The sequence below is a fragment of the Pseudomonas sp. xss_2 genome, assembly GCF_043104195.1.
In the GTDB taxonomy this organism is placed as follows: domain Bacteria; phylum Pseudomonadota; class Gammaproteobacteria; order Pseudomonadales; family Pseudomonadaceae; genus Aquipseudomonas; species Aquipseudomonas urmiensis.
Window position 1 is genome coordinate 1 of sequence record NZ_JBICKL010000071.1, and the last position, 55,286, is coordinate 55,286.

The window sequence follows — 55,286 nt, forward strand, 5'->3', positions numbered from 1 at the left end:
GCCGCCTCAGCGCAACCGAAGCGACCCTTTCAAGAACTCATACAACCCCGCCGCACTCTTGCGATAACCCTCGCCAGTCAGGTGCACCAGATCCCCTCGCGCCAGCCCCCCGGCCTGCCACCGGGCAATCGAACATGGCCCGCCCATGTAGGCCTGCCAATCCCAGAACAACGCCTTGTGTTTCTGCGCCATCTGCCGCTGCACCCGCACCACCCCAGCCAACGGCTGTGGCTGCTTGGCTGCGCATGAACGCGCCTTGCGCTGCTTGATCGAGTCCGGTGGCCCGACCAACAAGATCGCCGCCCGCGGCAACTGCTTGCGCAAGCTGCTCAGGGTCGCATCGAGCTGAGACTGGTACAGCGCCAGGTCGAGCTTGTCATCGAACGCCTCGTTGGTGCCGTAGGCGAGGATCACCAGGTCCGGTCGCAACAGCTTGAGGCTGTCTTGCCAACCGGGCTGCCACTTATCCACAACCTCCAGACGCGCACCATTGATGCCCAGCGAGGAATAGGTCACCCCGGCATTCTTCTGCCCCTGGAGGTACCAGCCACCCAGCAGCACACCCTCGCCCCCCTCCAGGCCTAGCTGCATCGGTAGGCCAAGATTGTTAAACGCTGGGCTCAAGCGCCACTGACCGTTGGTGGCTGGCAGCATGCGCCGCTGATTGCCATTGGCGAGCAAGGTGCTGTTACGGCTGGCCTGGTACAAGGCAGACACCTTGTAACGCTGCGCATCGGCGTCGCGCGCTTGCAGGTTCACCTTAGGCCGGGCTGCGAGCGGCAACGACAGGTAGCCGCCCAGAGGAAACTGGCTGCTCTGCTGGTTACGCGCCGAGATCAACTCCCACTGGCGGCGCTCACTGTTGATGATCACCCGATCATTGCGGATACCCGGCACCGAGGTCGCCGGCACCAGGCCGATACCACCATCGCCATAGCGCGCTTGCAGCAGACGCCGTAGCTCGCCACTGAACAGGTCGGCGGCGGTATGTGAGTCACCCAGCTGGACAATAGAGACAGGCGCACGCCTGGCGTTGCGCAACTTGTCGGCGAACACGCCGAGGTTGCCGTCCTGGCGAGTGGCGGGCGCGGTGGCAACTTTGGCGGGCGCAGGCTGGGCCGGCACGCTCACACCGGCACTGCAGCCGGGCACGCTGCTGATCAGCAGGGCCAGGCCCAGCAGGTGATGCCATTGGCGCATGGTCAATGTCCTGTAACGGTGAGGGCCGGGAAGCTGATCAGCGACAGTACCTGCGCCGCAATCATCTTCTGCCCGGTGATGGTGAAATGCACGCCGTCGTCATAACGGACTTTGATTCGCTTGCCTTGCGGCGACTGCACGGTAAAGGAGAACTGCTCGTCCGGATAGCCGAGGAACGGGTTGGCCGAAACGAAGTGCTGGCCGAACAGCGTTGCCTGCTGCTGGTACAGACCACTGAGATAGGCCATGGCCGAAGACAGCCGCGGTTGATTCATATTCGGCGGCCCGACCCAGATCACCTGGACCTGATGCGCCCGTGCCTGCTCGAGAATCGCATCGATGCGGGCGCGATAGGCCACTTCCCACTCCGGCGACTTGAAGCGCAGGAACGGCTTGCCCTTGCCCTGGGGCATATCCCACGGATCGTTGGGGCCAAGGAACACCACCATCAGGCGAATGTTCGGCTCACGCTCAAGGGTCTGGGCGACGGTCTTGGGCCAGTTGAAGAAGCCCGGGTAGGCCAGGCCGGTACTCTGCCGACTGAGGTTGACGGTCTTGATTTGATAGCGCTTGCGCAGGCTGTTGGCCAGATGCGGCGCGACCCCCTGCATCAGTGAGTCGCCGACCAGGAATACCTCATCACCGGCCGCCAAGGCTGCCACGGTGCCCGGCTGTAATAGCGGTGGCGCAGTTGACGGACGTGTGGGCGCCGGCGCGGCGGCGACTGGCGGCGTCACAGCATCAGCTGCTACCGATGGCGCCGCCGCAGTGTGCACGGCCCTAGCTGGCGGCTTGCTCGGCAGCAGTGGTCGCTCCAGATCGACCGTCACCACCGGCATTGGTGGCGGTAGCACTTGCGGCTCTGGCGCCTTGGCGAGCTGGGTCTGGCGCTCGAGGCTGTCGAGGAAGCTGTCGCGCGCCTCGCCCAATGCCGTGGTCAAGCCCGCGCCCAGGCGCCAGGCCGGCAATTGGCCAATGACCGGCAGCTCACAGCTCTGGTGATACTTCTGCTGGCAATAGAGCTTGATCGAGTCCTGGTTCAGCCAGAACAACAACAGCGTGGTGACGACGATGGCGTACAGCGCCTTGGCCGCGCTCAGCTGCACCTGGGACAACGACGTGGCATTAGAAGCTGGCATAAATGAACCCCGGCACACCCGACTGCGAAGCGAAGATCACCAGCGACACGAACAACGCCAGCGGGATCGGATAGAGCTGCCAGGGCAACCGCTGGCTCGCGGCGAACCCCTGGCGTAGCAAGCTCAGCCACTGGGGATAACTGGCCACCAACAGCACGCTTGCCAGAATCAGCAGGCCGCTGGACGAATTCAGCCCCGCGACACTGACCTGGGCAATATCGCCGAGCATTTCCAGGGCGCTGTCCAGGGTTGGGCTGCGGAAGAAAATCCAGGCGAAGGCGACGTAATGGAAGGTCAATAGGCGAGCCAGCAGCCCTGCCCCAGGCAGTCGGGCAAAGCCAGGCAACAACGGGTCGAACAGCTTATAGATCGCCAGACCGACGCCATGCAGCGCGCCCCAGATAATGAAGTTCAGGCTCGCGCCGTGCCACAGGCCGGACACCAGCATGGCCAGCAGCATGTTCAGGTTGCCCCGCCACACCCCCTGACGGTTGCCGCCCAGCGGGATGTACACGTAATCGCGGATGAAGCGCGACAGGCTGATGTGCCAACGCGCCCAGAATTCCTTGAGGTTATGTGCCGCGTAGGGGGCGTTGAAGTTGTCCGGCAAGCGCACCCCCAATAGCAGGGCGATACCGGTGACCAGGTTGGTGTAGCCGCTGAAGTTGAAATAGATCAGGAAGCTGTAACCATACACGCTCAGCAGCACCTGCTCGGGGCTGGCGCTGCCGGGGGTGTCGAACACCGGATCGACCCACTCGCTGCCCAGCCAGGCGCTGAAGAAGAACAACTTCACCACCGCCAGGGCGATCAGCCCCAGCGCACGCTGCGGCTCGAGTACCTGGCGCATGGCCTGTGGGCGAATCTGCGGCAGCATGTGCGCTGCACGATTGACCGGCCCCGCCACCAGGCTGGGGAAGAACGCCAGGTACAGCGCCAGATCCAGCACGGGCACAGGCGCAAGCTCACGGCGATTGATCGACACCAGGTAGCTGACCGAGTGGAAGGCATAGAACGACAGCCCGATCGGCACCAGCAACTCCAGAATCGGCAGCGAAACCGTCAGCCCCAGCGCTGCCAGCGCGCTCTGCGCACCCGCGACGAAGAACTCCTGGTACTTGAATAGATAGAAGCAGCCCAGCACCAGGGCCAGTAACAAGACCGGGTTGAACCAGCGCCCGGGATAGCGCGCTGTCAATTGTCCGAGCAGGTACACCAGTGCGCTGTAGCCGAGCAGGATGTACAGCGATTGCAGGCTGAAACTGGCCACCAAGGCATAACTGGCGGTCAGCAGCAGCGCATTCTGCAAACGCACGCTCCAGCACAGGCTCCAATAGAGCAGGAAGAACAGCGTGAAGCACAAGCCGAATTCGATCGAGAGGAAGCTCACAACGTAGTCCGTTACGTGACGTGGAAGAAGGGGCGGCGGCTGCCATGCAAGCCCCGGCGCAGAGCGCGCGGGATTATGGCAGAGGGGTCAGAACGCCACAATCGGACAGACTCTGAAATTGCAATACGAATATTCGCAGGCAAATGAAACAAAATGCGACGAACGATAGGCCTCGGCAATTTGCTCCCCCTGCCCCGCTCTGCTAGTGTCGCGCCGTTCTGAATGCCACCGAGACAGTCGCCATGGCCCGCAAAAAAACCTCCATCGATTTCGAACAATCCCTCGCCGATCTGCAAGCGCTGGTCGAGCGCCTGGAGAACGGTGAATTGTCGCTGGAAGAGTCGCTGGCCGCCTTCGAGCAAGGCATCGCCCTGACCCGTGATTGCCAGGGCGCCCTGGCCCAGGCCGAGCAAAAAGTGCAAATCCTGCTCGAGCGCGACGGCGAGCTGGCCGCTCAGCCGTTCGACGCGGAGCCGCAAGAATGATCAATAGCTACCAGGCCACCTGCCAGGCACGCGTCGATGCCGCTCTCGAACAGCTGTTCCAGGCGCCGTCGGCAGAGCTGCAGCGGCTCTATGAAGCCATGCGCTACAGCGTGATGAATGGCGGCAAGCGCGTGCGCCCGCTGCTCGCCTATGCCGCCTGCGAAGCCTTTGGCGCGCCGGCCGAAGACGCCAATGGCGCGGCCTGTGCGGTCGAACTGATCCACGCTTACTCGCTGGTCCACGATGACCTGCCGGCGATGGACGATGACGACCTGCGCCGTGGCCAGCCGACCACCCATAAAAAATTCGACGAAGCCTGCGCGATCCTCGCTGGCGACGGCCTGCAGAGCCTGGCCTTCGACGCCCTGCTCGACCCGCGCCTGAGCAGCCAAACCGCTGCCACCCGCCTGGACATGGTGCAGACCCTGGCCAAGGCCGCCGGCCCTGCCGGGATGGTCGGCGGGCAGGCCATCGACCTCGGCTCGGTGGGTTTGAAGCTCGACCAGCAAGCCCTGGAGTACATGCACCGGCACAAGACCGGCGCCCTGATCGAAGCCAGCGTGCGCCTCGGCGCCTTGGCCAGCGCGCGCGCCGAACAGGCCCAACTGGATGCCTTGCAGGTGTATGCCCAGGCCATCGGCCTGGCCTTCCAGGTGCAGGACGATATCCTCGACGTCGAGAGTGACACCGCCACCTTGGGCAAACGCCAGGGCGCTGACATAGCCCGTGACAAACCGACCTATCCAGCCTTGCTTGGCCTGGATGCGGCCAAGGCCTACGCGATCGAGCTGCGCGACCAGGCGCTGGCTGCATTGCAGGGCTTTGGCGATAACGCCGAGCCGCTGCGCGCGCTGGCCCGCTATATCGTCGAGCGGCGCCACTAAACTAAGCAGATCTCGCCACGCCGCCGGTATTGCTTCAGCAAGCTTGGACCGCCCCCCTGTGAATGGGCAGCTTCCTACACAATGGGGTAAACTGCCGCGTCTTCAAACCTATAACGACTCGCCTGATGCCCACGACGTTTCAAGAGATCCCCCGCGAACGCCCGGTCACCCCGTTGCTGGACCGCGCCGATACGCCCGCCGGCCTGCGCCGGCTGGCTGAAGCCGACCTGGAGAACCTGGCCGACGAATTGCGCCAGGAGTTGCTCTATACCGTTGGTCAGACTGGCGGGCACTTCGGCGCCGGCCTCGGCGTGATCGAATTGACGGTTGCCCTGCACTACGTCTTCGACACCCCGGACGATCGTCTGGTGTGGGACGTCGGTCACCAGGCCTACCCGCACAAGATCCTCACCGGCCGCCGCCAGCGCATGCTCAGCCTGCGCCAGAAGGATGGCATCGCCGCCTTCCCGCGCCGCGTCGAAAGTGAGTACGACACCTTCGGCGTCGGCCACTCCAGCACCTCGATCAGTGCCGCGCTGGGCATGGCGATTGCCGCCCGCCTGCAAAACAGCCCGCGTAAATCGATCGCGGTGATCGGTGACGGCGCGCTGACTGCGGGCATGGCCTTCGAGGCGTTGAACCACGCCCAGGAAGTCAACGCCGACATGCTGGTGATCCTCAACGACAACGACATGTCGATCTCGCGCAACGTCGGCGGGTTGTCCAACTACCTGGCCAAGATCCTCTCCAGCCGCACCTACGCAAGCATGCGCGAGGGCAGCAAGAAGGTCCTCTCGCGCTTGCCTGGCGCCTGGGAAATCGCCCGGCGCACTGAAGAATATGCCAAGGGCATGCTGGTTCCCGGCACCCTGTTCGAAGAGCTGGGCTGGAACTACATCGGCCCGATCGACGGCCACGACCTGCCGACCCTGATCGCCACCCTGCGCAACATGCGTGACCTCAAGGGCCCGCAGTTCCTGCATGTGGTGACCAAAAAGGGCAAGGGCTTCGCCCCCGCCGAGGTCGACCCGATCGGCTACCACGCCATTACCAAGCTCGAACCTGCCGACAAACCGGTCGCGCCGAAACAAGCCAGCGGCCCTAAGTACTCCGCCGTGTTCGGTCAATGGCTGTGCGACATGGCCGCCGCCGACAATCGCCTGGTGGGCATTACCCCGGCGATGAAGGAAGGCTCGGACCTGGTGGCGTTCAGCGAGCGCTTCCCCGAACGCTACTTCGACGTGGCCATTGCCGAGCAGCACGCCGTGACCCTGGCTGCGGGCATGGCCTGCGAAGGCGCCAAGCCGGTGGTGGCGATCTACTCGACTTTCCTGCAGCGTGCCTACGACCAGCTGATCCACGATGTGGCGGTGCAGAACCTCGATGTGCTGTTTGCCATCGACCGCGCCGGCCTGGTCGGAGAAGACGGCCCGACCCATGCTGGCAGCTACGACTTGTCGTACCTGCGGTGCATCCCCGGCATGCTGGTGATGACCCCGAGCGATGAGAACGAGCTACGCAAGATGCTCAGCACCGGCCACCTGTACAACGGCCCGGCTGCCGTACGCTATCCACGTGGCACTGGCCCGAATGCGCCGATCAGTGGCGATCTTGAGCCGCTGGAAATTGGTAAAGGCGTGGTCCGTCGCCAGGGCGAGAAAGTCGCTCTGCTGGTGTTCGGCGTGCAATTGGCCGAGGCCCTGCACGTGGCTGAGCAGATCAACGCGACCGTGGTCGACATGCGCTTCGTCAAACCACTGGATGAGGCCTTGGTACGCGAGCTGGCGGCCAGCCACGAACTGCTGGTGACCATCGAAGAGAACGCCATCATGGGCGGCGCGGGCGCTGCGGTGGGCGAGTTCCTCGCTCGCGAGGCGCTGCTCAAGCCGCTGCTGAACCTGGGGCTGCCGGACATCTATGTCGAGCACGCCAAGCCTGCGCAGATGCTGGCCGAGTGCGGGCTGGATGCGGCGGGGATCGAAGCGTCGGTGCGCGCGCGGATGGCCAAGCTCGGCCTCTGATTTTTTGCGGCTCAATCGCGGGGCAAGCCCGCTCCCACGCAGGCGTGGCGCTATCTGCTCCCACGCAGACAGACGCTATCTGCTCGCTTGCGTGGGAGCGGGCTTGCCCCGCGATAGCGATGGAACTGCCAGTGAAAATCCCAACCCTCACCACCCTGCTCTGCTTGCCGACCACTCTGCTGGCCGCCGAACCAGCCCGCGACGATGCCCTGAAACTCCCCGACGTGCTGATCAGCGCCAGCCGCCAGGTTGAATCGCGCGCCACCACCAGCGCCGCCAACAGCGTATTCACCCGCAGCGACATCGACCGCCTGCAACCGAGCAGCGTCAGCGACCTGCTGACCCGCGTGCCCGGCGTCCAGGTCGCCCCCACCGGGGGGCGCGGCAGCCTACCGGGGATCTTCATCCGCGGCACCAAGGCCGCCCAGAGCCTGGTGCTGGTCGACGGCGTGCGTATCGCCAATGCCACCTCTGGCGACAGCGGCCTGCAGTTTCTCGACGTCGACCAGATCGAACGCATCGAAGTGCTGCGCGGTTCGCGCTCGGCGGTCTATGGCAGCGACGCCATCGGCGGGGTTATCCAGATCTTCACCCGCCGCAGCAGCGGCCCTGGCCTGCAACCGCGCCTGCGCCTGGCGGCCGGCAGCAACCAAACCTGGCAGCGCAGCCTGGGCCTGTCTGGCGGTGACGGCGCTACCCGTTTCAGTCTGGGCGCCAGCCTGGACGAAACCGCTGGCATCGACTCGACCGGCCCGTCCTTTGCCAGCGACGGTGACCATGACGCCTATCGCAACCAATCATTCACCCTAAGCCTGAGCCACACCTTCAACGAGCGCTTCGAAGCCGGCTTGAACCTGCTCGACAGCCGTGGTCGCAGTGAATACGACAACCCTTACGGGCGCTTCGACCCGGTCACCTTCGAGAGTTTCGGCCAGAAGCCTTACACTGACTTCAGTGTCAGCAGCGTAGGCAGCTACTTCGACGCGCAGGTGAACGACGTCTGGCACTCGCGCCTGGAACTGGGCCACAGCGAGAACCGCGACGACAAGCGCGACAAACTCAGCGCTGAGCGCTTCGTCTACAACACCTACCGTGACCAGGTCACCTGGCAGAACGACCTGAGCCTGGGTGAACGCCACAGCCTGTTGCTGGGTGGCGATTGGTATCAGGACCGCGCTCAGGGCACGACCGAGTTCATCGAGGGCAGTCGCTGGAACCGTGCGGTATTTGTGCAGCATCGTTATGCCGGCGAAGGGTTCTCTAGCGAACTTGGCCTGCGCCACGACCGCAACCAGCAGTTCGGCCGCGAAACCACATTGAGTGCCAGCCTGACCCTGCCGGTAACCGAGCGCAACGACCTGCTGCTGTCCTACAGCGAGGGCTTTCGCGCACCCACGCTGAATGATCTCTACGATCCTCAGTACGGCAATCCTGAGCTCAAGCCCGAGCATTCCAAGAGTTACGAGCTGCAATGGCGCAGCCAATTGACCAGCAGCAGCCGCCTGGAAGCCTCGCTGCACCGCACCGACCTGCGTGACGCGATCATCTTCCCCGACATGCAGACCAAGCCCTACAACGTGGCCAGCGCGCGCATCGACGGGGTGGAGCTGACCCTGCATCAGCAGTGGCAAGCCTGGCAGGCCCAATTGGGCCTGGCGGTGATCGATCCGCGTGATCGCGACAGCGGGCACACCCTGGCCCGCCGCGCCCGTCGCACCCTGAGCCTGGATGTCGATCGGCAGTTCGAACGGTTCAGTGTCGGTGGCAGTTGGCAGGCGGTCAGCAGCAGCTACAACGAGGAGAAGAACCTCAATCGGCTCGCAGGCTATGGCTTGCTTGGCCTGCGTGGCAGTTGGACGGCCAGCCAGCAGATCAGGGTCGACCTGAAGTTGGATAACCTGTTGGACAAAGGCTACAGCCGTGCGCTGTACAGCTATGACAACAGCAACTACGGCTATCGCGAAGAAGGCCGCACCTGGCTGCTGAGCCTTACCTGGACCCCGGCACTCTAGCGTCGAGCACTGCGCAGAGCTTGGCGGTCGCTTCGATCATCTGCCCGCTGGGCCGCTCCAGGCCCTTGTCTGGCACCACCAGCAGCTGCTGATTGGCCGTGGCCCGCAGTTGCGGCCATGCCTTCCACGGCGTCAGCTGCGCGTTGTCAGCGGCCAGGATCACTTCTGGATCACGCGCCAGCACCGACTCTACGCTGACCAGCGGCGCCGGCTGCGTCAGGTCGGCAAAGACATTGCGCGCGCCACAGACAGTCAGCGCATCGCTGACGATCTGCTGGCCACCCAAGGTATACAGCGGTTTGTCCCACACCTGATAGAACACCGCCAGCGGCCGATCACGTTGGTAGCGCTCGCGCAGTGCTTGCAGGCGGGCACGCAGTTGCGCGGTATAGTGCCGAGCCTGCTCAGCGCGACCCACCCGCACACCGATGGTCTCGATCTGCTCGATCAGTTGGTCGAGGTTTTTCGCTTCATCACTGAAGGTAGCGATGCCCAGGCGGCGCAGCTGATCGCGCTGGGCCGGGGCAACACTGCCAGGCCAGAGCAGCAGCAAGTCGGGCTTGAGGCTGAGCAGGCGCTCCATGTCCAGCTGGCCGTGACGCCCCACCGAAGGCAACGCAGCCAACCCTGCGGGCCGTTCGCCGCCGTCGAGCATCCCCACCAGCAGGTCATCGGCGTGCAGCTCGAGCATGATTTCCGTCATCGACGGCGCCAGGCTGATTACCCGTGGCCCAGCCGCTGCGTGAGCACCACCAACCAGTAGCAACAGCAGGCAAAGAAAGACGCGCATCAGCCCAGCTGACGCGGAATGCGATAGAGGTACAGCAACACCAAGGTGGACAGCGCCAGGAGGATTTGCGCTACCGCTTCTAGCCCGACCAAGACTGACAACGCGGCGACCCAGGCGGGGATGCAGGCGAACAACATGGCCATGCGCCGCACCCGCGCCAGCTCGATCCAGGCGGCCGGCTCTTCAGGCGTACCGAGCACCTTGGAGGTGGCAATCAACGCCCGCTTGTAGGCACCGAAGCGTGGCAGGCTGAGGAACATGGTCGCGGCTCCCGCGATGAACAGTGGCATGGCCAGCACCGGGATCAGTCCGTCGCCACCACCGAAGGCCCAGGCCATCACTGGCAGCGGCAACAGCCCGACTGCCAGGTATTGCCACCAGGCCAGCGCTAGACGCCGCTTCACCTCGCTGCGGGTCACGCCTGAGGCACCTCGCCTTGGTGCTCGGTGCCCATCATATGGCCAAGCTTGCCAGCCTTGGTCGCCAGGTACAGGCGGTTGTGCGGGTTGTGCCCGGTATGCAGCGGCACGCGCTCGGCGACGTTGATGCCCATGCTGGTCAGCGCCTTGACCTTGCGCGGGTTGTTGGTCATCAAGCGCAGCGCCTTGACGCCCAGGTGCTCGAGCATCGGCAGGCACATGGCATAGTCGCGCTGGTCAGCGGCGAAGCCCAAGCGCTCGTTGGCCTCGACGGTATCGGCGCCGCCATCCTGCAGCTCATAGGCGCGGATCTTATTCAACAGGCCAATGCCCCGGCCTTCCTGGCGCAGGTACAGCAGCACGCCACGGCCTTCGCGGGCGATGGCTTGCAGGGCGGCTTCGAGTTGCGAGCCGCAGTCGCAACGCTGGCTGAACAAGGCATCACCGGTCAGGCACTCGGAATGCAGGCGCCCGAGCACCGGCTCGCCGTCAGCGATATCACCCAGGCTGAGCACCACGTGCTCACGGCCGGTGGCTTCGTCGAGAAAGCCATGCATGGTGAAGGTCGCGAAGGGAGTCGGGAGTTTCGAGGCGGCAACAAAGACGACGGGCACGTTGTGCTCCTGATAAGTAACTTGGAATTTCACGTGAGCCGATTGTATCAGCAGGCTGGCGCATATGCGCAGGCTGAATACCGTGGCTTAAGATCGAAAAGTTCGATGCTTATTGAACATTGCAGGGTGCCAGGCCGGGGAATTTGCCAGGTAAACCCGCAAAGAGGACGGGGCTCAGCTCAATGTGGTTGACTGTTCGCAGTAAAGGGATACGGCTGCTTCCAGTGCTCGAAGATCGCCTTCAGCTCGCCACTGCGCACCAACTGCTCCATGCGCCGGTCGAACAAGGCACTCAGCGCCTTGCCGTGGTCATTCCTGGCGAACGCAAGATACAACGGCAACTCGGCGATATGGGTACGCCGGAAGCGCTCAGGCCGCGCCGCTTGGGACTGCACGTAGTCCACCTCAGTCAGCGCATCAATGTAGAAATCCACCCGGTCATGCTCGAGCATGGGAAGAATTCCTTCACGCCGCTGGATCTCGCGAAATTCATGAACGTTGGGCAGGTAGCTGCCGTAGTCGTAGCCGCGCACCCAAGCCAACCGGTACTGGCCAATGTTCTCAGGGGTAGGTTCCGGCTTGCTGGCAAGGCCCAAGGCATAGATATGGTCCATGTCGAAATGCCAACGCGGATAGAGGTTGTCGTCGCTCTCTTCCTTGTAGGAGCCGACCCAGGCATCCGCTTCGCCACGTTTGACCAAGCCCACTGCGCGGCTGTAAGGCGCACTCTGGATCAGCACTTTGACCCCGGCCGGCTCGAACACTTTGCGCAGTACGTCCCAGGCCACCCCGGTGCCGTCGGCATTGGTGTAGTCGAGCCATTCTTCACTGACCAGGTGGATCTGCGCAGGGTGCTGCCCCTGCACGTTAGCGGCACACACGCTGCCGCTGAGCAGCAGCAACATAGCCAGCAACGCCGTCCTTATGCCCATCCACCCGCTCCTAAGTATCAGGCCACCGCCCACACCAGAACTTGCATGCCCAGCCAGGCAAAGACCCCGGCGAGGACATCGTCGAGCATGATCCCGACTCCGCCATGCACATGCCGGTCGATCCAGCGAATCGGCCACGGCTTGAGGATGTCGAAGAAGCGGAACATCAGGAACCCTGCGAGCAGCCACTGCCAGCCTTCCGGCACCAGCCACAGGGTGATCCACATGCCGACCATTTCGTCCCAGACAATGCCTTCATGGTCATGCACGCGCAAGTCGTTTGCCACTTTGCCGCACAGCCAGAAGCCAAACAGCATGGTCACGCCCAGCAGCAGCCAGTAGCCCCAGTCTGGCAGCATCTGCCACAGCGGGATGAACGGCAGCGCCACCAGGGAGCCCCAGGTACCAGGAGCCTTGGGTAGAGTGCCAGAGCCGAAGCCGAAGGCGATGAAGTGCCACGGGTTGCGCCAGACCGAGGGCGGAACGAACTCCGCAGGCACCTGGTTGGGGTGGTCGGTCACGGTGTCTCCCTAAAATGTTGATAGCCCCGCTGCTGCGGGGTGATGTCCTGGCCCTGCTCGTCCAGCAGGCGCACGCCCTCGCCATCGAGCACGCGGCCGACGACATGGACCGGCACACCAGCGGCGCGCAGGGATGAAAGCTGTGCCGGCGGCAAGGTGAAGGCCAGCACGTAGTCGTCGCCACCGATCAGCGCGGCCTGGCGCGCAGCTTCAGAGCCGAGAAAGCCCTGCAGAGCAGGTGACACCGGCACCTGTGCCAGGTTCACCTCGAGCGCCCGCCGGGAGGCCTTGGCGATATGGCCGCAGTCGGCCAACAGACCATCGGAGATGTCCAGGGCCGCCGTGGCCTTGCCGAGCAGGGCCTGGCCCAGGGCGAACTGTGGCGAGGGCGACCAGTAATGGGCCAGCAAGGGCCCAGCCAAGTCGGCTTCGACCTGGCGCTCACCGAGCACCAACGGCAAGGCGCCAGCAGCATTGCCCAGTTCACCACCGACACACAGCAGATCCCCCACCTGGGCACCGCTGCGCAGCAACGCCTGCCCACGTGTAACGCGGCCAAACACCGTCATGGTGATGCTCAGGGGACCACGGGTGGTGTCGCCGCCGATCAGGCTCAGGCCGCACTGGCGGGCCATGCGATTGAGGCCTTCGGCGTAAGCCTGCAGCCACTGCGCGCTGACCTCGGGCAAGGTCAGCGCCAGGGTAAAACCAATGGGCGTGGCGCCCATCGCGGCCAGATCGCTGGCGGCCACGGCCAAGGACCGCTGGCCAAGCAGCGAAGGATCGCAGACGGCAGGAAAATGCACGCCGGCGACCAGGGTATCAGTGGACACCGCCAGCTGCTGCGCAGCAGGCAGGTCCAGCAGGGCGCAGTCGTCACCAATCCCCAACGCCACGCCTTCGCCGCCCTGCGCACAGGGCGCGGCAGCGAAGTAATGGCGGATCAGCTCAAACTCACCCATGGCTGGTCAGCGCCGCAATCAGCGCTTGTACGCCTTGACTTCCGCTTCACGCAGACGCGGAGCGAGCTTGTCCAGTACACCGTTGACGAACTTATGACCGTCGGTGGCGCCGAACACTTTGGCCAGCTCCACACCTTCGTTGATCACCACGCGATACGGCACATCGGCGCGCATGATGAACTCCCAGGTGGACAGGCGCAGAACGGCCAGTTCAACCGGGTCGAGCTCTTCCAGGGCAAGGTCCAGGCACGGCGCCAGAGCCTCGTCGATTTCCTTCACCTTGGCCGGAACCCCGTGCAGGATCTCGCGGAAGTAAGCGCCGTCTACATCGGAGAAATCGTTGTCGACCCGAAACTGCGCCTCGACCTCGTTCAGCGAGTGCCGGGCCATGTGCCACTGGTAGAGGGCCTGGGTCGCGAGCTTGCGGGCTTCGCGGCGCTTGGCGCTCTTCGAGGGCTTGCCGGCATCCGCAGGTTTTGGATCGCGCGGGTTGAAACGATCGCTTTCGTCGCTAATCACTTGGCCTCCAACTGCGCCAGCAGGCTGACCATTTCCAGGGCGGACAGGGCAGCTTCAGCACCTTTGTTGCCAGCCTTGGTGCCGGAACGCTCGATGGCTTGCTCGATGGAGTCGACAGTCAGCACGCCGAAGGCCACCGGAACACCGAACTCCATGGACACCTGGGCCAGGCCCTTGGTGCATTCGCCCGCCACGTATTCAAAGTGCGGGGTACCGCCGCGGATCACAGCGCCCAGGGCGATGATCGCGTCGTAAGCGCCTTGTTGGGCGACTTTCTGTGCAACCAGCGGGATTTCGAAGGCGCCAGGAGCACGGATGATGGTGATGTCGCTTTCGCTGACGCCATGGCGTACCAGGGCATCGACGGCACCGCTTACCAGGCTTTCGACGACGAAGCTGTTGAAGCGGCCAACCACCAAAGCATAGCGACCTTTGGGGGCGATGAAGGTACCTTCGATGGTCTTCAGGGTCATTCCGGTGTTCTCATTTTAAAGAGCGAGGCCGCCGTAGACGGCCTGCAGGAGGGTTTGGACACGAGCGCCAGGGCAACTAGCGCGCCTGTGTCACTCAGAGGGCACGTATTCTACAACTTCCAGATCAAATCCGGATATCGCGTTGAACTTCATCGGCGAGCTCATCAGGCGCATCTTGCGCACGCCCAGATCACGCAGGATCTGCGAACCGGCACCGACCGTGCTGTAGGTGCTCGGCGTCTTGACCTGGGTTTCGCCGGCGCTTTCGCGGATATGCGCCAGGAGCACGTCGCCATCGAGTGGGTGGCCCAGCAGCAGGACCACGCCGCTGCCGGCCTCGGCCACCGCGCTCATCGCCGCACGCAGGCTCCAGCGGCCTGGCTGCTTGACCATCAGCAGGTCGCGCAGCGGGTCCATGTTGTGCACCCGCACCAGGGTCGGCTCTTCGGCGCAGATCTTGCCCAGGGTCAGTGCCATGTGCACATCGCCTTCGACCGAATCGCGGTAGGTGACCAGGTTGAACTGGCCCAGTTCGCTGTCCAGCGGCTGCTCGGAAACCCGCTGAACGGTACGCTCGTGGATCATCCGATAGTGGATCAGGTCGGCAATGGTGCCGATCTTCAGGCCATGTTCGGCAGCGAACACTTCCAGCTCGGCGCGACGCGACATGGTGCCGTCGTCGTTCATCACCTCGCAGATCACCCCGCTCGGCTCGAAGCCAGCCATGCGCGCCAGGTCGCAAGCGGCCTCGGTGTGGCCTGCGCGGGCCAGGGTACCGCCAGGCTGGGCCATCAGCGGGAAGATGTGGCCGGGGCTGACGATGTCTTCGGCCTTGGCGTCCTTGGCTGCGGCCGCCTGCACGGTACGCGCACGGTCGGCAGCGGAGATGCCGGTGGTGACGCCTTCGGCGGCTTCGATCGACACGGTGAACTTGGTGCCAAAGCCCGAACCATTGCGCGGCGCCATCAGCGGCAGCTTGAGGGTTTCGCAGCGTTCGCGGCTCATCGGCATGCAGATCAGGCCACGGGCGTGCTTGGCCATGAAGTTGATGTGCTCAGGCTGGCAGCACTCGGCGGCCATGATGATGTCGCCTTCGTTCTCGCGGTCTTCGTCATCCATGAGGATGACCATCTTGCCTTGGCGGATGTCTTCCACCAGCTCTTCAATGCTGTTGAGCGCCACTCGGCACCCCCTTCTCAATCAGGATTTCAGGTAGCCGTTGGCGGCCAGGAAGCTTTCGGTGATGCTACTGCCCTTGCTCGGTTCGGCAGCCTTGTCGCCCAGCAGCAGACGCTCCAGGTAACGGGCCAGCAGGTCGACCTCAAGGTTCACCCGACGACCTGGGCGGTAGTCGGCCATGATGGTTTCGGACAGGGTGTGCGGGACGATGGTCAGCTCGAACTCGGCGCCATCGACCACGTTGACCGTCAGGCTGGTGCCGTCGACGGTGATCGAGCCCTTGTGGGCGATGTACTTGGCCAGCTCTTTGGGCGCACGCACGCGGAACTGGATGGCGCGGGCGTTATCGCTGCGCGAGATGATTTCGCCGACGCCGTCGACGTGGCCGCTGACCAAGTGACCGCCCAGGCGGGTGGTCGGGGTCAGGGCTTTTTCCAGGTTGACCGGGCTGCCGCTCTTCAAGTCGTCGAAGGCGGTGCACTCGAGGGTTTCGCGGCTGACGTCGGCCCAGAAACCGTCGCCCGGCAGGTCGACGGCCGTCAGGCAGACGCCGTTGACGGCAATGCTGTCGCCGAGTTTGACGTCGCCCAGGTCAAGCTTGCCGGTCTGGACGTAGACGCGCACGTCACCGCCCTTGGGGGTCAGGCTACGGATGGTGCCGATGGATTCGATGATGCCGGTGAACATGCGGTTGTCCTCGCAAATAGGGCTGCGCTGGGCTAGCCAGGCATTATACGCCGGTGGCCGGCAGGGGGATGGCCGTGACCCGCCAGTCATCGCCGACGGCGCGCATTTCAGTGATTTTCAGCCGCGGCGCCTGGCTCATCCGCGCCAGCGGCCAGTCCAGCAGCGGCCTGGCCTGGGAGCCGAGGAAGGTGCCGGCGACGAACAACTGGAACTCGTCGATCAGGCCTAGCTGGGCGAAGGCGCCCACCAAGCCGGCGCCAGCCTCCAGGAGAATTTCATTGACGCCGCGCGCTGCCAAGGCCCTGAGCAGCCCGGGCAGGTCGACCCGGCCTTCGGCGCCGGGTAGGCACAGCAGCTCGTGACCGGCTTGGGCGTAACGCGGATCAGCCGCCGCAGCAGTCACTACCAGCGCCGGGCCTGCCTGGAAAAACGGCGCCGTCAGCGGCAGACGCAGGCGGCCGTCGATCAACACGCGCAGCGGTGGGCGTGACAGGGCCAGGGCCGTGGTTTCTGCATCCAGGCCCAACTGTTCGCCACGCACGGTCATCCGCGCGTTGTCGGCCATCACACTTTCGGCGCTGGTCAGCACCACGCTGGAGCGGGCGCGCAGGCGTTGCACGGCGGCGCGCGCGGCAGGGCCGGTAATCCACTGGCTCTCGCCACTGGCCATCGCGGTGCGCCCGTCCAGGCTCATCGCCAGCTTGGCCCGGACGAACGGCAGACCGTGTTCCATACGTTTGAGGAAACCGGGGTTGAGCGCGCGCGCTTCGCTTTCCAGCACGCCACTGGCGACTTCGATACCGGCCTCGGCCAAGCGCCGCAGGCCTTGGCCGGCCACTTGCGGATTGGGGTCTTGCATGGCTGCGACTACCCGGGCAACGCCGGCCTTGACCAGTGCCTCGGCGCACGGCGGGGTACGCCCATGGTGACTGCACGGCTCCAGGGTCACGTAGGCGCAGGCGCCTTTTGCGCGTTCGCCAGCCTGGCGCAGTGCGTGCACCTCGGCGTGCGGCTCACCGGCGCGCACGTGCCAACCCTGGCCCACCACCTCGCCGTCGCGAACGATCACGCACCCCACGCGCGGGTTGGGATGGGTGCTGTACTGGCCCTTGCGGGCCAGTTGCAGGGCTTGGGCCATGTAGTGGGCGTCGAGAATGGCGGTCTGGCTGGGCATGCTTACTCTTTAGCCGGCTCGCGGGCCAGGCGGTCGATTTCTTCGCGGAATTCGTCGAGGTCCTGGAAGCGCCGGTAGACCGAGGCGAAGCGGATGTAGGCGACTTCGTCGAGCTCGCGCAGCGCGGCCATGACCAGTTCACCCACCACCAGCGACTTGACCTCACGCTCGCCAGTGGCGCGCAATTTGTGCTTGATGTGGGCCAGCGCCGCTTCCAGCCGCTCGACGCTGACCGGGCGCTTTTCCAGCGCGCGCTGCATGCCGGCACGCAGCTTGTCTTCATCGAACGGTTGGCGTGTGCCGTCTTGCTTGATCAGCCGCGGCAGTACCAGCTCGGCGGTTTCGAAGGTTGTGAAGCGTTCGCCGCAGGCGACGCACTCGCGCCGGCGACGCACCTGTTCGCCCTCGGCGACCAGGCGCGAGTCGATGACCTTGGTGTCGTTGGCACCGCAAAAGGGACAGTGCATGGTGGCAGGCAACAAAAAAAGGGAGGGCCATGGTAGCGCATCCGACTGGCAAGACAAGCCAAAGGGGTTACCATCCAATCAATTCTGCCCGTGAAGGACTTTACCATGCACTATCGAGCGCTCGTCGTGCTCTGTCTCGCTGGCCTGATGACGGCCTGCAGCAGCGATAAACCCAAAGGCGAGCAGCCCACTGCAGCGCCCGCTCCCAAGGTCGCGAAAAAGGCGCCGGCACTGGGGCCGCTACCGGCCTACCAGCGCGAAATCAGCGGCACCTTGCTGGAGGTGCCGGCAGGCGCCGACGTCGAACTGGCGCTGCTGGTGATCGATGAACGCGACCGGCCGCAGCGCCTGCTGGCCAGCAGCAACCTGATCGGTACCGGCCAGGCCCTGCCCTATCAGCTGCGCTTCAATCCCGAGGCCTTCCCAGCCGGGGCCAGGGTCGAGTTGCGTGGCCGCGCCAGCCGCTCCGGCCAACTGATCATGCACCTGCCACCGCAGCGCATTGTTCAAGCCGCGAGCCAAGCCACTGGCCCACTGCGCTTCGAGAAGGCGCCATAGATGGCGCCGTTGCACCTGCAACAGGCCCTGAGCGGCCTGATCGGTGAAGCGCGGCTGGTCGCCAGCGAGCTGCCGCAGTGCGCCTTGAAGCTGTGGCTGATCGATTCGCAGAACATGGACCGCGCCTTCAGCAGCGAAGAAACCCAACGCATCCTCGAAGAGCCGCCGTACTGGAGCTTCTGCTGGGCCAGCGGCCTGGCCATGGCGCGCTACCTGGCCGAGCGCCCGGAGTGGGTGCGTGGCAAGCGCGTGCTGGATTTCGGCGCCGGCTCCGGCATCGCCGGCATCGCTGCATCGCGAGCGGGGGCATTGGAAGTGGTGGCCTGCGACCTCGATCCGCTGGCGTTGCAAGCCTGCCAGGCGAACGCGGCGCTCAATGAGGTCGAACTGGGTTACAGCAGCGATTTTTTTGCCGAAGCCGATCGCTTCGACCTGATCCTGGTGGCAGACGTGCTCTACGACCGGGCCAACCTGCCACTGCTCGATGCGTTTCTTAGCCGAGGCCGCCAGGCGCTGGTCGCTGACTCGCGGGTACGCGACTTCAGCCACCCGTTGTACCAGCCATTGGGGGTGCTTGAAGCACTGACCCTGCCGGACCTGGCCGAGCCACACGAATTCCGCCGGGTCAGCCTGTACCACGCCAGCCGCGAGCCTTTATAGTGGTGCCATCCAGAGATTTGCGAGAGTCGCGATGAGCCAAGCCCCAGATAGCAACGCCCTGCCGTATATTTTCGACGCCACCGACGCCAACTTCCAGCAACTGGTCATCGAAAACTCCTTCCACAAGCCCGTGCTGGTGGACTTCTGGGCCGAGTGGTGCGCGCCGTGCAAGGCGCTGATGCCACTACTGGCGAAGATCGCCGAGGGTTACCAGGGCGAACTGCTGCTGGCCAAGATCAACTGCGATGTGGAACAGCAGGTGGTTGCCCAGTTCGGCATCCGCAGCCTGCCCACCGTGGTGCTGTTCAAGGACGGCCAGCCAGTCGACGGCTTTGCCGGTGCCCAGCCTGAGTCGGCCATCCGCGCCCTGCTCGAACCGCATGTGCAGATGCCGGCGGCGCCCACTGCTTCGCCGCTCGAAGCAGCTAAGGCGCTGTTCGCCGAGAGCCGCTTCGCCGATGCCGAAACCGCGCTCAAGACCCTGCTGGGTGAAGACAACAGCAATGCCGAAGCGCTGATTCTGTATGCGCGCTGCCTGGCCGAGAGGGGTGAGTTGGGTGAGGCGCAAGTGGTGCTCGATGCGGTCAAGACCGATGAGCACAAGGCGGCACTGGCCGGCGCCAAGGCGCAGCTGACCTTCCTGCGCCAGGCTGCCAGCCTGCCGGAGGCGGCCGAGCTCAAGAGCCGCCTGGCGCAGAATCCGCAGGACGATGAGGCCGCGTATCAACTGTGCATTCAGCAACTGGCGCGTCAGCAGTACGAAGCGGCGCTCGATGGCTTGCTGAAGTTGTTCCAGCGTAATCGCGGCTATGAGAACGGCTTGCCGCAAAAGGCAATGTTGCAGGTGTTCGAGTTGCTCGGCAGCGATCACCCGCTGGTCAGCGTCTACCGTCGCAAGTTGGCGGCGGCGCTGTTCTAACAGCGCCAACGCTCATCGCGGGGCAAGCCCGCTCCCACGAGGCTCGCCACTAGGGCCTGCATGAAAAGTCTTAGGCTTTCCGTACAGAGCCTAAGCTCACGTGGGAGCGGGCTTGCCCCGCGATGCTTTTCATCCAAGCCAGTGATAAACCGGGGCATCCGCCCCGCTTTGCACCTTCACTTCACTGCTATGGCGCAAGCGCACCAGCAGGCGCTTCCCCGCCGCGGTACTACCTGCCAAGCCTTCCAAGCGTTCCAGCAGCTCTGGCCCACTCATCTGTCCAGCCGCGCGCAGCACTTCACGCGCCGCCGCCCACTGGCCATCGTCCTGGCGTGGTGCTGCACTCGTCGTGGAAACTACCGCCTCTGCCACCGGCACCTCCAGCTGACGCCCCAACTGCGCCCACTCCGCAGGTTCCAGCTCGATGCTCAGATCCACCGGCCAGTCACCAATCGTTCCGCGTATTCTCACGACGCCTTCCTTCCAACAGGATCAATGGCGTCCATGCTCCCACGACATGAAACCTTCGCCAAGCGGCTGGCGCGGCCAAGAAAAGTTGTTATAACATTACCAAACCCTTCCCGCACGCTCCCGGAGTCGTCCATGCGCCGCCTGCTCCTCGCCCTGCCCTTCGCCTTGATGCCCCTGGCCGTGGCCCATGCCCACGACGACCATGACCATGATCACGACCATGCCCACGGCAGCCTCGGCGCTCATGAACATGGTGTTGCCAAGCTCAATGCGGTACTCGACGGCAGCACCCTGGAACTGGAACTGGACAGCCCGGCGATGAACCTGGTGGGCTTCGAGCACGCCGCCAGCAGCAACGCCGACAAGGCCAAAGTCGCCGCCGTGCGCCAGCAGCTCGAACAACCCTTGAAGCTGTTCGGCCTGGCCAAGGCCGCCGGTTGCAGCGAAGACGCGCAAGAGCTGGAGAGCCCGCTGTTCGGCGACCAGCCTGCAGCCGATGACGACGGCGACGCCCATGAGCACCAGCACAGCGATATCCATGCTCATTACCAATTGACCTGCGCCACCCCGGACAAGCTCAGCAGCCTCGACCTGACCCCGCTGTTCAAAGCCTTCCCGGCGACGCAGAAAATCAATCTGCAGCTGATCGGCCCCAATGGTCAGAAAGGTGTGGAGGCCACGCCGAGCAAGGCGGTGGTCGCCTTCTAAATGAGTCAGCCGCTGATCGACCTGCAAGATCTGCTGTTCGCCTGGCCGGGCCAGCCGCCACTGCTGGAGATTGCCCAGTTTCGCCTGGAGCGCGGTGAGGCGCTGTTCCTCAAAGGCCCCAGCGGCAGCGGCAAGACCACCCTGCTCGGTTTGCTGGGCGGGGTGAACCTGCCCGGCCAAGGCAGCATTCGCCTGCTTGGCCAGGCCCTCGGTGAACTGAGCCAAGGCGCCCGCGACCGCTTCCGGGTCGATCACACCGGCTACATTTTCCAGCAGTTCAACCTGCTGCCATTCCTCTCGGTGCGCGAGAACGTCGAGTTGCCTTGTCGCTTCTCACGCAGTCGTGCCGAACGCGCCAGCCAGCGCCACGGCAGCGTCGACCAGGCCGCTGCGGTGTTGCTCGCGCACCTGGGGCTGGACGATCCGGCCTTGCTCGCCCGACGTGCCGACACCCTGTCGATCGGGCAGCAACAACGGGTGGCGGCGGCGCGCGCGCTGATCGGCCAGCCTGAACTGGTGATCGCCGACGAACCGACCTCGGCGCTGGACGCCGATACCCGCGAGGCGTTCATCCGGTTGCTGTTCGACGAATGCCGGGCGGCCGGCTCCAGCCTGCTGTTCGTCAGCCATGACCAAAGCCTGGCACCGCTGTTCGACCGTCACCTGTCCCTGGCCGAACTCAATCGCGCCGCCAAGCCCCGGGAGGCCTGATGTACCTGCTCCGCCTTGCCCTGGCCAGCCTGGCCAACCGGCGTTTCACCGCCTTTCTGACCGCTTTCGCGATTGCCCTGTCGGTGTGCCTGCTGCTGGCCGTCGAGCGCGTGCGCACCGAGGCCCGCGCCAGTTTCGCCAGCACCATCAGCGGCACCGACCTGATCGTCGGCGCCCGCTCCGGGTCGGTCAACTTGCTGCTGTACTCGGTGTTTCGCATCGGTAACGCCACCAACAACATCCGTTGGGACAGCTACCAGCATTACGCCAAGGATCCACGGGTGAAGTGGGCCATCCCGATCTCCCTGGGCGACTCTCATCGCGGCTACCGGGTAATGGGCACCACGGGCGATTACTTCAGCCATTACCAATACGGTCGGCGCCAGCACCTGGAACTGAGCCAGGGCCGGGCGTTCGCCGATGATCCCTTCGAGGTGGTGCTCGGCGCCGAAGTGGCGGATGCGCTGCACTACGGGCTTGGCGACAAACTGGTGCTGGCCCACGGCGTGGCGGCGATCAGCCTGGTCAAGCACGATGACAAGCCGTTCACTGTGGTCGGTGTGCTCAAGCGCACCGGCACGCCAGTGGACCGCACCTTGCACATCAGCCTCGGCGGGATGGAGGCCATCCATATCGACTGGCACAACGGCGTGCCCGCACGCGGTGCCGGCAGGATCAGCGCCGAGCAAGCGCGGACCATGGACCTGCAGCCCGCTGCCATTACCGCGTTCATGCTGGGCCTGAACAACAAGATCGCCACCTTCAGTTTGCAGCGCGAGATCAACGAGTTCCGCACTGAGCCGTTGCTGGCGATCCTGCCAGGCGTGGCCTTGCAGGAGTTGTGGAGCCTGATGGGCACGGCCGAGCAGGCCTTGTTCGTGGTGTCGCTGTTCGTCGTGCTGACTGGGTTGATCGGCATGCTCACTGCCATCCTCACCAGCCTCAACGAACGGCGGCGGGAGATGGCCATCTTGCGTTCGGTCGGCGCCCGGCCTTGGCATATCGCCGGCCTGCTGGTGCTCGAAGCCTTGGCCCTGGCGGTGGCCGGTATTGCCGCCGGGCTGGGGCTACTGTACGCCGGGATCGCCCTGGCCCAGGGCTATGTGCAGGCCAACTATGGTTTGTACCTGCCACTGGCCTGGCCCAGCGCACATGAGTGGACGCTGCTGGCTATCATCCTTGGGGCGGCATTGCTGATGGGTAGCGTGCCAGCCTGGCGTGCCTATCGGCAGTCGCTGGCCGATGGTTTGTCGATTCATCTCTGAGTAGTGGCAATGATCCAGAACCTTACACACCTGTTCGCTGCGGTTCGACAGTTCGACAAGCCCGCGCACAGGCGGGCAGCCACACAGCAAATCCTGTTGCTGCTGGTGCTGATAGCGCTGACGCCGCTAGCCTGGGCCGCAGAGCCGCGCGAGCTGGACTGGCCGGCGCTGATCCCGGAAGGCGCCCCGGTCATCCCGCCCCAGCTCACGCCACTGCACGACCTGTCGCAGATCGGCGACGCGCTGGCTGCCGAAGCCGCCCCCGCTGCGCGCCAACAAGCCCCCGCCGCGCCAGTGGTCAAGGCACTCGACAAGCAGCAGGTCAAACTGCCCGGCTACATCGTGCCACTGGAAGTCAGCGAAGAGGGCCGCACCACCGAGTTTCTGCTGGTGCCCTACTACGGCGCGTGCATCCATGTACCGCCACCCCCGTCGAACCAGATCGTGCACATTTTCAGCGAGATGGGCGTACGCGTCGAAGACCTCTATCAGCCCTATTGGATCGAAGGGCGCATGCAGGTCAAAGCCAGCAGCAGCGAGCTGGCCGATGCGGGCTATCAGATGGAAGCCGAGAAAATCTACGCTTATGAGCTGAAATGAGAACTGCTAGCGATTCGTGAAGCCGGTTCTTTGAGCTGGGTCAAACATTAGGTTTAGACGCCTCCGTACCATTGGACTACTCATTTAATAACGTCCTTTGGGAGCTTCCATGAACAAGTCCTTGCTCGGCGCCTCGCTCGTTGCCCTGGCGCTCGTAGCCCCTGTTGCCCACGCCCACCAGGCGGGCGATTTCATCCTGCGTGCCGGCGCCATCACCACCGCACCCAACGAAAATAGCGGCGACCTGAAGTTCGACGGCAACAAGGTCTCGGGCACCAAGGCTACTCTGGACAGCGATACCCAATTGGGCCTGACCTTCGCCTACATGCTCACCGATCACATCGGCCTGGAGCTGCTGGCGGCCACCCCGTTCCAGCACACCGTTGGCGTCAAGGGCCTGGGCGGCGGCCTGGACGGCAAGCTGGCGGACATCAAGCAACTGCCACCGACCCTGTCGCTGCAGTACTTCCCGATGGAGCCAAGCTCGAAGTTCCAGCCGTACGTGGGCGTGGGCATCAACTACACCATGTTCTTCGATGAAGACCTGAGCAGCGAACGTAAACAGCAGGGCTTCAGCAACCTCAAGCTGCAAGACTCGGTGGGCCTGGCCGGCCAGTTGGGCATGGACTACATGATCACCGACAACCTGCTGGTCAACGCCTCGGTCTGGTACGTCGATATCGACACCAAGGCCACCGTCGATGGCCCAACCGCACTGGGCTACAGCAAGACCAAGGTCGACGTGGATGTAGACCCATGGGTCTACATGGTGGGCCTGGGCTACAAGTTCTGATCCATCGCCCTCACATGGCGGCTGCGGCCGCCATGTGTCGTTCTACTCCCCGCGTAGGCGCAGATACAGCCAATAACCCCAAGCCAGTGCACTGAACCCCGCCCCCAGTCCACACACCGCAAGCCAACCCCAGCGGGCATACACCCAACTTGCCGCCACTGCGCCCAGGCCACTGCCTACCGAGTAGCAGCACATGTAGGCGCCGATCAAACGGCTGGCCATCTCTCCCCGCCCAGTCAACAGCAGCGTCTGGTTAGTGACATGCACCGCCTGCACGGCGAAATCCAGCAGCAGCACGCCCAACACCAGCGCCAGCAACGAGTGTTCGAGCAATCCACTGGGGATCCACGCCAGCGTCAACAGCGCCAGGGCCAGCCCCGTGGTGCGCTGACCGTGGCCTTGATCGGCCAAACGTCCAGCGCCCGATGCGGCCAGTGCCCCGGCAATTCCCGCCAGGCCGAACAGACCGATCTGGGTATGGGTCAACGCCAGTGGTGCAGCACTGAGCGGCAATACCATGGCACTCCACATCACGCTGAATGCGGCGAATATCAACAGCGCGAACGCACCGCGCTGACGCAACAGGCGGTCGTGTCGATACATGCGCAGCACCGAAGCCAACAACTGCAAGTAACTCACTGACGCTGTCACCGGCTTGGCGCTAGGCAGCGTTTGCCAGAGCAGGCAGGCCATCAGCACAGTCAACCCGGCAGCGGCGAAATATACGCTGCGCCAACCGGCCAGATCGGCCGTCACACCTGCAACCAGGCGCGCTAGCAAAATCCCCAGCACCACGCCACTGGTGACCGTACCCACGGCCCGTCCCTGCTCGGCGGGGGTGGCCAAGGTCGCGGCATGGGCCACGACCACCTGCACCAGCACCGCCATCAGGCCGAGCATGCTCATGGCTATCAGCAGCAGCGCCCAGTCCATCGCCATGCCAACAGCCAGCAGGGCCAACGCCGAGAGCAGCAACTGCGAAAGAATCAGGCGCTTGCGGTCGAACAGATCGCCCAGCGGAACCACCAGCAGCAGCCCCAGCGCATAACCGGCCTGGGTCGCCCCCACCACCAGTCCGATCCGGGCTGTCGCTACGCCTAGGCTGACAGCCATCGACTCCAGCAATGGTTGAGAGAAATACACCGAGGCCACAGCCAAGGCGCAGGTCGCGGCGAGCAATAGCGTCAGGGAGCGGCTCAGCGGGATTTGGCCGACGGTCGTAGACTGGATCGAAGACATGTGCACTACCTTGCCAATCTGGTTTCAAAATGAAACCACATGCTGGCTTTCTAGCAAACCTGGTTTTAATCTGCAACCAGAACTGAAGAGAAGGCTTGGCTCATGCTCGACCCACAAAATAAACAATGCCCGGTGGCCCGAGCCCTCGAGGTGATTGGTGATCGATGGGCGCTGATGATTCTGCGCGATGCTTTCGACGGCCTGCGGCGCTTCAGTGAGTTTCAGAAAAACCTGGGTCTGGCGAAGAACATCCTCGCCTCACGGTTGAAACTGTTGCTGGAGAGTGGATTGCTGCAGTTGCAACCGGCCTCGGATGGCAGTGCCTACAAGGAATACGTACTGACCGAGAAAGGCCGCTCGGTGTTTCCGATCGTGGTTGGAATGCGCCAGTGGGGGGAGCGGTTTCTGTTCGAGGCGGGGGAAGTGCGATCGCAATTGTTGGACAGCGCTCAGGGGCAGCCGGTAGAGGTGTTACAGGTGCGGGCTAAGGATGGGCGGGCACTTGCGCCTGAGGATTGTCTGAGGCGTACGGTGCGGCATTAGGTTTTGGGGCCGCTCGGCGGCCCTGAAATCTCAGCCTTTACCCAACAACCGCGCCAACCCGACAACGATTGGCGTCGGCTCAGGAAACGCGAACCGCGCCAACAACCGCTGGTTATCCGCCCGCGAATGGCGGATATCACCCGAACGCGCCGCGCCGTAACTGACTTCAGGCAAGCTGCCCACCACCTGCTTGAGCGCCGCCAACAACTGGTTCAGCGAAGTCGCCTGGTTCAGGCCGATGTTCACCGCGCCCTCCTCGACCTGCTCCTGCTCCAGCGCCTGGACCATCACCTGGACCAGATCGCCGACATAGAGAAAATCGCGAGTCTGCTCGCCATCGCCGAACACGGTAATCGGCTTACCTTGAGTGGCACGCTCACTGAAGATGCTGATCACCCCCGAGTAAGGCGAGGATGGATCCTGGCGTGGCCCGAAGATATTGAAGAAGCGAAACACCACCGGCTCCAGGCCATGCTGGCGACGGTAGAAGTCCAGGTATTGCTCGCTGGCCAACTTATCCACAGCGTAGGGCGTCAACGGTGCCTTGGGCGTATCCTCGACAATCGACTGCCCTTCGCCATTGTTGCCATACACCGCCGCGCTGGAGGCGAACAGCACCCGGCGCACGCCATTCAGACGCATCGCTTCGCAGACGTTCAGCGTGCCGATGAAGTTGCTCTGATGAGTTTTTACTGGGTCGTCGACCGAGGCCTGCACCGAAGCCACGGCGGCCAGGTGCACCACTGCACGGCAACCGCTGGCCGCGCGGGCAACCAGTGCAGCGTCGGCCACATCACCTTCGATCAGTTCAAGCTTGGGATGATCCAGGCGTAGGTTGGCGCGCTTGCCAGTGGAGAGATCGTCGACAATGCGCACGGCGTAGCCTTTATCCAGCAATGCATCGCACAAGTGCGAGCCGATGAAGCCGGCACCGCCGGTGATCAGGATGGGAGCATCAGCCATGTCGGTAGAAACGGTCCAGTAGGGGCGGCAAGCCGGCGCGCCAGGCGCGTGGCTTGATACCAAAGGTATGGAGGATTTTCTTGCAGGCCAGCACCGCATTCTGCGGCTCTTCGCTGGCATCCGGGCGGGCCGCGTGGGCCTGCGCGGTCGGCGCCTGCACGGCCAGCTTGTGCCACTGCTGCGCCTCACTGAGGATAGCCTGCCCCAGCGCCAGCGGCGTGGTCGCTTCGTTGCCAGCGTAGTGATAGGTGCCCCACAGCGGCGCATCGCAGTCGAGCTGCTTGATCACCGAGAGGATGACCCGCGCAGCATCGTCCACCGGGGTAGGATTGCCACGGCGATCGTCCGCCAGGAGCAACTCCTGCGGTTGCTCGGCGCGGGTCAGGAAGCGGCCCAAGGCCCCGTCGATGCTCTCGTCCAGCACCCAACCGAAGCGCAGCAGCACATGCTGCGGGCAGGTCGCCCGCACGCTCTGCTCGATGCGCCACAGCGCCTGGCCACGGGTGCCCAGCGGCACCGGCTCGTCTTTTTCGCTGTAGGCGGTGGCCCGCGAGCCATCGAACACGCGATAGCTGGAAGGCTGGACGAGGATCATCTCGTGGTGCTGGCACAGCTCGGCCAGGCGCTCCACCGCGCGTTCTTGCTGGGTAAGCCGCTGTTCGCTGACCGACTCGGCCTGGAACCAGTCGAAGTAATAGGCGAGGTTGATCACCACATCGGGGCGATGTTCATCCAGCAGCAGGGTCAGGCTGGCCGGATCCCAGCCTTTTTCCGGCGGGCGCGGCGCCAGGAATCCGATGTCCTCCTCGGCCCCGAGACGAATCAGCGCTTGCCCGAGGGCATTGCCACCACCCAACAGCATCAGGCGCATACGCATAGGGTCTAAAGGTCCGCTCAGGTCGATAAAAGGAAAGAAAGCATTTTGCGGTTTCCAGCAGGGGAAGTCCAACTTGAGCGCGGTAACTGCGCAATCGCCCCTGCCGACTCAAGCCCCTGGACTTGCCACTTTGCACCGTAGGAAACGCCCTATAGCCCCAGCGGAATGAGCTGACTACCGCGCCAAGCATTTCCAGCGCCCAATAGTTAGTTCTCTCCCTTGACGGTATTTAGGCAGCCTGCCTGATGCTCGACAGGCGGGATTACCGAAAAACAGTAGTAACAAGGAATGTTTGCACATGCAGGATTCGGAATTCGCCTACCTAAGCTTTGAGCCCACGCAAGCCCAGGCCTTGGTCGCAGCCTGCCAAGCCCTCGCTAATCTGGGCGGACCGCAAACCCCCGGCGTGGCCCAGCTCGCCCGCACATGGGCACAGCGCCTGGAACGCCAGCTTCATCCCAGCCAGCGCAACGTACTCAAGCGCTTTGCCCAAGGCAGGCTGGCAGCGTTGATGTACTCGCAGATGCCCTGCCCTTTTAGCGATCCGCTGCCGTCCAGGCTCCCTGAATTATCCACCCTGGAACGCAGCACCCGCTGCCTGTACCTGGCTTCGCGCAACCAACTGTTGCTGGAGATGGTGCGCTATCGGGCGTTTGCCTTCGACAGCGACAATGACGGCAAGCAGGTCAGGCTGATCGGCAACTTCACTGGCCAGGCCAACGTCCCTTCGCGCCATAAGGGCACCGGCCCAGCACCCCGCGCGGCTGCCCACACAGGCGTATCCCTCGACCCGCATACCGACGCGCCCTATCAGTGTTCGGTAGTCGCCTGCCAGGGAAGCTCCCCGGCGCCCTCCGCGCTGATTATTACCGCCCGCTGGAACCCCGCCGATGAACCCACCCACATCATTCCGCTACGCGGCATCATCGAACAGCTAAGCAGCGTGCACACCCTGGCGCTGACATCGGCATCTTTCGAGCTAAAAACCCGCCACCACGGGCAGACGCAGCAGGACGTTGAAGCCAGGGCTGCCACCTCCTTGCTGCAGTTCGACCCAGATGGTGGCTTCGCCATGCGCTACAACGCTAGCCGCTTTAGCCTCAGTAAGTACGCCAGCAAGGCGGCGGCGCAGGCTTTCGAGGCGCTTCAAACGCTGGTCAGCGAAGCCTTGCCAATTCCCTTCGTGCTGCATGCCGATACTGCCCTGTTGGTCAATAACAGCCGCGCACTGCACGGGCGCAACACGCTACAAGACGGCCGCCGTCTGTTAGTACGGCTGTTCGGCTATTCTGCGTTCGCCAAACCGCTGGTAATCAACGAAGATCCGCTGCTGGTACGCGGCTGAAACCTGTAGGAGAGAGGGATGGATCTCACAGCCACCGCTGAACAACGCGCTTGCTGGCAATACGACGAGCCTGCCCCCGGTGCGGAACGGTTCATCGAAGAGGCATTCGACAGCTACCGCCAGCAGGCGCGAATGCTGCTCGCGGATGCCGAACAGGCACCGTCAGTTTTTGTGGTCGGGGGTGCCCGCTCGGACTTCACCCGGCTCAATCCGCTGCTGTACCGCTTGCAGCAGCAGGGTATCGGCTCGCTGACCGGCAATCTGTCCGGCCATAGCCGGGCCAGCGAACCAGGCGCCCTGGCACCTTCGCTGGCCATCAACCTGGCCGAGGCGTTGCGCTTTCATCGGCATATCGCCGAGCAGTGCGACACCTTGATTGGCCACAGCCTGGGCGGGGCGATTGCCCTGAAGATGGCGGCGCAGCTACCCGCGGTGCGCAAACTGGTGCTGATCTGTCCTGCGGTGTATCCGGACGCCGCACACCAGGCGCCCTTCGGCCCGGCGTTCAGCGCCGCGATCCGCCAGCCCTACGCCTTCCTCGATTGCGACAGCTATGGGTTCCTGCGCCAGTTCCAGGGCCGGGTACTGCTGGTGATCGGTGAGTACGATGGGCTCAACTCCAAGGCCTTCGGCCAAGGCCCAGGCACGTCGGCAGGCACCCGCTGGTTGTCTGGGGTGCAGCGCTACAGCCCGATCCCGGAAGAAGTCACCCACGCGCTGGTGCGCTCGGTGCCGGCGCCGCACGTGGAGTGTCTGCTACTGACCGACTGCGACCATGGCATCGCCGCGCATCTGCGCGATGCGCCGCAGGTGGCCGATCAAGTCGCCGAAGTGGTGGCGGCGTTCATCCGCGATTGAGCACGCTCACTCGATCTCGAACAAGCCATTGCTCAACGGCCCGACGCTAAGCCGCTCGCGTACGTCGTCATCGATCCGTGGGTCATCCGGGCGATACAGTTTGACCTGGCGATAGGCGTTGATGCGGTTGATCTCCTCGCCGAGGAACTCCCATACCACCCGGGTACAGGCGGGGTTACGTCGGTCGCCACTGGAAACCCCGGTCTTGAGCCCATTGAGGCGGGTGATGCGGCTCTTGAAGCTGGGGATGAGGATGGTCTGGCTCATCTCGTTGAGGGTCAGCGACTCGTAGTCGATGAGAAACACCCGGTCCTGTAGTTGAAACGCCGCCCCCAGGTAGCGGCAGCGTACTTCGGCGTGCACGTCAGTGGCACTGCTGCGCTCTTGGCGCTCCTGGCGCTCGAACAAGAAGCTGCCGCGCTCTTCACGCAGGTGCACCAGCGAAACCAGGATCGAGCCCGGCACCGACATGCAGTTGGAGTATTCGAAGTAATAGCCGCAGTACCGCGACAGGTTGCCGGCATGCTCATGCAGCGGTTTGAACAGCTCGCTGATCGGGTCGTGCTGGCCGCTGTGCTCCGACGGAATGCGCGCGCCGATCAGCCGGGCGAACTGCTCGGGGGGCAAATTCAGCTCGTAATCCTCAACCCCGAAGAAATCGCCAATGCGCTTGAGGTTGTAAGCCGTCGGACGGCTCTGCCCACTCAGGTACTTGTTGAACTGCGCGCGGTTGATCGACAGCTGCCGGCAAACCTCCGAAATAGAGCGGTAGTGGCTGCAGGCCAATTTGAGGTTGTTAGCGAAATGATCGCTCATGAATCGAGTTCCAGCTGATGCGAGTGATGCAAGTCTAGCATCAAGTCGCATCAAGTCAGAGCAACCCGCGAAATTGTAACCACTCTTGTCATGGCCAACCATGCGCCCCAACGAAAAGCGGTGCGTCGTTGCCGCCCGTGTCTTTCCACGCGAAGAATAAGAATCGAGGTCATTTGCCAATGCTCGAAGCACTTAACGATTTCCTGTCCGGGAAACTGCTCATCGTCCTGATCGTCGGGCTCGGTAGCTACTTCACCATCCGTTCGCGGTTCGTCCAATTCCGCCACTTCGGCCACATGTTCGGTGTGTTCAAGGAATCCCTGCGCGGCCAGGCTGGGCAACTGAGCTCGTTCCAGGCGCTGATGCTGAGCCTCGCCGGTCGCGTTGGCGCCGGTAACATCGCCGGTGTCGGCATCGCAGTGACCCTCGGCGGACCCGGTGCGGTGTTCTGGATGTGGGTGACCGCTCTGGTGGGCATGTCCAGCAGCTTCTTCGAGTGCACCCTGGCCCAGGTCTACAAGCGCGCCGATGGCGATGGCCTGTACCGCGGCGGCCCGGCGTACTACATCCTGCATGGCCTGAAGCGCAAGAACATGGCCATCGTGTTTTCGATCCTGCTGCTGGTCACCTACGGCTTCGCCTTCATCGGCCTGCAGTCGTACACCGTGACCCATTCGCTGCAGAACGCCTTTGCCTTCGATCCGAAACACACCGGTATCGTCCTCGCCGTGCTGCTGGCCCTGACCTTCATCGGCGGCATCAAGCGCATCGCCGCAGTGTCGGACTTGCTGGTACCGATCAAGACCCTGGCCTACATCGGCGTAACCCTGTACGTGATCGGCACCCAGATCGAACACGTGCCGGCCATGCTGGAAACCATCTTCAAGAGCGCCTTCGGCCTTGATCCTGCGTTTGCCGGCCTGCTCGGCAGCGCAATCGTCATGGGCGTGAAGCGTGGCGTATTCGCCAACGAAGCGGGCTTGGGCAGCGCCCCTAACGTGGCGGCCGTCGCTGCCGTGAAGCACCCAGGCGCGCAAGGCGTGGTCCAGGCCTTCAGCGTGTTCCTCGACACCTTCGTGATCTGCACCTGCACCGCACTGCTGATCCTGCTGTCGGGCTTCTACACCCCGGGTTTCGAGGGTGACGGCATCGTCCTGACCCAGAACTCGCTGGCCGCCGTGGTCGGTGACTGGGGCCGCCTGTTCGTCAGCGTCGCGCTGTCGCTGTTCGTCTTCACCTGCATCCTCTACAACTACTACCTGGGTGAGAACAGCCTGCAGTTCCTCAGCCGCAATCGCGTTGTGCTGCTGGGCTTCCGCGGCCTGGTTCTGGCGTTGGTGGTGTGGGGCTCGATGCAGGACTTGTCGACCGTATTCGCCTTCGCCGATATCACCATGACCTGCCTGGCCTTCGTCAACCTGATCGCCCTGGCCCTGCTGTTCAAGATCGGCCTGCGGGTGATGCGCGACTACGACGCCCAGCGCAAGGCCGGGATCAAGCAGCCGGTGTTCGACTCCAGCAAGTTCCCCGATCTGGACCTGGATCGCGCCGCCTGGCCTGTACCCGGCCAGGCTGAAACAACCGCTGACAACGCAGTAGGCCAAGCGCAGACTCAGCACTGATATCCTCCCCTGCCAGCCGCCCCGTTCGCGGGCGGCTGCCCCTGCCCAGCTCACCGCTACGGAATGCTCCCATGCGTGCAGTCAAGAATCTTCTGGTCCTCTACACCGGTGGCACCATCGGCATGCTCGAGACCGCCGAGGGCCTGGCCCCGGCTGGTGGTTTCGAGGCGCGGATGCGTGAGCACCTGGCCCAGCGCAGCGATGCGCCGCAGTTGCAGTGGACCCTGCGTGAAATGAACCCGCTGCTCGACAGCGCCAACATGCAGCAAGCCAACTGGCTGGCGATGCGCGACGCCATCGTCGAAGCGGTGGAGCGCAATGGCCATGACGGCGTGCTGGTGCTGCATGGCACCGACACCCTGGCCTATAGCGCTGCGGCGCTGTCGTTTTTGTTGCTTGGCCTGCCCACGCCGGTGCTACTGACCGGCTCGATGTTGCCCGCAGGCGCCCCCGACAGCGATGCCTGGGACAACCTGATCGGCGCGCTGCGCCTGTTTGAAAGCGGTCTGGAAGAGGGTGTGCAGCTGTACTTCCACGGTCAGCTGCTCCATGGCTGCCGCGCCTCCAAGCTGCGCAGCGAGGCGTTCGATGCGTTTGCCGCCCTGCCCCGTCATCGTGATGGCGAGCGGGCCGAGGCGACTCCGGCGGTGCTGGATTATCGCCAGCCGCGCCAGCCGGTGAAGCTGGCCGTGCTGCCGGTGTTTCCGGGGTTGCAGGCCGAGCATCTGCGTGGGCTGCTCGACAGCGGCGTGCAGGGGCTGGTGCTGGAGTGCTATGGCAGCGGCACTGGGCCTTCGGATGATCAGGCGTTGCTCGATGCGCTGCATGACGCACGTCAGGGCGGAGTGATGATCGTTGCAATCAGCCAGTGTCCGATCGGCTCGGTGGTGTTCGATACCTATGCAGCCGGAAGCCGGCTGCGTGATACCGGCTTGGTCAGCGGTGGCGGCATGACCCGAGAGGCAGCGCTGGGCAAGTTGTTCGGGCTGCTCGGGGCCGGCTTGGATGTGCAGGCGGCGGAGCACTGGTTTGCCCTGGACCTGTGCGGCGAGCGGGCTTGAGCTCGTGAAGTGGTACTAACCTATCGTGGGAGCGGGCTTGCCCCGCGATAGCGCCTTTGCCAACGCCACTGTGGGCCCGGGCAAACCCGCACCAATCTCTGCGGAAAATTGAAATGGCGGAAGGCAGCGGGAGTCGAACCTGCCCGGGAACGGCTGCCGCCCCCAACCGGGTTTGAAGCCCGGCCGCGCCACCGGGCGCGATTGCCTTCCATGAACTCAGTGCCCGTTCTGCTGCTGGGCCAACCCGCTATCGAGGCGAATCTGGCGCTGATCGCCAACCCGGCGGGTCAGGCCAATCCGATCGAAATATTCCAGTATCTGCACACTGCGCTTGCGACCAATACCCAACCTGTCGCGAAACGCTGCCACCTGCACGATAGGATTCCCCGCCGAATGCTGCAACAGCAGGTCGGCCATGCGCCGCAGCGTCGCCTGAGGATAGAACAGATCGCGCACCACCTGATGTACCAGGCCCAACCTCGCCAGCTTGCGCAATAGCAAGCGCACCTCGGCCTCTTCGCGCTGCTCGGCTTGCGCGAGCGTCCTGACCCAGGGCGGATCGAACTCACCGTTGAGCATCAGCGGCTCTAGTTGCGCCCACAACGCCGCATCCGCCGCGCTCAGTTGCACTTGGTGATCCGGCAAGTGCAGCCACGGCCCACTGCTGGCGATGGCACCCTCGCTCAACAACTCTTCGAGCAGACTGACGAAGGCCGCTCGCTCCAACGGCAAGGCGACGAAACGGCGCAGGCGATCCCGGTCGGGGCCCAGTTGATCGGGCTCTTGCTCATGAAACCGCGCCAACTGCTCCCGCACGTGCTGTTTCAATGCTTGCCACTGGGCCTTGGCGAACAGCAGTGGCCCTTGCCGGGTAGCGATCACCTGCACCGCCTCAGGCAAGCACCAGCTGTCACGTCGACGATTGAACTGGCGTTCCAGCCGCTGCGGATCGAGGCCTGCGGGCGCTGCATCGAGCAGTGCCGGCAAGGCTTGCTCCACGTCCTCGGCGTCGCGCAACACCGCCAGTTGACGCAGGCGCAGCTCACTGCGCCGCTGCCGGCTCGGCGCGAAAGGATCGAGCACGCGGCCCCCGCCAAGAGTCCGCTGCGCACGCTGGTCGCGCAGTACCAGACGATCACCCTGCACCGCCTGCAACGGCGCATTGAGCTGTAACTGGGCGAACATGCGCTGCCCAGGCCGTAGCTGCTCGCCCTCCAGCAAGGCCACCCGCGCAGTGACGTCCTGGGTGCCGAGGTGCACATGCACCGGGCTGAAATGCTCGAACGGCCGCGTCTCACCCGGCAGCAGGAAAAGTTCGATATCCACCCGTACGCTCGGTGCATGCAGCCAGTCGGCCACCAGCCAGTCGCCGCGATGGATCTGCTCCAGGGCCAGACGCTCGCCGGCGATGTTCAACGCCACCCGCTGGCCAGCCTCGGCAACCAACGCGGGCTGATTCTGCGCATGCAGGCCACGCACTCGCACCGCTTTGGCCGACTTGCCGAGCAACAGGGTATCGCCCGCGCTGACCCGCCCGGCCAGCGCCGTGCCGGTCACCACGATCCCGGCCCCGGCAATGGAGAACGCCCGGTCCACCGCCAGGCGAAAACCGCCCTGGATACTGCGTTGGCTGACCCTTACCTGCGCCGCTTGCAGGGCCTGGCGCAATTCAGCAATGCCTGCGCCGCTGATGCTGGAGACGAGAAATTGCTGCGCTTGGGCATAAGGCCCCGGCGCCAGCAGCGCTGCCACCTGTGCCTGTACCTCATGCACCCGCTGTGGCTCGACTCGGTCGCACTTGGTAATTGCCACCAGCGCCAGGGGAATGCCGAGCAGTTCGATGATCGCCAGGTGCTCGCGGGTCTGTGGCATGACCCCATCGTCGGCAGCGACCACCAGCAACACCAGGTCGATGCCCTGGGCGCCGGCAAGCATGTTGTGGATAAATCGCTCATGTCCCGGCACATCGATGAAGCCGGTCAGTGGCGCACCGTCGGCCAACGCCGCATAGCGGTAGCCCAGGTCGATGGTCATGCCCCGGGCGCGCTCTTCCTGGCGCTGATCGCCCGCCTGGCCGGTCAGGGCTTGAAGCAGCGCGGTCTTGCCGTGGTCGATATGCCCGGCGGTGCCGACGATCACTGCAGCGGCCCTCCTTGCAATGCAGGCAGTTGCGCCAACCATTGCTGTTCGTCGTCCAGCTGGCGCAGGTCGAGCCACAGCGCGTCGTCGTCGATGCGTCCAAGCACCGGCACCGGCAAGCTGCGCAAGGCTCGTTCAAGAGCATGCAGGCTGCGTCCGCGGAGCTTCTTCGAGGTTTGTGGGCGCAGGCATAACGCCGCGCTGGGCAGCCGCGCCACAGGCTGGCTACCACTGCCGATCATGCCCAGGGACGCTTGCACAGTTACCATCCATTGCGCGCCTAACTGAGCTGCCAGTGCCGGTGCCAGGCGCTCGGCTTGGGCATGGATTTCAGCCTGCGGACGGGTCAGCAGGCGCAGGCTGGGCAGGCGTTCGGCCAGGCGATCAGGGTTGCGGTACAGCGCCAGCACCGCTTCCAGCGCTGCCAGGGTGATCTTGTCGACACGCAGGGCGCGCTTGAGCGGGTTCTTCTTGATCTTGGCGATCAACGCCTGGCGGCCGACGATGATGCCGGCCTGCGGGCCGCCGAGCAGCTTGTCGCCACTGAAGGTGACGATATCGGCGCCATCGGCCAGGGCCTGGCGCACGGTCGGCTCGGCGGGCAGGCCCCAGCGGGTCAGGTCGAGCACGCTGCCGCTGCCCAGGTCTTCGAGCAGCGGCAGGCCGTGTTGCTGGGCAATCTGCGCCAGCTGTGCGGTGGGCACCTGAGTGGTGAAGCCCTGGATGCTGTAGTTGCTGCAATGCACGCGCATCAACAGGCCGGTGCGTGGGTTGATCGCCGCCTCGTAGTCGCGGGCGTGGGTGCGGTTGGTGGTACCGACTTCGTGCAGGCGCACGTTGGCGCGGGCCATGATGTCGGGGATGCGGAAGGCGCCGCCAATTTCGATCAACTCGCCACGGGAAATGATCCCTTCTTTGCGCGCGCCGAGGCTGTTGAGCGCCAGCAGCACGGCGGCGGCATTGTTGTTGACCACGGTGACCGCTTCGGCGCCGGTGAGCTCGCGGATCAAGCCTTCGATCAAGTCGTCGCGGTCGCCGCGCTTGCCGCTGGCCAGGTCGAATTCGAGGTTGAGCGGGTAGCGGGCGGCGGCTTGCATGGCCTCGATGGCCTCCTCGGGTAGCAGCGCGCGGCCGAGGTTGGTGTGCAGGACCGTGCCGGTGAGGTTGAACACGCGGCGAACCCGGCTTTGTTGCTGGATGGTCAGACGCTCGCCTGCGCGGCCGAGGAGCACTTCAGCGGACAGCTCGGCGGGGCTGAGCTGGCTTAGCTGGGCGGGCTCGCGCAGGTCGTCGAGCAGTTGGCGCAAGGTGGCCAGGGTGGCGTCGCGGCCGTGGCGGTCGAGCAGCGGGTGACAGGCTGGATGGCGCAACAGCGTATCAACGGAGGGTAAGCGCAGGGTGTTTGCGGCGAAGCTGGCAGGCATGCGGGGACCTTGCTTGAGCGGTGTCTGTTCTGGCCCCAACCGCGGGGCAAGCCCGCTCCTACAGGCCCTGTGCTGTATTGAAAAATCAGCAGAAGCCCTGGGGCACCCTGATGTATTCAAAGTCAGCACAGATCCCTGTGGGAGCGGGCTTGCCCGCGAATGGGGCGACCCGATCCTGCAGTGTAGACACTCCCCCTCAACCCGGCGCCAGCAGCAGGTTCGGCGCCAGCCGCTGGAAGCCTTCCTGATCCAGACGCATGTCCAGCGCCAGGCTGGCCAGATCATCGGCCAAGGGCTCAGCAACAGCGTCATTTTCCAAGTAGCACTGTTTCAAATAGACATTACAGCCCGGACAGCACTCCGCCCGCAGCGGCGCCTTGCCGGGGGCATGGCGGTCATCTTCCAGGCTGCTGTAGCGCAGATCCTTGCTTGAGTCGCAGTACACACACTTGACCCGCACCACATGCCATTCGCAGGCACACAGCGAGCAGGCCAGATAGCGCAGGCCGTTATGCCGGCCGCGGTTGCGCACAACTCCCGCCATCGCGAGCGAGCCACAGGCCGGGCATTGGCCGAGGCTGTCTGCGGGCTTGAGTTCGTGGCTAGGCAGGTTCAGCAACCAATACGTCCATGCCGCCTGCAGCGCCGCGCCTATGAACGGCACCAGCGCTGCCGGCACCAGGTCGTACTGACCACCCAACAAGGCAATGCCCCAGCTTTTGAGCTTGGGCTGATCGCTCAAGCGTAGCGCCTTCAACGCATCTGCCAGCGGGCCACTGCCCTGCTCGTCGAAGCGCTCAAGCAAGGCCTGCAGCCACACTAGCCAAGGCCCTTCGCGCACCAGGCTGTCCGCCGCCAGCGGCGGCAGGCCATGACTTATGCACAGGCGCTGGCGCTCCTCGGCCAGCGGCAGGCCGCTTGGCGGAGCCAGCAGCAGCTGTTGCTGAATCCGACACAGCCGAGCGATCAAGCGCAGGTAAGCGCCCAATGCATGCCCTTCAGCCAACTGCTCCAGGCGCGCCGCGCGCAGGCTGAAGACATCGGCAGAGGGCAGATGGATGAACGGTGGGGTGGTCGCTGCCGCCTCGATCTGCCCAGGTTCAAGTATCGTGCTCAAGCGCTCACCCTTCTTTTCTGCCGGGCACTGGTGGCGGCTTGTCGCCGGTCACCTCCCGGTACCACAGTTCATGATGCTTGCGTGCCCAGGCGCGGCTGACCCAGCCATGCAGCATGGCGCCGACCGAGCCCTTGATCCAGATGCCGGCGTAGATGTGCACGATGATGCTGAGTATCAGCACAAAACCGGCAAAGGCATGGGCCAGGCTCGCCAGGCGAATCGCACCAATGTCGAAGAAATGGCTGAAGTACGCACGCCAGATCACCACGCCACTGAGCAGCAATACCAGCATGCACAGCAACAAGGTCCAGAACAGCAGCTTCTGCCCGGCGTTGTACTTGCCAATCGGTGGCACCCCTTCTTCTTTGTTGAGCATCACCCGGTCGATACGCCGCAGCCACAGGCGGTCATTGGCGGTGATGAAGTTAGCGCGCCAGAAGCGCACCACCAGGCCGAGGAAGAACACGAACATCGCCACGCCCAGGAACGGGTGCAGGATGCGTGTCCACGGCCCGCCACCGAACAGATGACTGAGCCAGAACAGCGCCGGATGAAACAGCGCCAGCCCCGACAGCCCAGCCATGAAGAACAGGATCGCGACGATCCAGTGGTTGGTCCGTTCGTTGGCGTTGTAGCGCAGGATTGGTTTGTGCTCACGCTGGTTCATGGCCGCTGCTCCCCTGGTCCGCCGGGCTTGGTCGGGTCATACACGTGTACCGCCGGGTCTACCTGGTGGACGCTGTTATCCACAGGCGCAGGATGTTCATCCTCCTCGACCCGCTGCGGGCCGACCCGCACGTAGTGGAAGAAACCCGCCAGCACTGCCGCGCCCATGGCCAGCAGCGCCAGCGGCTTGCTGATGCCCTTCCACAGCCCGACCAGCGGGCTGATCACTGGCTGGTCCGGCAAGCCGGCATACAACCGTGGCGTGTCGGCGTGGTGCAGCACGTACATCACATGGGTGCCACCGACGCCATCGGGGTCGTACAACCCAGCATTGTCGAAGCCACGTGACTTGAGGTCGACGATGCGCTCGGCGGCATGCACCTTCATCTCATCCTTGCTGCCAAACACGATCGCTCCGGTCGGACAGGTTTTCACGCAGGCCGGCTCGAGGCCCACGCTGACGCGGTCCGAGCACAAGGTGCACTTATAGGCCTTGTGGTCTTTCTGCGAAATGCGCGGGATATTGAACGGGCAGCCGGTGATGCAATAGCCGCAGCCGATGCAGTGGTCCTGGTTGAAGTCGACGATGCCATTGGCGTGCTTGATGATTGCCCCCGGGCTGGGGCAGGCCTTCAGGCAGCCGGGATCGGCGCAGTGCATGCAGCCATCCTTGCGGATCAGCCACTCCAGGTTGCCGTCGTCACGCTCGTGCTCGGTGAAGCGCATCAGGGTCCAGGTTTCTGCGCTCAGGTCTTGTGGATTGTCGTAGGTGCCGTGATTGTGGCCGACCTCGTCACGCAATTCGTTCCACTCCGAACACGCCACCTGGCAAGCCTTGCAGCCGATGCACTTGGTGGTGTCGATCAGCTTGGCGACTTCTTCCAGCTGGCGAATCGAAGACGGCGCGGTGGTGGTGGCCGAGCGGGCGATGATGTCTTGGCTGGCCATCAGACTTTCTCCACGTTGACGAGGAACGACTTGGACTCCGGCGTCTGGGTGTTGCCATCACCGAGGAACGGCACCAGGGTATTGGTCAGGTAGCCGTGGCGGGTGGTGCCGGTGAAGCCCCAGTGCAACGGGATGCCGATCTGGTGCACGGTCTGGTTGTTGACCTTGAGCGGACGAATCCGCTTGGTCACCACCGCCACCGCCTCGATATGCCCACGCTTGCTCGACACCCGCACCCGATCGCCAGCCTTGATGCCCTTCTCATTGGCCAGCACCTCGCCGATCTCGACGAATTGCTCGGGCTGGGCAATGGCATTGAGCCGGCAGTGCTTGCTCCAGAAGTGGAAGTGCTCGGTCAGCCGGTAGGTGGTCGCCGCATACGGGAACTCTTGATGCGTACCCAGGGTGTCCCACACCGAATCGAAGATGCGCCCGGCCGGGTTGCTGGTGGCCTTCTTGTTTTGCGGGTGCAGCGGATTGATGCCAATTGGCGTCTCGAACGGTTCGTAGTGCTCGGGGAATGGCCCCTCGGCCATCTTGTCGATGGCAAAGAAACGCGCCACCCCTTCGGGGTTCATGATGAACGGGTTCATCCCGGCCTCTGGAGGCGAGGCCACCGCGAAGTCCGGCACATCGGTGCCAGTCCAAGCACTACCGTTCCACCACACCAGGCGTTTTTTCTCTGGATCCCACGGTTTGCCTTGCGGGTCGCTGGAGGCGCGGTTGTAGAGAATCCGCCGGTTGGCCGGCCAGGCCCAGGCCCAGCCTTGCGCCTGGTGCATGCCGAACGGATCACTGTTGTCGCGCCGAGCCATCTGGTTGCCCTGCTCGGTCCAGCTACCGCTGAAGATCCAGCAACCAGAAGCGGTGCTGCCATCATCCTTGAGCAGGCCAAACCCGGCCAACTGCTGGCCTGCCTTGACCAGGGTACCGGTCGCGTCGGTCTGATCGGTGATCGCCCAGCCGTTCATCTCTTTGGCCAGCTCCTCAGGCGAAGGCTCGTCGGCGATCTTGTACGGCCAACTGATGTTTAGCAGCGGATCAGGATAGGCGCCGCCCTCGCTCTGGTAACGCTGACGCAGACGCAGGAACAGCTCGCTCATGATCTGCACGTCCGTGCGCGTCTCGCCAGGGCCATCGGCGCCCTTCCAGTGCCACTGCAGCCAGCGACTACTGTTGACCAGCGAGCCATCTTCCTCGGCAAAGCAGGTGGTCGGCAGGCGGATCACTTCGGTGTGGATGTTGGCCGTGTCGACATCGTTGAACGGCCCGGCGTTGCGCCAGAACTCCGAGGTCTCGGTGGCCAACGGGTCCATGATCACCAGCCACTTGAGCTTGGCCAAGGCGGCTGTAACGCGGTTCTTGTCCGGCAGCGCGGCGATCGGGTTGAAGCCCTGGCACAGGTAGCCGTTGACCTTACCCTGGCTCATCATCTCGAACATGCGCAGCACGTCGTAGGAGCCCACGTCGAGCTTGGGCAGCCAGTCGTAGCCCCAGTTGTTTTCCAGCGTGGCGTTGGCGCCATACCAGGCTTTCATCAGGCTGACGTGGAACTTGCCGTAGTTCTGCCAGTACGACAACTGCCCCGGACGCAGCGGTTTCATCGCTCGTTTGTCGATGAAGGCGGCGTAGTCCTGCTCGGCATCGCCGGCCAGCGTCAGGTAGCCCGGCAGCGAGTTGGACAACAGCCCCAGGTCGGTCAGGCCCTGGATATTGGAGTGGCCGCGCAAGGCATTGACCCCACCACCGGGCATGCCGACGTTGCCCAGCAGCAACTGCACCATGGCCGCACTGCGGATGATCTGCGCGCCGATCGAATGCTGAGTCCAGCCGAGCGCGTAGAGGATGGTCATGGTCTTGCCCGGCACCGAGCAGGTGGCGATCTCTTCCCAGATCTTCATCATCGCCTCCTGCGGCATGCCGCAGGTCATGCTGGCCAGCTCCGGGGTATAGCGGCTGTAGTGCTGCTTCATCAGCTGGTACACGCAACGTGGGTGCTGCAGGGTCGGATCGACCACGGCAAAGCCATCCGCGCCGAGCTCGTAGCCCCAACCGGACTTGTCGGCGTATACCCGTTTTTCGGCGTCGTAACCGCTGAACAGGCCATCCTCGAAACCATAGTTGGCTTTGACGATGAACGACACATCGGTGTAGTTGCGCACGTACTCGTGCTGGATCTTGTCGTTACTCAGCAGGTAGTTGATCAGCCCGCCCATGAAGGCGATATCGCTACCGGTGCGGATCGGCGCGTAGTAATCGGCTACCGAGGCGGTACGGGTAAACCGTGGGTCGACCACGATCAGCCGCGCCTGGTTGTGCGCCTTGGCTTCGGTCACCCATTTGAAGCCACAAGGGTGGGCTTCTGCTGCGTTTCCGCCCATTACCAGGATCAGATTCGCGTTGGCGATATCCGACCAATGGTTGGTCATGGCGCCACGGCCGTACGTCGGGGCAAGACTTGCCACCGTCGGGCCATGTCAGACACGCGCTTGGTTATCGAACCCCAGCATGCCCAGTGAGCGAACGACCTTGTGGGTCAGGTAGCCGGCTTCGCTGGAGGCAGCGGAAGCGGCGAGAAAACCCGTGGTGAGCCAGCGGTTGACGGTCTGGCCCTGGGCGTTCTTCTCGATGAAATTGGCGTCGCGGTCAGCCTTCATCAGCCCCGCCACCCGATCGAGCGCTTCGTCCCAGCTGACCCGCGTCCATTCATTACTGCCCGGCTTGCGCACCTCGGGATACTTCAGGCGGTTTGGGCTGTGGATAAAGTCCAGCAACCCAGCGCCTTTCGGGCACAGGGTGCCGCGGTTGACCGGATGATCGGCGTCGCCCTCGATGTGGATGATGTTCTGTTTGACGTTCTTGCCTGCGTCACCCTGGCTGTATAGGATCAGGCCGCAGCCGACCGAGCAGTAGGGGCAGGTATTGCGCGTCTCTTTGGTGTGCGCCAGCTTGAAGTGACGCACCTGCTCGGCGAACGCCGGTGTTGGGGCCATGCCCAACGCCGCGAGGCTCGAGCCTCCAAGGCCGACGGCGGCGACCTTGAAGAACTGCCGACGGTTGAGATCCATCGTGCACTCCTGATCAGGGTTCGGGCGCCTGTTGTGGAGTCGGCGCCTCTAGACTTCACGGTGATGGCTTGTTGAAGGCCGTCAATGGATAAGCCTAGTCAAGAATCGGCAAGCTGCGATGACCGTCTACCGCTGCGTGGCGGTGCAGAAACAAGAAAGCCCCGCAATGCGGGGCTTTCTTGTGAGACTAGAACAATGCTACGGCTCGTCAGAACGGAATATCGTCATCAAAGCTGTCGAAGTCAGCCGCCGGCTGCGGAGCGGGCTGCTGGGGCGCTGGGCGCTGCGGGGCCTGCTGTGGGCGAGGAGCCTGCTGACGCGGCGCCTGCTGGTTGTACTGTTGCTGCTGGCCACCTTGGTTGTAGTTGTTACCACCACCTTGGTTGTACTGGTCACCACCGCCCTGCTGCTGGTTCTGCGGGCGGCCGCCGAGCAGCTGCATGGTGCCCTGCATGTCGACGATGATTTCAGTGGTGTAGCGCTTGATGCCGTCTTTTTCCCACTCGCGGGTCTGCAGCTTGCCCTCGATGTAGACCTGGGAACCCTTGCGCAGGTATTCGCCGGCGATCTCGGCGACCTTGCCGAACATCGACACACGGTGCCATTCGGTACGCTCGACCTTCTGACCGGACTGCTTGTCGGTCCACTGCTCGCTGGTAGCCAGGCTCAGGTTGGTCACGGCGTTACCGTTGGGCAGGTAGCGGACTTCGGGATCCTGGCCGCAGGTGCCGACCAGAATGACTTTGTTAACCCCACGGGCCATAACGTTCTCCTAGGCTTCGCACGCCGAAGAGGCTGGGTTCACCAGGCGCTCGAGGGTCGTACGGTCCAAAATTTTCGTATCCAGTTTGATGTAGATGGCGGCTTCTTCTGCCACCACCACGGCGTCGGTCACACCCGGCACTGCCATCAGGCGCTCGGTCAGTCCGGCTTCCCGGACTGCCTCAGGCGTCAGCGGCATACGCAGGCTGGTCACATAAGGCGGCTCGTTCATGCTCAACGCAACGACCAGCCATACGGCACACAGCACTGCACAGCCCAAGAACACCATGCCCAGGCCACCGTGCTGGAACAACCAGCCACCGATGATTCCTCCCAAGGCGGCACCGAGGAACTGGCTGGTGGAGTAAACCCCCATTGCCGTTCCCTTGCCGCCGGCGGGCGACACCTTGCTGACCAGCGAAGGCAACGATGCCTCCAGCAGGTTGAAGGCAGTAAAGAATATCACGGTGCCGATCACCAGTCCGCGCAAACTGTCAGCCCACTGCCAGAAGAACACCTCGATCACCAGCAGGACACTGACCGCGCCAAGCAACACGCGTTTCATCTTGCGCTTTTTTTCGCCGTAGATGATGAACGGCACCATTGCAAAAAATGAAACCAGCAAGGCGGTCAGGTACACCCACCAGTGTTCTTCCTTGGGCAAGCCGCCGCGCTCGACGAACGCCAGCGGCAAGGCGACGAAACTGGCCATGAGGATCGCGTGCAGCACGAAGATACCCACGTCCAGGCGCAGAAGGTCCGGATGGCGCAGGGTCGGGCCGAGGGCCTGACGCGCCACGCCCGATTCGCGGTGCTGCAAAGCGCTGTGTGCGCTAGGCACGACGAAGGCCACCAGGGCGATGCCGATGACGGCAAGTCCTGCAGTGGCGAGGAACAATCCTGACAGGCCAAATGCCCGAGTCAGCAACGGCCCGACCACCATGGCCACCGCGAACGACAAGCCGATGCTCATGCCGATCATGGCCATGGCCTTGGTCCGGTGCTGTTCACGGGTCAGATCGGACAGCAGCGCCATGACCGCCGCCGAAATCGCTCCGGCGCCTTGTAGAACCCGCCCGGCGATCACGCCCCAGATCGAGTCGGCCTGCGCGGCCAGCACGCTGCCCAGGGCGAAGATCACCAGCCCCAGGTAGATCACCGGAAGACGCCCGATGCGGTCGGAAATCACCCCGAACGGAATTTGCAGCAGCGCCTGGGTCAGGCCATAGGCACCAATGGCCAGGCCGATCAGCGCAGGCGTGGCACCGGCCAGGTCCATGCCATAGGTGGCAAGCACCGGCAGGACCATGAACATGCCCAGCATACGAAAGGCAAACACCAGGGCCAGGCCGCTGGCGGCGCGGGTCTCGCTACCACTCATGCGCTCGTTGTGGGTGTCGTGCATGGATTAACCTCGTGTGAACCGGCGGCGATTCTATCAGTCCGACGCCTTGACGGCATATACGCGACGCTTTGCCGCGTAATGGCAGCGCGCCGTATACTTCCTTGTTTATGCCCGCCGAGCGAGGCCGTAGTGGACAAGATCCTGATTCGTGGGGCACGTACCCACAACCTGAAGAACATCGACCTGACCCTCCCTCGGGACAAGCTGATCGTGATCACCGGCCTGTCCGGTTCCGGCAAGTCGTCCCTGGCGTTCGACACACTCTACGCCGAGGGCCAGCGCCGCTACGTGGAATCGCTGTCGGCTTACGCCCGGCAATTCCTGTCGATGATGGAAAAGCCTGACGTCGACACCATCGAGGGCCTCTCCCCGGCCATCTCCATCGAGCAGAAATCGACCTCGCACAACCCGCGTTCGACGGTGGGCACCATCACCGAAATCTACGACTACCTGCGCTTGCTGTACGCCCGCGTGGGTACGCCGCGCTGCCCGGATCACGATATTCCGCTGGAGGCGCAAACGGTCAGCCAGATGGTCGACCTGGTGCTCGATCAACCAGAGGGCAGCAAGCTGATGCTGCTGGCGCCGGTGATTCGCGAGCGCAAGGGTGAGCACTTGGCGGTGTTCGACGAGCTGCGTGCGCAGGGTTTCGTCCGTGCCCGGGTCAACGGCAAGCTGTATGAGCTCGATGAGCTGCCCAAGCTCGACAAGCAAAAAAAGCACAGCATCGATGTAGTGGTAGACCGCTTCAAGGTGCGCAGCGACCTGCAGCAGCGCCTGGCCGAATCGTTCGAGACGGCACTGAAGCTGGCCGACGGTATCGCCCTTGTGGCGCCGATGGACGACGAGCCGGGTGAAGAGATGATCTTCTCCGCACGCTTCGCCTGCCCGATCTGTGGTCATGCCATCAGCGAGCTGGAACCCAAGCTGTTCTCCTTCAACAACCCGGCCGGCGCCTGCCCGACGTGCGATGGCCTGGGGGTCAAGCAGTACTTCGACACCAAGCGCCTGGTCAACACCGAGTTGACCCTGGCCGAGGGCGCCATCCGCGGCTGGGACCGGCGTAACGTGTACTACTTCCAGATGCTCGGTTCACTGGCCGCGCAGTACGGCTTCAGCCTGGAAGTACCGTTTGCCGAGCTGTCCGCCGACGACCAGAAAGTCATCCTGCACGGCAGCGGCAAGCAGAACGTCGACTTCAAGTACCTCAACGACCGTGGCGATATCGTCAAGCGTTCGCACCCGTTCGAAGGCATCGTGCCGAACCTTGAGCGGCGCTACCGCGAGACCGAGTCGGCGACTGTGCGCGAGGAGCTGGCGAAGTTTCTCGGCACCCAGCCTTGCCCTGACTGCCGCGGCACTCGTCTGCGCCGTGAAGCGCGGCACGTGTGGGTGGGCGAGAAAACCCTGCCGGCGGTTACCAACCTGCCGATCGGGGACGCCAGTGAGTATTTCAGCGACCTGACCCTGACCGGTCGACGCGGGGAGATCGCGGCGAAGATCCTCAAGGAAATCTGCGAGCGCCTGCAGTTCCTGGTCAACGTCGGCCTGGATTACCTGACCCTGGACCGCAGCGCCGAAACCCTGTCTGGCGGTGAAGCCCAACGCATCCGCCTGGCCAGCCAGATCGGCGCCGGCCTGGTGGGGGTGATGTACATCCTCGACGAGCCATCGATCGGCCTGCACCAGCGCGACAACGACCGTCTGCTGGGTACCCTCAATCACCTGCGAGATCTGGGCAACACCGTGATTGTGGTCGAGCATGACGAGGACGCCATTCGCCTGGCCGACTATGTGGTCGACATCGGCCCGGGTGCCGGCGTGCATGGCGGGCAGATCGTTGCCGAGGGTACGCCTCAGGAGGTCATGGACCACCCTGACTCGCTGACCGGCAAGTACCTGTCCGGCCGCAAGAAGATTGCCGTCCCAGCTAAGCGCACACCGCGCAACAAGAAGCTCTCGCTCAAGCTCAAGGGCGCGCGTGGCAACAACCTGCAAAACGTCGACTTGGAGATTCCCATTGGCCTGCTGACCTGCGTGACCGGTGTTTCCGGCTCGGGCAAGTCGACGCTGATCAACAACACGCTGTTCCCGCTCGCAGCTAGCGCGCTCAACGGTGCTACCAGCCATGAAGCGGCGCCGCACAGCAGCATGGACGGCCTGCAGCACCTGGACAAGGTGGTCGATATCGACCAGAGCCCGATTGGCCGCACCCCACGCTCGAACCCCGCAACCTACACCGGTATCTTCACCCCGGTGCGCGAGCTGTTCGCAGGCGTACCGGAGTCGCGTGCGCGGGGCTATGGCCCAGGGCGTTTCTCCTTCAACGTCAAGGGTGGCCGCTGCGAGGCGTGCCAGGGCGATGGCCTGATCAAGGTCGAGATGCACTTTTTGCCGGACATCTATGTGCCGTGCGATGTGTGCAAGAGCAAGCGCTACAACCGCGAGACCCTTGAGATCAAGTACAAGGGCAAGAACATCCACGAGGTGCTGGAAATGACCATCGAGGATGCCCGCGAGTTCTTCGACGCGGTGCCGGCACTGGCGCGCAAGCTGCAAACGCTGGTCGATGTGGGGCTTTCCTACATCAAGCTGGGGCAGTCGGCAACGACCCTGTCGGGTGGCGAGGCACAGCGGGTCAAGCTGTCACGCGAGCTGTCCAAGCGCGATACCGGCAAGACCTTGTACATCCTCGATGAGCCGACCACCGGCCTGCACTTTGCCGATATCCAGCAGTTGCTGGACGTACTGCACCGCCTGCGTGACCACGGCAACACCGTGGTGGTGATCGAGCACAACCTGGACGTGATCAAGACGGCTGACTGGCTGGTGGACTTGGGGCCTGAGGGTGGCTCCAAGGGGGGGCAGATCATAGCCTCGGGGACGCCGGAAGAACTGTCGAAGATGAAGCAGTCGTATACCGGGCATTACCTCAAGCCGCTGTTGGAGCGGGATCGGGCCTAAAGACGGGCAATAAAAAACCCTGTCACGCGAGTGACAGGGTTTTTTATTATCTGAAGAAACTTACATCTGCGATTGCAGGTAGTTCTGCAGACCGATGGACTTGATCAGCCCCTGCTGTTTCTCCAGCCAGTAGGTGTGATCTTCTTCGGTATCGGCCAGCTGCGCGCGCAGGATATCGCGGCTGATGTAGTCCTTGTGCAGCTCGCACAGCTCGATGCCTTTGCACAGGGCGGCACGTACCTTGTACTCCAGGCGCAGGTCGGCGGCGATCATCTCCGGCACGGTAGCGCCTACATCGAGATCGTCTGGACGCATGCGTGGCGTGCCTTCAAGCATGAGGATCCGACGCATCAGGGCATCAGCGTGCTGCGCCTCTTCTTCCATCTCATGATTGATACGCTCATAGAGCTTGCTCAAGCCCCAATCTTCGTACATCCGCGAGTGAATGAAATATTGGTCACGCGCCGCCAGTTCGCCCGTCAGCAACGTGTTGAGGTAATCGATTACGTCCGGGTGACCTTGCATCGCCCTGCTTCTCCCTGTGAAAACATCAATAGGACATAGTGTGAACCAGGAAGGTCGAGAGGTCACTGAAAAACGCGCAATAACATGTAAAAAAACCGGCAAACAGTAGTGATATTCATTGAAAAACCGCCCAAATGAGGGCGGTTCTACTTATCATTACGACTCAGGCGAGATTCACGCCCAATGCCTTGGCGATGCCTTCTGCATATGCTGGATCGGCCTTGAAGAAATGCTGCAGCTGACGCTGCACGACATCTTCACTGACCCCCGCCATGGTCCCGGCGATATTGCTGATCAACAGTGCCTTCTGCTCAGCGTTCATCAAACGGAACAGCGCGCCTGCATGGCTGTAGTAATCGCCGTCCTCGCGATGATCGTAACGATCGGCCGCGCCGTTGAGTGACAGGGCTGGCTCAGCGTGCTGAGGCGATTGCTTAGGTGCGTCGCCGTAGCTGTTGGGCTCGTAGTTCGGCGCACTGCCGTAAGCGCCGTAGGCCATGGCGCCGTCACGCTGATAGGTGTTGACCGGGCTACGCGGGGCGTTCACCGGCAAGTGCTGGTGGTTAGTGCCGACACGGTAGCGGTGAGCGTCGGCATATGCGAACACTCGGCCTTGCAGCATGCGATCCGGCGACAGCCCTACACCTGGAACCATGTTGCTTGGCCCAAAGGTCGCCTGCTCGACCTCGGCGAAGTAGTTGAGCGGATTGCGGTTGAGCTCCAGCACGCCAACTTCGATCAATGGATAGTCCTTCTGCGACCAGGTCTTGGTCACGTCGAAGGGGTTCTCCTGACGGTTGGCCGCTTCTTGCTCGCTCATCACCTGGATGCACACCGTCCAGCGTGGATAGTCACCGCGCTCGATCGCCTCGAACAGATCGCGCTGGGCGTAATCTGGATCAGTGCCTGCCAGACGTGCGGCATCAGCCGGCGAGAGATTCTTGATGCCCTGTTGGGTCTTGTAGTGCCATTTGACCCAGGTGCGCTCGCCCTTGGCGTTGATCAGGCTGTAAGTGTGGCTACCGAAGCCATGCATGTGGCGGTAACCGTCAGGTATGCCACGGTCGGAGAAGAGGATGGTGACCTGGTGCAGCGCCTCCGGTGAGTGCGACCAGAAATCCCACATCATCTGTGCGTTCTTCAGGTTGCTCTGCGGATGGCGTTTCTGCGTGTGGATAAAATCGGGGAACTTGAGTGGATCGCGAATGAAGAACACCGGGGTGTTATTGCCGACGATGTCCCAGTTGCCTTCCTCGGTGTAGAACTTCAGGGCAAACCCACGCGGATCGCGCTCGGTATCCGCTGAGCCGCGCTCGCCACCCACGGTGGAGAAACGCAGGAATGTCTCAGTCTGCTTACCGACTGTGTCGAACAACTTGGCACTGGTGTATTGAGTGATATCGCGGGTGACCGTGAAGGTACCGTAAGCGCCCGAGCCCTTGGCGTGCACGCGGCGCTCAGGGATGTTCTCGCGGTTGAAGTGGGCGAGCTTCTCGATCAGGTGGAAGTCGTCGAGCAACAGCGGGCCACGCGGGCCTGCCGAACGAGAATTCTGGTTATCAGCTACAGGTGCACCGCTGGCGGTGGTGAGAATCTTGCTCATGGGCTCTCCTTATCGATCTTCAATGGCCGGCTAATCGGCTTGCTGAGCAGTATCGGGGAGATATGTTGCAAGAACTAATTCATTGATCCAGTTAGAACGATAGAAATTAACAATATAGACAGACACAAAAAACCGGGCACTAGGCCCGGTTCTTTGTAGCAGACAGAACGTCTTACTCGGCAGCTTCTACAGCACCACCGACTGGACGATCAACCAGCTCGACGTACGCCATAGGCGCGTTGTCGCCAGCGCGGAAACCGCACTTCAGGATACGCAGGTAGCCGCCTTGACGGGTGGCATAGCGCTTGCCCAGATCGTTGAACAGCTTGCCAACAGCGGATTTCGAACGGGTACGATCGAAAGCCAGACGACGGTTGGCGACGCTATCTTCCTTGGCCAGGGTGATCAGCGGCTCGGCAACGCGGCGCAGTTCCTTGGCTTTCGGCAGGGTGGTTTTGATCAGCTCGTGCTCGATCAACGACACTGCCATGTTCTGGAACATAGCCTTGCGGTGAGAGCTGGTACGGCTCAGGTGACGTCCACTTTTACGATGACGCATGATTCATTCCTTACCAAACACTACGTTCGGTGATTACGACGATCAGGCAGTCGCCTTGTCGTCCTTCTTAAGACTTGCAGGCGGCCAGTTGTCGAGGCGCATGCCGAGGGACAGACCACGGGAAGCCAGGACGTCCTTGATTTCAGTCAGGGACTTCTTGCCGAGGTTAGGAGTTTTCAACAGCTCTACTTCGGTACGCTGAATCAGGTCGCCGATGTAGTAGATGTTCTCCGCCTTCAGGCAGTTGGCCGAACGTACAGTCAGTTCCAGGTCGTCAACCGGACGCAGCAGGATCGGATCGATCTCGTCTTCCTGCTCGACCACAACCGGCTCACTGTCACCTTTGAGGTCGACGAACGCGGCCAGCTGCTGTTGCAGGATGGTCGCGGCACGACGGATAGCCTCTTCAGGATCCAGAGTACCGTTGGTTTCCAGATCAATGACCAGCTTGTCCAGGTTGGTACGCTGCTCAACACGGGCGTTTTCGACCACATAGGCGATACGACGCACCGGGCTGAACGAGGCGTCCAGCTGAAGACGGCCAATGCTGCGGCTTTCATCTTCGTCAGTCTGACGAGAGTCGGCCGGCTCGTAACCGCGACCACGAGCTACAGTGAGCTTCATGTTCAAGGCGCCGTTGGACGCCAAGTTCGCGATTACGTGATCGGGGTTGACGATCTCGACATCGTGATCCAGCTGAATATCGGCAGCGGTAACCACCCCCGAACCCTTTTTCGACAAGGTCAGCGTAACTTCGTCACGACCGTGCAGCTTGATAGCCAGGCCTTTCAGGTTCAACAGGATTTCAATTACGTCTTCCTGTACACCTTCGATCGCGGAGTACTCATGGAGTACGCCGTCGATCTCGGCCTCGACTACTGCACAGCCAGGCATGGAGGACAACAGGATGCGGCGCAGCGCGTTGCCCAGGGTATGGCCGAAACCACGCTCGAGAGGCTCGAGCGTAATCTTGGCGCGGGTCGGACTGACGACCTGCACATCAATGTGGCGGGGCGTCAGGAACTCATTTACCGAAATCTGCATGGATGCACCTATTTTCTAGCCCTTACTTGGAGTAGAGCTCGACAATCAGGTTTTCGTTGATGTCGGCGGACAGATCGCTGCGAGCAGGAACGTTCTTGAAAACGCCCGACTTTTTAGCAGCATCCACGTCTACCCACTCAACGCGGCCACGCTGAGAGCACAGTTCAAGGGCTTGAACAATGCGCAGCTGGTTCAGCGACTTCTCACGAACCGAGACCACGTCACCCGGACGAACTTGGTAGGATGGAATGTTTACAGTCTTACCGTTGACGCTGATCGCTTTGTGCGAAACCAGCTGACGGGACTCGGAACGAGTCGAGCCGAAGCCCATACGGTAAACGACGTTATCCAGACGGCACTCGAGCAGTTGCAGCAGGTTCTCACCAGTTGCGCCTTTTTTCGAGGCAGCAGCTTGGTAGTAACCGCGGAACTGACGCTCCAGAACACCGTAGATACGACGGACTTTTTGTTTCTCGCGCAGCTGGGTACCGTAGTCGGACTGACGGCCACGGCGCTGGCCGTGGATACCTGGGGCTGCTTCGATGTTGCACTTCGATTCCAGAGCGCGAACGCCGCTCTTCAGGAACAGGTCAGTGCCTTCACGGCGAGACAGTTTGCATTTTGGACCAATGTAACGTGCCATTTATCTGTCTCCTGATTACACGCGACGCTTCTTCGGCGGACGGCACCCGTTATGCGGGATTGGCGTCACGTCGGTGATGCTGGCGATCTTGTAGCCGCAGCTGTTCAAAGCACGAACGGCGGACTCACGACCTGGACCTGGACCCTTGACGTTAACGTCGAGGTTCTTCAGACCGTATTCCAGCGCAGCTTGACCAGCACGCTCAGCAGCGATCTGAGCTGCGAACGGGGTGGATTTGCGCGAACCACGGAAACCCGAACCACCGGAGGTCGCCCAGGACAAAGCATTGCCCTGACGGTCGGTGATGGTCACGATGGTGTTGTTGAAAGACGCATGGATGTGGGCGATGCCATCAACCACTGTCTTTTTGACTTTCTTACGAGGACGAGCAGCAGGTTTTGCCATGTCTATATTCCTGGGCGATTACTTGCGGATCGGCTTACGCGGGCCCTTACGGGTGCGTGCGTTGGTCTTGGTGCGCTGACCGCGAACCGGCAGACCTTTACGATGGCGCAGACCGCGGTAGCAGCCCAGGTCCATCAAGCGTTTGATCTTCATGTTGACGTCACGACGCAGGTCACCTTCAGTGGTGAACTTCGCAACTTCGCCACGCAGGGTTTCGATTTGCTCGTCGCTCAGATCCTTGATCTTAGCGGCTGGGTTTACACCAGCGTCTGCACAGATCTTCTGTGCAGTTGTGCGACCGACACCATAGATGTAGGTCAGCGAGATAACAGTATGCTTGTTATCTGGAATGTTGACGCCTGCAATACGGGCCATTCAGTGGGACTCCAATTGACAGCTACCTACGCCCCGGAAGCCAAGAAATAGGGCGCGAGATAATATCGCTGTAGAAACAATTAATCAACCCAGCAGCGCACTAGCTGCTGGGCTTGTAGCGCGGATCACACTCAGCCTTGGCGCTGTTTGTGACGCGGTTCCGCGCTGCAAATTACTCGCACGATGCCTTCGCGGCGAATAATCTTGCAGTTACGGCACAGCTTTTTCACCGATGCACGAACTTTCATCACCAACTCCTCGAACCTTAGGGGCCTATCAGCGCAGCAGACTGCTGCCGCCATAGCCTTTCAGGTTGGCTTTCTTCATCAGGGATTCGTACTGGTGCGAAACGAGGTGCGATTGTACTTGGGACATGAAGTCCATCACAACCACTACCACAATCAGCAACGAGGTCCCGCCAAGGTAGAACGGCACATTTGCTGCCACCACCAGGAACTGGGGCAGAAGGCAGACGGCCATCATGTAAAGAGCACCGAACATGGTCAGACGGGTCAGAACGCCATCAATGTAGCGCGCCGACTGCTCACCAGGACGGATACCCGGAATAAAGGCACCGGACTTCTTCAGGTTTTCCGCTACGTCTTTCGGGTTGAACATCAGCGCTGTGTAGAAGAAGCAGAAGAAAATAATCCCTGCACTAAACAGCAGAATGTTCAACGGCTGACCAGGAGCGATCGACTGCGAGATGTCCTGCAGCCAGCCCATACCTTCGGACTGACCGAACCAGGCACCCAGCGAAGCCGGGAACAGCAGAATGCTGCTGGCGAAAATGGCTGGGATTACGCCCGCCATGTTCACCTTGAGCGGCAAGTGGCTGGTCTGCGCAGCGAAGACCTTGCGGCCCTGCTGACGCTTGGCGTAGTGAACGGCGATACGACGCTGACCACGCTCAATGAACACCACAAAACCGATAATCGCTACTGCCAGCAACCCGATTGCGACCAAGGCGAAAATGTTGATATCGCCTGTGCGTGCAGACTCGAAAGACTGCCCGATTGCTCTCGGAAGACCGGCAACGATACCTGCGAAGATCAACATCGAGATACCGTTGCCCACACCGCGCTCGGTGATCTGCTCGCCGAGCCACATCATGAACATCGCGCCCGCCACGAAGGTGGAGACCGCAACGACATGGAAGCCCAGACCCGCAGAAAACGCCACGCCCTGGTTGGCCAGGCCAATGGACATGCCAATGGCTTGAACCAGCGCCAGGATAACGGTGCCGTAGCGGGTGTACTGGCTGATCTTGCGACGGCCAGCTTCACCTTCCTTCTTCAACTGCTCCAGCTGTGGGCTGACAGCGGTCATGAGCTGCATGATGATCGATGCCGAAATGTACGGCATGATCCCCAGTGCAAAGATGCTCATGCGCTCCAGCGCACCACCGGAAAACATGTTGAACAAGCTAAGAATGGTCCCCTCATTCTGTCGAAACAGATCCGCCAAACGGTCCGGGTTAATACCGGGCACCGGGATGTGCGCACCTATCCGATAGACGATGATCGCCATGAACAGAAAGCGCAGACGAGCCCAGAGTTCCGACATCCCGCCCTTACCGAGCGAAGAGAGAGCACCTTGCTTAGCCATTTATTCCTCGAACTTGCCGCCAGCTGCTTCGATAGCCGCACGCGCACCTTTGGTGGCTGCGATACCCTTGATGGTGACTGCGCGAGTGACTTCGCCAGACAGCATGATTTTCACACGCTGTACGTTCTGGTTGATCACGTTGGCATCCTTCAAG

The 55,286-nt window shown here is 62.9% G+C and carries 56 protein-coding genes and 1 tRNA gene (1 of these 57 running past the window's edge); 18 read left to right on the top strand and 39 right to left on the bottom strand.

What is annotated here, in order from left to right; all coding sequences use genetic code 11:
• Nucleotides 1-6: 6 nt before the first annotated feature.
• The 3 genes from ACF8K2_RS17790 to ACF8K2_RS17800 are packed head-to-tail and all read right to left on the bottom strand — an operon-like array spanning nucleotide 7 to nucleotide 3,729.
• Nucleotides 7-1,200 carry an SGNH/GDSL hydrolase family protein gene (locus tag ACF8K2_RS17790; protein ID WP_392466483.1) on the bottom strand — a complete coding sequence of 398 codons (1,194 nt, stop codon included), beginning with the start codon at nucleotides 1,198-1,200 and terminating at the stop codon, nucleotides 7-9.
• Between the two features lie 2 nt (nucleotides 1,201-1,202).
• A complete protein-coding gene (locus ACF8K2_RS17795; RefSeq protein ID WP_392466485.1) occupies nucleotides 1,203-2,339 on the bottom strand; it encodes a DUF459 domain-containing protein in 1,137 nt (378 codons plus the stop codon).
• Nucleotides 2,326-3,729: an MBOAT family O-acyltransferase gene (locus tag ACF8K2_RS17800; RefSeq protein WP_392466488.1), complete on the bottom strand. Its 1,404-nt coding sequence runs from the start codon at nucleotides 3,727-3,729 to the stop codon at nucleotides 2,326-2,328. Before ACF8K2_RS17800 ends, ACF8K2_RS17795 begins: the two co-directional genes overlap by 14 nt.
• Nucleotides 3,730-3,971: 242 nt before the next feature.
• On the opposite strand from ACF8K2_RS17800, the gene ACF8K2_RS17805 reads away from it, so the two are divergent.
• The 4 genes from ACF8K2_RS17805 to ACF8K2_RS17820 all read left to right on the top strand — a co-directional run bounded on the left by ACF8K2_RS17805 (nucleotide 3,972) and on the right by ACF8K2_RS17820 (nucleotide 9,131).
• A complete protein-coding gene (locus ACF8K2_RS17805) occupies nucleotides 3,972-4,214 on the top strand; it encodes an exodeoxyribonuclease VII small subunit (protein WP_186556633.1) in 243 nt (80 codons plus the stop codon).
• The gene (ispA, locus tag ACF8K2_RS17810) at nucleotides 4,211-5,098 is read left to right on the top strand and encodes a (2E,6E)-farnesyl diphosphate synthase (RefSeq protein ID WP_186556632.1); all 888 of its coding nucleotides are present in this window, start codon (nucleotides 4,211-4,213) and stop codon (nucleotides 5,096-5,098) included. Before ACF8K2_RS17805 ends, ispA begins: the two co-directional genes overlap by 4 nt.
• 125 nt (nucleotides 5,099-5,223) lie before the next feature.
• Nucleotides 5,224-7,119 (top strand): 1-deoxy-D-xylulose-5-phosphate synthase, encoded by a 1,896-nt coding sequence (gene dxs / locus ACF8K2_RS17815; RefSeq protein ID WP_392466492.1) that lies wholly within the window; start codon nucleotides 5,224-5,226, stop codon nucleotides 7,117-7,119.
• A 119-nt stretch (nucleotides 7,120-7,238) separates the two neighbouring features.
• Nucleotides 7,239-9,131 (top strand): TonB-dependent receptor domain-containing protein, encoded by a 1,893-nt coding sequence (locus ACF8K2_RS17820; RefSeq protein ID WP_392466494.1) that lies wholly within the window; start codon nucleotides 7,239-7,241, stop codon nucleotides 9,129-9,131.
• On the opposite strand, the gene ACF8K2_RS17825 is transcribed toward ACF8K2_RS17820, so the two are convergent.
• The 12 genes from ACF8K2_RS17825 to nrdR form a co-directional block, all read right to left on the bottom strand.
• Nucleotides 9,109-9,921, bottom strand: coding sequence for a cobalamin-binding protein (locus ACF8K2_RS17825; RefSeq protein WP_392466496.1), 813 nt, complete (start codon nucleotides 9,919-9,921; stop codon nucleotides 9,109-9,111). The two genes, ACF8K2_RS17820 and ACF8K2_RS17825, sit on opposite strands and share 23 nt — an antisense overlap.
• A complete protein-coding gene (locus ACF8K2_RS17830; protein ID WP_186556628.1) occupies nucleotides 9,921-10,340 on the bottom strand; it encodes an MFS transporter in 420 nt (139 codons plus the stop codon). Before ACF8K2_RS17830 ends, ACF8K2_RS17825 begins: the two co-directional genes overlap by 1 nt.
• Nucleotides 10,337-10,954 carry a GTP cyclohydrolase II gene (ribA, locus tag ACF8K2_RS17835; RefSeq protein ID WP_186556627.1) on the bottom strand — a complete coding sequence of 206 codons (618 nt, stop codon included), beginning with the start codon at nucleotides 10,952-10,954 and terminating at the stop codon, nucleotides 10,337-10,339. Before ribA ends, ACF8K2_RS17830 begins: the two co-directional genes overlap by 4 nt.
• A 179-nt stretch (nucleotides 10,955-11,133) precedes the next feature.
• Nucleotides 11,134-11,886, bottom strand: a complete 753-nt coding sequence (locus tag ACF8K2_RS17840) for a substrate-binding periplasmic protein (protein ID WP_392466499.1) — start codon at nucleotides 11,884-11,886, stop codon at nucleotides 11,134-11,136.
• A gap of 17 nt (nucleotides 11,887-11,903) precedes the next feature.
• The gene (locus ACF8K2_RS17845) at nucleotides 11,904-12,407 is read right to left on the bottom strand and encodes a phosphatidylglycerophosphatase A (RefSeq protein WP_312151861.1); all 504 of its coding nucleotides are present in this window, start codon (nucleotides 12,405-12,407) and stop codon (nucleotides 11,904-11,906) included.
• Nucleotides 12,404-13,369 (bottom strand): thiamine-phosphate kinase, encoded by a 966-nt coding sequence (thiL, locus tag ACF8K2_RS17850; RefSeq protein WP_392466502.1) that lies wholly within the window; start codon nucleotides 13,367-13,369, stop codon nucleotides 12,404-12,406. Before thiL ends, ACF8K2_RS17845 begins: the two co-directional genes overlap by 4 nt.
• Nucleotides 13,370-13,387: 18 nt before the next feature.
• Entirely contained in the window at nucleotides 13,388-13,888 is a 501-nt protein-coding gene (gene nusB / locus ACF8K2_RS17855; RefSeq protein ID WP_186556623.1) for a transcription antitermination factor NusB, read from the bottom strand.
• Nucleotides 13,885-14,361 (bottom strand): 6,7-dimethyl-8-ribityllumazine synthase, encoded by a 477-nt coding sequence (gene ribE / locus ACF8K2_RS17860; RefSeq protein WP_003255395.1) that lies wholly within the window; start codon nucleotides 14,359-14,361, stop codon nucleotides 13,885-13,887. The genes nusB and ribE overlap by 4 nt, the downstream gene beginning before the upstream one ends.
• 90 nt (nucleotides 14,362-14,451) lie before the next feature.
• The gene (ribBA, locus tag ACF8K2_RS17865; protein ID WP_186556622.1) at nucleotides 14,452-15,543 is read right to left on the bottom strand and encodes a bifunctional 3,4-dihydroxy-2-butanone-4-phosphate synthase/GTP cyclohydrolase II; all 1,092 of its coding nucleotides are present in this window, start codon (nucleotides 15,541-15,543) and stop codon (nucleotides 14,452-14,454) included.
• A gap of 18 nt (nucleotides 15,544-15,561) precedes the next feature.
• Complete coding sequence (locus ACF8K2_RS17870; RefSeq protein WP_264236589.1) at nucleotides 15,562-16,227, bottom strand: riboflavin synthase; 666 nt, start codon at nucleotides 16,225-16,227, stop codon at nucleotides 15,562-15,564.
• Between the two features lie 43 nt (nucleotides 16,228-16,270).
• Nucleotides 16,271-17,401, bottom strand: coding sequence for a bifunctional diaminohydroxyphosphoribosylaminopyrimidine deaminase/5-amino-6-(5-phosphoribosylamino)uracil reductase RibD (gene ribD, locus ACF8K2_RS17875; protein WP_392466506.1), 1,131 nt, complete (start codon nucleotides 17,399-17,401; stop codon nucleotides 16,271-16,273).
• A gap of 2 nt (nucleotides 17,402-17,403) precedes the next feature.
• Complete coding sequence (nrdR, locus tag ACF8K2_RS17880; protein WP_186556619.1) at nucleotides 17,404-17,868, bottom strand: transcriptional regulator NrdR; 465 nt, start codon at nucleotides 17,866-17,868, stop codon at nucleotides 17,404-17,406.
• Nucleotides 17,869-17,973: 105 nt separating this feature from the next.
• Between nrdR and ACF8K2_RS17885 the strand changes: the two genes are divergently transcribed.
• From ACF8K2_RS17885 to trxA, 3 genes are read left to right on the top strand one after another with little or no spacing between them, the layout of a single operon-like run.
• Nucleotides 17,974-18,426 carry a YbaY family lipoprotein gene (locus ACF8K2_RS17885; RefSeq protein ID WP_186556618.1) on the top strand — a complete coding sequence of 151 codons (453 nt, stop codon included), beginning with the start codon at nucleotides 17,974-17,976 and terminating at the stop codon, nucleotides 18,424-18,426.
• Nucleotides 18,427-19,086: a class I SAM-dependent methyltransferase gene (locus ACF8K2_RS17890; RefSeq protein WP_392466509.1), complete on the top strand. Its 660-nt coding sequence runs from the start codon at nucleotides 18,427-18,429 to the stop codon at nucleotides 19,084-19,086.
• Between the two features lie 31 nt (nucleotides 19,087-19,117).
• Entirely contained in the window at nucleotides 19,118-20,005 is an 888-nt protein-coding gene (gene trxA, locus ACF8K2_RS17895) for a thioredoxin (protein ID WP_392466512.1), read from the top strand.
• 129 nt (nucleotides 20,006-20,134) lie between these two features.
• Here the strand turns inward: trxA and ACF8K2_RS17900 are convergent, their stop codons facing one another.
• Nucleotides 20,135-20,476, bottom strand: coding sequence for a hypothetical protein (locus ACF8K2_RS17900; protein ID WP_392466514.1), 342 nt, complete (start codon nucleotides 20,474-20,476; stop codon nucleotides 20,135-20,137).
• Nucleotides 20,477-20,608: 132 nt separating this feature from the next.
• Between ACF8K2_RS17900 and ACF8K2_RS17905 the strand changes: the two genes are divergently transcribed.
• The 5 genes from ACF8K2_RS17905 to ACF8K2_RS17925 all read left to right on the top strand — a co-directional run bounded on the left by ACF8K2_RS17905 (nucleotide 20,609) and on the right by ACF8K2_RS17925 (nucleotide 24,553).
• Nucleotides 20,609-21,184, top strand: a complete 576-nt coding sequence (locus tag ACF8K2_RS17905) for a DUF2796 domain-containing protein (protein ID WP_392466517.1) — start codon at nucleotides 20,609-20,611, stop codon at nucleotides 21,182-21,184.
• Nucleotides 21,185-21,895 (top strand): ATP-binding cassette domain-containing protein, encoded by a 711-nt coding sequence (locus ACF8K2_RS17910; protein ID WP_264236581.1) that lies wholly within the window; start codon nucleotides 21,185-21,187, stop codon nucleotides 21,893-21,895. It begins immediately after the preceding gene.
• Complete coding sequence (locus ACF8K2_RS17915; RefSeq protein WP_392466521.1) at nucleotides 21,895-23,160, top strand: ABC transporter permease; 1,266 nt, start codon at nucleotides 21,895-21,897, stop codon at nucleotides 23,158-23,160. The genes ACF8K2_RS17910 and ACF8K2_RS17915 overlap by 1 nt, the downstream gene beginning before the upstream one ends.
• A gap of 9 nt (nucleotides 23,161-23,169) precedes the next feature.
• Entirely contained in the window at nucleotides 23,170-23,760 is a 591-nt protein-coding gene (locus ACF8K2_RS17920; RefSeq protein ID WP_225915628.1) for a DUF3299 domain-containing protein, read from the top strand.
• A gap of 109 nt (nucleotides 23,761-23,869) precedes the next feature.
• A complete protein-coding gene (locus tag ACF8K2_RS17925) occupies nucleotides 23,870-24,553 on the top strand; it encodes an OmpW family protein (RefSeq protein ID WP_186557335.1) in 684 nt (227 codons plus the stop codon).
• Between the two features lie 42 nt (nucleotides 24,554-24,595).
• On the opposite strand, the gene ACF8K2_RS17930 is transcribed toward ACF8K2_RS17925, so the two are convergent.
• A complete protein-coding gene (locus ACF8K2_RS17930) occupies nucleotides 24,596-25,792 on the bottom strand; it encodes an MFS transporter (RefSeq protein ID WP_392466526.1) in 1,197 nt (398 codons plus the stop codon).
• Nucleotides 25,793-25,894: 102 nt separating this feature from the next.
• On the opposite strand from ACF8K2_RS17930, the gene ACF8K2_RS17935 reads away from it, so the two are divergent.
• Nucleotides 25,895-26,335, top strand: coding sequence for a helix-turn-helix domain-containing protein (locus ACF8K2_RS17935; RefSeq protein WP_264236577.1), 441 nt, complete (start codon nucleotides 25,895-25,897; stop codon nucleotides 26,333-26,335).
• Between the two features lie 30 nt (nucleotides 26,336-26,365).
• On the opposite strand, the gene ACF8K2_RS17940 is transcribed toward ACF8K2_RS17935, so the two are convergent.
• On the bottom strand, nucleotides 26,366-27,298 hold the full coding sequence (locus ACF8K2_RS17940; protein ID WP_392466529.1) for an NAD-dependent epimerase/dehydratase family protein: 933 nt from the start codon (nucleotides 27,296-27,298) through the stop codon (nucleotides 26,366-26,368).
• A complete protein-coding gene (locus ACF8K2_RS17945) occupies nucleotides 27,291-28,175 on the bottom strand; it encodes a sugar nucleotide-binding protein (protein WP_392466531.1) in 885 nt (294 codons plus the stop codon). Before ACF8K2_RS17945 ends, ACF8K2_RS17940 begins: the two co-directional genes overlap by 8 nt.
• Nucleotides 28,176-28,473: 298 nt before the next feature.
• Here ACF8K2_RS17945 and ACF8K2_RS17950 point away from each other — a divergent pair, with 298 nt between their 5' ends.
• Entirely contained in the window at nucleotides 28,474-29,520 is a 1,047-nt protein-coding gene (locus ACF8K2_RS17950) for a hypothetical protein (RefSeq protein WP_392466534.1), read from the top strand.
• Between the two features lie 18 nt (nucleotides 29,521-29,538).
• A complete protein-coding gene (locus tag ACF8K2_RS17955) occupies nucleotides 29,539-30,378 on the top strand; it encodes an alpha/beta hydrolase (RefSeq protein WP_186557329.1) in 840 nt (279 codons plus the stop codon).
• A gap of 6 nt (nucleotides 30,379-30,384) precedes the next feature.
• Here the strand turns inward: ACF8K2_RS17955 and ACF8K2_RS17960 are convergent, their stop codons facing one another.
• Nucleotides 30,385-31,194: a helix-turn-helix transcriptional regulator gene (locus ACF8K2_RS17960; protein ID WP_186557328.1), complete on the bottom strand. Its 810-nt coding sequence runs from the start codon at nucleotides 31,192-31,194 to the stop codon at nucleotides 30,385-30,387.
• A 179-nt stretch (nucleotides 31,195-31,373) separates the two neighbouring features.
• Between ACF8K2_RS17960 and ACF8K2_RS17965 the strand changes: the two genes are divergently transcribed.
• Together ACF8K2_RS17965 and ACF8K2_RS17970 are read left to right on the top strand one after the other, a co-directional pair.
• On the top strand, nucleotides 31,374-32,816 hold the full coding sequence (locus ACF8K2_RS17965) for an alanine/glycine:cation symporter family protein (protein ID WP_392466537.1): 1,443 nt from the start codon (nucleotides 31,374-31,376) through the stop codon (nucleotides 32,814-32,816).
• Between the two features lie 71 nt (nucleotides 32,817-32,887).
• Nucleotides 32,888-33,877: an asparaginase gene (locus tag ACF8K2_RS17970; RefSeq protein ID WP_186557326.1), complete on the top strand. Its 990-nt coding sequence runs from the start codon at nucleotides 32,888-32,890 to the stop codon at nucleotides 33,875-33,877.
• 114 nt (nucleotides 33,878-33,991) lie between these two features.
• Here the strand turns inward: ACF8K2_RS17970 and ACF8K2_RS17975 are convergent.
• From ACF8K2_RS17975 to ACF8K2_RS18015, 9 genes are all read right to left on the bottom strand, one after another.
• Nucleotides 33,992-34,087 (bottom strand) — tRNA-Sec (locus tag ACF8K2_RS17975).
• A 6-nt stretch (nucleotides 34,088-34,093) separates the two neighbouring features.
• On the bottom strand, nucleotides 34,094-36,016 hold the full coding sequence (gene selB, locus ACF8K2_RS17980; protein ID WP_392466540.1) for a selenocysteine-specific translation elongation factor: 1,923 nt from the start codon (nucleotides 36,014-36,016) through the stop codon (nucleotides 34,094-34,096).
• Nucleotides 36,013-37,440 (bottom strand): L-seryl-tRNA(Sec) selenium transferase, encoded by a 1,428-nt coding sequence (gene selA / locus ACF8K2_RS17985; protein WP_186557324.1) that lies wholly within the window; start codon nucleotides 37,438-37,440, stop codon nucleotides 36,013-36,015. The genes selB and selA overlap by 4 nt, the downstream gene beginning before the upstream one ends.
• A gap of 196 nt (nucleotides 37,441-37,636) precedes the next feature.
• Nucleotides 37,637-38,557, bottom strand: coding sequence for a formate dehydrogenase accessory protein FdhE (gene fdhE, locus ACF8K2_RS17990; protein ID WP_392466543.1), 921 nt, complete (start codon nucleotides 38,555-38,557; stop codon nucleotides 37,637-37,639).
• A gap of 4 nt (nucleotides 38,558-38,561) precedes the next feature.
• Nucleotides 38,562-39,224 (bottom strand): formate dehydrogenase subunit gamma, encoded by a 663-nt coding sequence (locus ACF8K2_RS17995; RefSeq protein WP_186557322.1) that lies wholly within the window; start codon nucleotides 39,222-39,224, stop codon nucleotides 38,562-38,564.
• Nucleotides 39,221-40,171, bottom strand: coding sequence for a formate dehydrogenase subunit beta (gene fdxH / locus ACF8K2_RS18000; RefSeq protein WP_392466546.1), 951 nt, complete (start codon nucleotides 40,169-40,171; stop codon nucleotides 39,221-39,223). Before fdxH ends, ACF8K2_RS17995 begins: the two co-directional genes overlap by 4 nt.
• Complete coding sequence (gene fdnG / locus ACF8K2_RS18005; RefSeq protein WP_392466550.1) at nucleotides 40,171-43,239, bottom strand: formate dehydrogenase-N subunit alpha; 3,069 nt, start codon at nucleotides 43,237-43,239, stop codon at nucleotides 40,171-40,173. The genes fdxH and fdnG overlap by 1 nt, the downstream gene beginning before the upstream one ends.
• 208 nt (nucleotides 43,240-43,447) lie before the next feature.
• Nucleotides 43,448-44,002, bottom strand: a complete 555-nt coding sequence (locus tag ACF8K2_RS18010; RefSeq protein WP_186557319.1) for a single-stranded DNA-binding protein — start codon at nucleotides 44,000-44,002, stop codon at nucleotides 43,448-43,450.
• Between the two features lie 9 nt (nucleotides 44,003-44,011).
• Complete coding sequence (locus tag ACF8K2_RS18015) at nucleotides 44,012-45,406, bottom strand: MFS transporter (RefSeq protein WP_264236564.1); 1,395 nt, start codon at nucleotides 45,404-45,406, stop codon at nucleotides 44,012-44,014.
• A gap of 129 nt (nucleotides 45,407-45,535) precedes the next feature.
• Here ACF8K2_RS18015 and uvrA point away from each other — a divergent pair, with 129 nt between their 5' ends.
• A complete protein-coding gene (gene uvrA / locus ACF8K2_RS18020; protein ID WP_392466555.1) occupies nucleotides 45,536-48,370 on the top strand; it encodes an excinuclease ABC subunit UvrA in 2,835 nt (944 codons plus the stop codon).
• Between the two features lie 60 nt (nucleotides 48,371-48,430).
• On the opposite strand, the gene bfr is transcribed toward uvrA, so the two are convergent.
• From bfr to rplO, 10 genes are all read right to left on the bottom strand, one after another.
• Complete coding sequence (gene bfr, locus ACF8K2_RS18025) at nucleotides 48,431-48,895, bottom strand: bacterioferritin (RefSeq protein WP_264236562.1); 465 nt, start codon at nucleotides 48,893-48,895, stop codon at nucleotides 48,431-48,433.
• Between the two features lie 163 nt (nucleotides 48,896-49,058).
• Entirely contained in the window at nucleotides 49,059-50,498 is a 1,440-nt protein-coding gene (locus ACF8K2_RS18030) for a catalase (RefSeq protein WP_392466558.1), read from the bottom strand.
• Between the two features lie 172 nt (nucleotides 50,499-50,670).
• A complete protein-coding gene (gene rplQ / locus ACF8K2_RS18035; protein WP_003255451.1) occupies nucleotides 50,671-51,057 on the bottom strand; it encodes a 50S ribosomal protein L17 in 387 nt (128 codons plus the stop codon).
• A 42-nt stretch (nucleotides 51,058-51,099) separates the two neighbouring features.
• The gene (locus ACF8K2_RS18040; protein ID WP_003255452.1) at nucleotides 51,100-52,101 is read right to left on the bottom strand and encodes a DNA-directed RNA polymerase subunit alpha; all 1,002 of its coding nucleotides are present in this window, start codon (nucleotides 52,099-52,101) and stop codon (nucleotides 51,100-51,102) included.
• A 22-nt stretch (nucleotides 52,102-52,123) separates the two neighbouring features.
• On the bottom strand, nucleotides 52,124-52,744 hold the full coding sequence (gene rpsD / locus ACF8K2_RS18045; protein ID WP_101322335.1) for a 30S ribosomal protein S4: 621 nt from the start codon (nucleotides 52,742-52,744) through the stop codon (nucleotides 52,124-52,126).
• A 15-nt stretch (nucleotides 52,745-52,759) separates the two neighbouring features.
• Entirely contained in the window at nucleotides 52,760-53,149 is a 390-nt protein-coding gene (gene rpsK / locus ACF8K2_RS18050) for a 30S ribosomal protein S11 (protein ID WP_003255454.1), read from the bottom strand.
• An 18-nt stretch (nucleotides 53,150-53,167) separates the two neighbouring features.
• Nucleotides 53,168-53,524, bottom strand: coding sequence for a 30S ribosomal protein S13 (gene rpsM, locus ACF8K2_RS18055; protein ID WP_012316515.1), 357 nt, complete (start codon nucleotides 53,522-53,524; stop codon nucleotides 53,168-53,170).
• A gap of 131 nt (nucleotides 53,525-53,655) precedes the next feature.
• On the bottom strand, nucleotides 53,656-53,772 hold the full coding sequence (gene rpmJ, locus ACF8K2_RS18060) for a 50S ribosomal protein L36 (RefSeq protein ID WP_011531897.1): 117 nt from the start codon (nucleotides 53,770-53,772) through the stop codon (nucleotides 53,656-53,658).
• A gap of 28 nt (nucleotides 53,773-53,800) precedes the next feature.
• A complete protein-coding gene (secY, locus tag ACF8K2_RS18065; protein WP_186557314.1) occupies nucleotides 53,801-55,132 on the bottom strand; it encodes a preprotein translocase subunit SecY in 1,332 nt (443 codons plus the stop codon).
• Nucleotides 55,133-55,286, bottom strand: partial view of a 50S ribosomal protein L15 gene (gene rplO / locus ACF8K2_RS18070; RefSeq protein WP_010220318.1) — the 3' end only. 281 nt of this gene lie beyond the right edge of the window; 154 of the gene's 435 nt are visible here — the last part of the coding sequence; the start codon falls outside the window, past its right edge — the gene reads right to left on this strand; its stop codon occupies nucleotides 55,133-55,135. It lies immediately after the preceding gene.

What these genes read in the sequence shown, in the direction of transcription:
- ACF8K2_RS18010 (WP_186557319.1), bottom strand. Translation starts at nt 44,002, where the DNA reads ATGGCCCGTGGGGTTAACAAAGTCATTCTGGTCGGCACCTGCGGCCAG.
- rpsK (WP_003255454.1), bottom strand. Translation starts at nt 53,149, where the DNA reads ATGGCAAAACCTGCTGCTCGTCCTCGTAAGAAAGTCAAAAAGACAGTG.
- rpsM (WP_012316515.1), bottom strand. Translation starts at nt 53,524, where the DNA reads ATGGCCCGTATTGCAGGCGTCAACATTCCAGATAACAAGCATACTGTT.
- ACF8K2_RS17885 (WP_186556618.1), top strand. Translation starts at nt 17,974, where the DNA reads ATGCACTATCGAGCGCTCGTCGTGCTCTGTCTCGCTGGCCTGATGACG.
- ribE (WP_003255395.1), bottom strand. Translation starts at nt 14,361, where the DNA reads ATGACCCTGAAGACCATCGAAGGTACCTTCATCGCCCCCAAAGGTCGC.
- ACF8K2_RS17965 (WP_392466537.1), top strand. Translation starts at nt 31,374, where the DNA reads ATGCTCGAAGCACTTAACGATTTCCTGTCCGGGAAACTGCTCATCGTC.
- rplQ (WP_003255451.1), bottom strand. Translation starts at nt 51,057, where the DNA reads ATGCGTCATCGTAAAAGTGGACGTCACCTGAGCCGTACCAGCTCTCAC.
- dxs (WP_392466492.1), top strand. Translation starts at nt 5,224, where the DNA reads ATGCCCACGACGTTTCAAGAGATCCCCCGCGAACGCCCGGTCACCCCG.
- fdxH (WP_392466546.1), bottom strand. Translation starts at nt 40,171, where the DNA reads ATGGCCAGCCAAGACATCATCGCCCGCTCGGCCACCACCACCGCGCCG.
- ACF8K2_RS17945 (WP_392466531.1), bottom strand. Translation starts at nt 28,175, where the DNA reads ATGCGTATGCGCCTGATGCTGTTGGGTGGTGGCAATGCCCTCGGGCAA.
- ACF8K2_RS17870 (WP_264236589.1), bottom strand. Translation starts at nt 16,227, where the DNA reads ATGTTCACCGGCATCATCGAATCCATCGGCACCATCCGTAGCCTGACC.
- thiL (WP_392466502.1), bottom strand. Translation starts at nt 13,369, where the DNA reads ATGGGTGAGTTTGAGCTGATCCGCCATTACTTCGCTGCCGCGCCCTGT.
- nrdR (WP_186556619.1), bottom strand. Translation starts at nt 17,868, where the DNA reads ATGCACTGTCCCTTTTGCGGTGCCAACGACACCAAGGTCATCGACTCG.
- ACF8K2_RS17920 (WP_225915628.1), top strand. Translation starts at nt 23,170, where the DNA reads ATGATCCAGAACCTTACACACCTGTTCGCTGCGGTTCGACAGTTCGAC.
- ACF8K2_RS17915 (WP_392466521.1), top strand. Translation starts at nt 21,895, where the DNA reads ATGTACCTGCTCCGCCTTGCCCTGGCCAGCCTGGCCAACCGGCGTTTC.
- ACF8K2_RS17820 (WP_392466494.1), top strand. Translation starts at nt 7,239, where the DNA reads ATGGAACTGCCAGTGAAAATCCCAACCCTCACCACCCTGCTCTGCTTG.
- trxA (WP_392466512.1), top strand. Translation starts at nt 19,118, where the DNA reads ATGAGCCAAGCCCCAGATAGCAACGCCCTGCCGTATATTTTCGACGCC.
- ACF8K2_RS17905 (WP_392466517.1), top strand. Translation starts at nt 20,609, where the DNA reads ATGCGCCGCCTGCTCCTCGCCCTGCCCTTCGCCTTGATGCCCCTGGCC.
- ACF8K2_RS17925 (WP_186557335.1), top strand. Translation starts at nt 23,870, where the DNA reads ATGAACAAGTCCTTGCTCGGCGCCTCGCTCGTTGCCCTGGCGCTCGTA.
- ACF8K2_RS17825 (WP_392466496.1), bottom strand. Translation starts at nt 9,921, where the DNA reads ATGCGCGTCTTTCTTTGCCTGCTGTTGCTACTGGTTGGTGGTGCTCAC.
- ACF8K2_RS17950 (WP_392466534.1), top strand. Translation starts at nt 28,474, where the DNA reads ATGCAGGATTCGGAATTCGCCTACCTAAGCTTTGAGCCCACGCAAGCC.
- ACF8K2_RS18015 (WP_264236564.1), bottom strand. Translation starts at nt 45,406, where the DNA reads ATGCACGACACCCACAACGAGCGCATGAGTGGTAGCGAGACCCGCGCC.
- ACF8K2_RS17840 (WP_392466499.1), bottom strand. Translation starts at nt 11,886, where the DNA reads ATGGGCATAAGGACGGCGTTGCTGGCTATGTTGCTGCTGCTCAGCGGC.
- ACF8K2_RS17930 (WP_392466526.1), bottom strand. Translation starts at nt 25,792, where the DNA reads ATGTCTTCGATCCAGTCTACGACCGTCGGCCAAATCCCGCTGAGCCGC.
- secY (WP_186557314.1), bottom strand. Translation starts at nt 55,132, where the DNA reads ATGGCTAAGCAAGGTGCTCTCTCTTCGCTCGGTAAGGGCGGGATGTCG.
- ACF8K2_RS18030 (WP_392466558.1), bottom strand. Translation starts at nt 50,498, where the DNA reads ATGAGCAAGATTCTCACCACCGCCAGCGGTGCACCTGTAGCTGATAAC.
- ACF8K2_RS17790 (WP_392466483.1), bottom strand. Translation starts at nt 1,200, where the DNA reads ATGCGCCAATGGCATCACCTGCTGGGCCTGGCCCTGCTGATCAGCAGC.
- ACF8K2_RS17970 (WP_186557326.1), top strand. Translation starts at nt 32,888, where the DNA reads ATGCGTGCAGTCAAGAATCTTCTGGTCCTCTACACCGGTGGCACCATC.
- ACF8K2_RS17940 (WP_392466529.1), bottom strand. Translation starts at nt 27,298, where the DNA reads ATGGCTGATGCTCCCATCCTGATCACCGGCGGTGCCGGCTTCATCGGC.
- bfr (WP_264236562.1), bottom strand. Translation starts at nt 48,895, where the DNA reads ATGCAAGGTCACCCGGACGTAATCGATTACCTCAACACGTTGCTGACG.
- selA (WP_186557324.1), bottom strand. Translation starts at nt 37,440, where the DNA reads ATGCCTGCCAGCTTCGCCGCAAACACCCTGCGCTTACCCTCCGTTGAT.
- rpmJ (WP_011531897.1), bottom strand. Translation starts at nt 53,772, where the DNA reads ATGAAAGTTCGTGCATCGGTGAAAAAGCTGTGCCGTAACTGCAAGATT.
- ACF8K2_RS17960 (WP_186557328.1), bottom strand. Translation starts at nt 31,194, where the DNA reads ATGAGCGATCATTTCGCTAACAACCTCAAATTGGCCTGCAGCCACTAC.
- ispA (WP_186556632.1), top strand. Translation starts at nt 4,211, where the DNA reads ATGATCAATAGCTACCAGGCCACCTGCCAGGCACGCGTCGATGCCGCT.
- ACF8K2_RS17910 (WP_264236581.1), top strand. Translation starts at nt 21,185, where the DNA reads ATGAGTCAGCCGCTGATCGACCTGCAAGATCTGCTGTTCGCCTGGCCG.
- ACF8K2_RS18040 (WP_003255452.1), bottom strand. Translation starts at nt 52,101, where the DNA reads ATGCAGATTTCGGTAAATGAGTTCCTGACGCCCCGCCACATTGATGTG.
- ACF8K2_RS17795 (WP_392466485.1), bottom strand. Translation starts at nt 2,339, where the DNA reads ATGCCAGCTTCTAATGCCACGTCGTTGTCCCAGGTGCAGCTGAGCGCG.
- ACF8K2_RS17935 (WP_264236577.1), top strand. Translation starts at nt 25,895, where the DNA reads ATGCTCGACCCACAAAATAAACAATGCCCGGTGGCCCGAGCCCTCGAG.
- ACF8K2_RS17955 (WP_186557329.1), top strand. Translation starts at nt 29,539, where the DNA reads ATGGATCTCACAGCCACCGCTGAACAACGCGCTTGCTGGCAATACGAC.
- ACF8K2_RS17890 (WP_392466509.1), top strand. Translation starts at nt 18,427, where the DNA reads ATGGCGCCGTTGCACCTGCAACAGGCCCTGAGCGGCCTGATCGGTGAA.
- rpsD (WP_101322335.1), bottom strand. Translation starts at nt 52,744, where the DNA reads ATGGCACGTTACATTGGTCCAAAATGCAAACTGTCTCGCCGTGAAGGC.
- ACF8K2_RS17805 (WP_186556633.1), top strand. Translation starts at nt 3,972, where the DNA reads ATGGCCCGCAAAAAAACCTCCATCGATTTCGAACAATCCCTCGCCGAT.
- ACF8K2_RS17995 (WP_186557322.1), bottom strand. Translation starts at nt 39,224, where the DNA reads ATGAACCAGCGTGAGCACAAACCAATCCTGCGCTACAACGCCAACGAA.
- ribD (WP_392466506.1), bottom strand. Translation starts at nt 17,401, where the DNA reads ATGCCCAGCCAGACCGCCATTCTCGACGCCCACTACATGGCCCAAGCC.